Here is a 55,442-nt window from a genome sequence, read left to right as displayed (position 1 = left end):
GTCGTGCCAGGCCTTGGCGTAGAAACTGCACTTCTTCTGAGCCCACGTTCCGGCTGAAGGCTGGACGCTTTGCTGTGCCGATGCCCCGAAAACCGGAAGCATCATAACCGCAAACAGAAGCAGCGCCCGAACCATTCTACCGCCAGAAGCTCGGAATGGTCTCCGCGAGCCGCGGCCCGATCCGGAGCGGCTCGATCTTCTCGGCCAGTCCCGTCGTGTCGGAAATCTCGATGCCGAGACCGCAGATCGTCGCGGGACCGTTTGCCGCCTCGAAACGGCCCTTCGGCATTTTCGAGATGAACCGGTTGAGCGGCTCTTCCTTGTCCATGCCTAGCGACGAATCGTAGTCGCCGCACATGCCGGCATCCGACATGTAGCCGGTGCCGCCGTTCAGGATCTGGCAATCGGCGGTCGGCACATGCGTATGGGTGCCGACGACGAGCGATGCGCGGCCATCGACGAAATGGCCGAAACACTGCTTTTCGCTGGTGGCTTCCGCATGGAAGTCGAAGATGATGGCATCCGCCTGTTCCTTCAGCGGAGCAGCGGCAAGGATCGCCTCGGCGGACTTGAAGGGATCGTCGAGTTCCGGATGCATGAAGACCCGGCCCATGATGTTGGCGACGAGGATGCGGGCGCCGTTGCGGCCGTAGAAGATGCCGGATCCCTTGCCGGGAGTGCCGGCCGGATAGTTGGCCGGGCGCAGGAACTGGTCGTGGCGACCGGCAAACCCGACGGCTTCCTTCTGGTCCCAGACATGGTTGCCTGTCGTGACGACGTCGGCACCGGCATTGATCGTCTCGAGAAAGATCTCCTCGGTAATGCCGAAGCCACCAGCGGCATTCTCGCCGTTGACGATGACGAAGTCGAGTTTCAGGTCGGACACCAGCCCCGGCAACTTGTCCCAAACCGCCGTACGGCCGGTTTTGCCGACCATGTCACCCAGAAACAAAAGACGCATGCTTGTCCAATCTACGCGGGCATATCCGCGAAAGGCCGATAGCCGCTTTCGGTCAAGACGGCATCGAGCTTCATATCATGAGGTTCTTCAGGCACTGATGCCACTTCCTGGCAGTCGAATGCAATGCCGATCAACCACGGGTTCAAGCCTTTTTCGCGCAAACGGTGAATGGCCCGGTCATAATATCCGCCGCCATAGCCGATCCGGTGACCGCGGGCGTCGAATGCGGCCAGTGGCACGAGCATGATCTCGGGCTCGAGTTCTTCCTCCTCGGGTCCAGGACCCGAGGTCCCGAACGTACCGGGCACAAGCACCGTCTCAGGCGTCAGTTCGCGAAACACGATCGTTTCCGTGTCGAGGACGACGGGCACGCAGATGCGCGCGCCGCGATCCCGCAGCAACGTCATCAGAGGATGGAGATCCACCTCCGACCGGATCGGCAGAAAGCCGGAAACGATCGCTCCGGCCTGCAACGCGATTGCGCCTGCGCTGTGAACCGCAAGCGCCAAGCTCTTCTCGACCCTTTCGGCAGGCAACAAAGCGTCCCGTGCGGCAAGTCTCTGGCGCCGCAGTTCCGTCTTGCGCATGGGGTTGTCGGGAAGAGGCTCGCTCATCGGTTTCGTGCCGTCAGTCTGGTGCTCTGGAAAGCAGCAGCTTGTCGATCCGGCGGCCGTCGAGATCGATCACCTCGAAGACCCAGCCTCGTGAGGTGAACTTCTCGCCCAGTTCCGGCAGATGCTTCAGCTCGTCGAGAACGAAGCCTGCAACGGTCTCGTAACCCGGATCTTCTTCGATCGGCACGCCCATCTGTGCGGAGAACTCGTCAACCGCCATCCAGCCGGCAACGAGGTAGGATCCATCTTCCCGTGCAACGATGGCGGGTTCTTCAACCTCGTCCTCCTGGAACACGCCAGTGATGGCTTCGAGCACGTCGCCCGAGGTGATGATACCTTCGAAATGGCCATACTCGTCATAGACGAGAACCATGTGAGCCGGGGATTTGCGCAAAGCCTGAATGACGTCGAGCGCGCCGGTCAGGTCGGAAACGACAGGCGCTTCGCGCATCAGCGAGGCGGGATCGCCGCCCCTGCCGCCGGCCATGAATTCATAGGCGTCCTTGACGAAGAGCACGCCCTGGATCTCGTCCGACGAGCCCTTGCGTACAGGCAGACGCGAGCGTGTCGTCGCCCGCAGCTGGGCACGAAGCTCTTCGGGCTCATCTTCGGTATCGAGCACCTCCACATCGCGGCGTGGCGTCATGAGGCCGCGCGCGGTACGGTCGGCCAGTCGCATGACGCCGGAGATCATCGCCGATTCCTCGGTCTCGATCACGCCCGCGCTATGCGCTTCGGCAAGCACGGTGCGGATTTCCTCGTCGGTGACTTTCTCGTTCGATTCCCCGCTCTGGCCGAGAAGGGCCAGAAGAAACCGACCCGAGATATCGAGAAACCACACGACCGGGGCACCGATTGTCGCGACCATCTTCATCGCCGGCGCCACTTTGGCGGCCACGAGCTCAGGCGCCCGCAATGCGATCTGCTTCGGCACGAGTTCGCCGACAATCAGCGACATATAGGTGATGACCACGACGACACCGCCGACGCCGAGCCAGTCGGCGAAGTTTTGCGGCATACCCTGCTCGGACAGCCAGTTGGTCAGACGGGTGCCGAGCGTTGCACCGGAAAACGCACCGGAGAGAACGCCGACAAGAGTGATGCCGATCTGAACGGAGGAAAGGAAGCGGCCTGGATCTTCAGCCAGCTTGATGGCGGCAGCTGCGCCACGATTTCCCTGCTCTGCCATGACCCGGAGACGCACGGGACGCGAGGACACGACGGCAAGTTCCGACATTGCGAGGACACCATTGAGAATGGTGAGTGCAACGACGATGAATATTTCGGTTAACAAAAGGGGCTCTTAATCTGGAACAATATCCTGCCTGCAAAACTGACGCCACGGCCCACTTCAACGAGAACCGTTATCGAACGCACCCTATGGGCGCCTCGGCGCTGCTTCGCGCACAGTTCGGAAAACCGCCCGCAATCCTTGGGGGTTCTCGGAGCTATGCACCTTCGCTCGCGGTGGAAATCATAGGGTCAGCATGCGTCCAATGCAATGGCCGTCACTGTGGAACTTGCGAGCGTCCGGTCGGAAAGGGAGAAATCACGCCGTCAGGTCGATCAGCAGTTCGGCGCGGGTGCCGCTTTCGCGCGGCACATACTGGATGGAAGCACCAAGCGTTGCCGCCATCGACTTGACGATTCGACTGCCAAGACCCGTGCCCTTCGGCATGTCGCCTTCCTTCCAGCCGACGCCATCGTCTTCCACCGCAAGCAGCGCCTTGTCATCATCCTGCCGCTTGAGAAGCACACGCACCTCGCCCTCAGCGCCCGGCGGATAGGCATATTTCAGCGCATTGGTGAGAAGTTCGGTCACGATCATCCCGACGGAGACGGCCCGGTCGGACTTCAGCGAGAGTTCGTCGGCCTGCAAAAGGATCGTCGCGCTCTGGTGATCGTTGACCGTGCCCTGCACTTCCTTGACCAGAGTGCCGAGATACTTGTCCATCTCCACCTGGCGCACGTCGTCGGACGTGTAGAGGCTGCGGTGCATGCCGGCGATCGCGGAGATGCGCGCCTGCGTCTCCGACAGGGCCGCCTTGACGTCGTCGTTCTTGCTGCTCGACACCTGGAGGCGGATCAGCGCGGCGACCAGCGCCAGGCTGTTGGCGACGCGGTGGTTGACTTCCGTCAACAGCACCTCGGCGCGTTCCTTGCCAAGCCGGATCTCCTGATCGGCGCGCTCCTTGGCGCGGCGAAGCTCGGCGGTCGCAATCCCCTGGCCGATCGCGCTCTGCATCAGCGGCCAGAACTCGTCGCCCACCGTCTTGATGACATAGTCGGACGCGCCGTTCTTCAGCGCGTCGATCGCGATCGTCGCATCGCTCGAACCGGTGACGTAGATGACCGGGAGCCCCGCCCCCATCTCGTTCAGCCTGTGAAGGATTTCGAGGCCGGTACCGGTGCTGAGATAGTGGTCGAGAACCACTGCGTGCACGCCACCCTTCTCAACGGTCTCCATTGCCGCGGACAGATCCACGGCATGGACGACCTGATAGCCGAAGCGACCCAGATTGCGCACGGCAAGCCGCGCAAGGGCAAGGTCGTCATCGACGTAGAGAATGGTGTGCTGCATCACGTCTCGTCATTGTCCGGGAATTTGCATCACGGCAAAGAACAGACCGAGCTGTCTGATGGCGTGTGCGAAACTCTCATAATCCACTGGCTTCGTTATATAAACGTTGGCACCGAGATCGTAGCACCGCTGGATCTCTCGCTCGTCGTCGGTCGTGGTCAGGATGACCACAGGCAGTCGCTTCGAGTGAGGGTTGGACTTCACCTTCTCAAGTATGTCAATACCCGACATATCGGGGAGGTTGAGGTCGAGAAGGATCAGCAAATACCGATCCGCATTGGCCGCTCCCAGGCGGTCAGCGCCGAGAATATAATCGAGCGCCGCGTTTCCGTTCGTGAACGGTACGATCTCGTTGTTGACGCCTGCTCGACGGACATTCTTTTCGATGAGGCGCGCATGCCCCTCGTCGTCCTCGACCATAACGATGGTAACTTCTTTGCCGGCAGCATTCATGACCCATGACTCCTGACATATTGGGACAGATCGGTGGGCAGACGGATGATGAATGTCGCACCGCCGCCCAAGGTTGACGTGATCGTAATCTCGCCACCTAAATTTCTGACTAATGATCGCACATGCGCAAGGCCGATGCCCTCGCCGGGCTGGTTCTGCACGCCGGAACGGCGGAACAGCTCGAACACCCGTTCGTGGTCTTCCGGCGCAATGCCGCGGCCGTTATCGGCAACCTCGATCCGGACGAAGCTTCGCCCGAGCGGCGTTGACGTGATCGACAGCGCCAGCGGCCGGTCAGGATGTTGGTATTTGACCGCATTGTCGAACAGGTTACCGAAAACCTGCTCCAGCGAGAACCGGTCGGTGACGAGGGTCTTTGCGGCCGACGTGGAAATCGCCACTTCGCCGCCACCCTCGTTGACCTGATGGTAGACACTCGCGGCAGTTGCCTCCAGGAGTTCGCTCAGGTCGATCCGCTCCGGCTTCAGCTCACGCCGACCGTCGCGGGAGATCTTCAGGATGGCGTTGATCAGGCCATCCATCTTCTTGGTCGACGAACGGATAAAACCGATTGCCTCTGGAAGATCTTCCTCGACTGCAAGCCGGGCGTCCCTCACCTGAAGTTCGCTCGGCTTGACGTCATCGGCCAGCACGTAGGCGGAGATCGATTTGAGCGAACTATCCAGCTCGCTGGTAAAGCCCATGATGTTGACAAGCGGCGCTCTCAGATCGTGCGAGACGATATAGGCGTATCGCTGGATCTCGCGGTTTGCCTGGATGAGGTCTTCGGTACGCTCGTTGACCCGCTCCTCCAATCCGGCATTCAAGGTTTCCACCTCGGCACGGGCCTTCTGAAGCTGGCGGACATGCTGGAAGACGATGGCAATCGCGCCGCCGAGAACGAGAATGATCAGGATACCGCCGCCGACGGTGAACCACTGCAGCTTTTCGGAACTTCCGCGAATCTCTCCGATTCCAGAAATCAGGTGTCCATCCAGTTCGCCGATCACGCCGCCAAGCAGGGCGCGCAATTTCTGCATGGCCTCAAGGCCCGACTGGTTGCGAACGATCGCGACTGCCTGCTCGACCTGACCCGAACTTGCGAGCGACAGCGTCGCCTGCATCTCATTGGTCTTTAGCGCGATCAGGCTGCGGATCTCGTCCAGCGGAACGCTGACGATGTCCTGATTGGCCGCCGTCCGCTCCACCTTCTGCAGCTGGAGCGGCAGCGCACCGATGGATGTCCGGTAGGGCTCGAGGAACAGCGGATCCTGCACCAGCAGGTAGCCGCGCTGTCCGGTCTCGGCGGTCTGCACAAGCAAAAGCAGATCGGCAGTGGTCGCGCGCAATGCTCTCAGCTTCGTGACGTCATCGAAATACGTCCTGGTCATCTGCGCCAGGAAGAAAGAAGACATCACGATGCCGAGCAGGATGGCCGCGCCGATGACGAGCATCAGGAGCGACGAGCGGGCGAACGTGGCTTTTGCGTTGGGCATGAAGAAGTCCGCCGATTGAAAACACGCAGACTTACTCGGAAACGGCGCGGCCATTGTCAAGCGTCAGACAGGGGCGCCTGATGCCACATCAGGGGAAAACCGGACTGGCGATCTGACGAACTCGTGTACCGGAAAAAGAAATTAGAAAAAGCGCGGACACATTCGGAACATAAACGTAAGACAACAGTTCATTCATCAGACGTTCATGTTGGGAGTTTCGACAATGTTCTTGAGCAGCCTTCAGCCTACCGCTTCATTCGCCTTTGCCCATGACCACGGCATGATGATGGAAAAGACCGCTATCGAAACGGAACTGAGTTACCTCCCCAACTTCGACAGCAGCAACCTCACTGTCGACGTGACCGGCGACTTCATTGTTCTTGAAGGCGTTGTCAGCTCCAGTGGCGACCATGCCCGCGTTATGCGGATCGCCCGCGAAATCGTCGGCTATGAGCGCGTTCTTTCCCGCGTCCTGGTCTGCTCGATCGAGAAGCGCTCGTAAGCATCCCATCGACTAGACGTGCAAAACCCCGCCTTGAGCGGGGTTTTTCGTTTTTGGACCCGACCATTATGAATGATCGAGCCCGAATTCTGTAAGGTGCGATCCGCGGCGACCGATGGATTTTTACGATCCTGGGTGCCTACAAACGTAGGTGGGCGCCATATGTCCAAGCCCACGGGCCTGGCCAGGGACAGCTCCCTTTGGATCGAGTATGGCCCCAGGGATTGTGGTTCCTGTCGAGAAGCGCAGAACGCATTTTCAATATAAGGCTGAAGTCGATGGCGCGCCAGTGGCATCGCGAGGCATTTTTTTCTGCAGGCTTTCAGCGACGCTGAACACCGGCGTGAGACGGTCTTAGTTCGCCGGCACACGGCCGTTGAGCTTCGCGGTCAGGCCTTCCAGCCTGGATGAAAGCTCGCTCAGGGCGGAGACGACAAGCTCGTCGCTGCGGCTCTGGTTTTCAGCGGCACCGGCGCGGTTGGATTTCAGCGACTGCACCTCGCCTTCGAGCGCACCGACCTTGCGGGTCAGCTCGGAAAGCTCATCCATGATCATGATCCCGGCCATAACCGTGATGCGAAGATCACCGATTTCGCCGAACTGGCCCTTCAGATGTCCGACATAGCGGTCGAATTGGTCGGCGAGGTCCGTCAGGTGCTGTTCCTGACCTTCTTCGCAAGCCATCCGATAGGCTTTGCCGTCGATCGTTACCGTTACCTGGGCCATCTCTTTTTCCTTACCGGTCCAGAACCGCGCGGATCGTCTCCATCGCCGTCACCAGACGGCGGGAAACCTCGCGGTTGACCTCTTCGAGACGATTGGCCCGAAACTGCGACTGATCCAGCTCCTGCGCCAGGCGCGATCGATCGGCATGCACGCGCTTGACCTCGCCTTCCATCTCGCCCTGGTCTCTTTGCTGCTCGATGCGCACATCGACGGCATTCTCCAGCCCGCTTATCGCAGCCCGAAGTTCCGAAAGCGCCAGATCCACCGTCTTTTCTGCCGGCATGCATATATCCCGTGAGGTCGCGATCGGCGCCGAATCGTACGGCAGCGCCTCGCCAACAAGCGCCGTAGACTATTCACCGCTTGAAAGCCGGTCAATAAAACACGCAGACGATACCGCATCGAACTGTGGATCGTCGCTGATCAAGGGCACTCGGCGGCGGTGCCGAAATAGCAGGCAGACTGTGCTAAACCCGATCATTATGTGCCGCCGGTGGCCCGCCTTTTGTTGACTTGCGCGCCCCACCTGATATGGATCGGACGCTTCCTGACGAGGCCCGATCATAGGGCCTGACCGACACTCGGACGATAGTGGATTAGCCATGATTTCTCGCGAACAACACGACCGGATGGCCAATGCGATCCGTTTCCTTGCCATGGATGCCGTCGAAAAGGCGAATTCCGGACACCCGGGCATGCCCATGGGCATGGCTGACGTCGCAACGGTCCTGTTTACCAAATACCTGAAATTTGACCCGACCAAGCCGCATTGGCCCGACCGCGACCGCTTTGTGCTGTCGGCCGGCCACGGCTCGATGCTGCTGTACTCGGTCCTGTATCTGACCGGCTACCCTGACATGTCCATCGACGACCTGAAGGGCTTCCGTCAGCTTGGTTCCAAGACTGCCGGACACCCGGAATATGGCCATGCGACCGGCATCGAGACCACCACTGGTCCGCTTGGCCAGGGCGTCGGCAACGCCGTCGGCATGGCAATCGCCGAACGCAAGCTGCGCGAAGAATTCGGCGCCGACCTGCAGGATCACTACACATACGTGATCAACGGCGACGGCTGCCTGATGGAAGGCATCTCCCACGAGTCGATCGCACTTGCCGGCCACCTGAAGCTGAACAAGCTGATCCTGTTCTGGGACAACAACTCGATCACCATCGACGGTGCCGTGTCGCTGTCGGACTCGACGGACCAGATCGCCCGCTTCAAGGCTGTGCACTGGAACACGATCGAGATCGACGGTCACGATCAGGCCGCCATCGCAGACGCGATCGAGCAGGCCCACAAGTCCGACCGTCCGACCTTTATCGCCTGCAAGACCACGATCGGCTTCGGTTCGCCGAACAAGGCCGGCAGCCACAAGGTTCACGGTTCGCCGCTCGGCGCCGAGGAAATTGCAGCGACCCGCAAGGCCCTGGACTGGGAATACGAACCCTTCGTCATCCCGAACGACGTCCTGTCCGACTGGCGCGAAGCCGGCGTCCGCTCTTTGGAAGCCGTCAAGGCCTGGGAAGGCCGCCTTGCAGCGTCTGCCCACAAGGCCGAATTCGACCGCCGCTTTGCCGGTGACCTCCCTGCGGGTTTCGACACTGCCATCAACGACTTCAAGAAGAAGCTTGCTGAAACCAAGCCGACCGTTGCGACCCGCAAGGCGTCAGAAGACGTTCTGGAAGTCATCAACGGTTTCGTGCCGGAAACGCTCGGCGGCTCCGCCGACCTGACGCCATCGAACAATACCAAGACCAGCCAGATGGTCTCGATCACGCCGACGGACTTCTCCGGCCGCTACATGCACTGGGGCATCCGCGAACACGGCATGGCATCCGCCATGAACGGCGTGACCCTGCATGGCGGTCTGATCCCCTATGGCGGCGGCTTCATGATCTTCTCGGACTACTGCCGTCCGCCGATCCGCCTCGCCTCCCTGATGGGCATTCGCGTCATCCACGTCCTCACGCATGACTCGATCGGCGTTGGCGAAGATGGCCCGACGCACCAGCCGGTCGAGCAGGTGGCAAGCCTTCGCGCCATCCCGAACCTGATGGTGTTCCGTCCGGCCGATGCGACTGAGACGGCCGAATGCTGGCAGATCGCGCTCGAAACCAAGGACCGTCCGTCGGCTCTTGCACTGACGCGTCAGAACCTTGCACCGGCCCGCACCGAATATTCGGAAAAGAACCTCTGCACGCTCGGCGCCTACACGCTCTCGGGCAATGCGGATGCCAAGGTCACCATCTTCGCATCCGGTTCGGAAGTCGAACTGGCGATTGCGGCGGCAAAGACACTCGAGGAAAAGGGCATCAGCACACGCGTCGTTTCCGTGCCCTGCACCGAACTGTTCTTCGAACAGCCGGACGACTATCGCCGCGAAATCCTCGGCAACTCGCCGGTCAAGATTGCGGTTGAAGCAGCTGTCCGCGAAGGCTGGGATGCCTTTATCGGTCCTGAAGGCTCGTTCGTCGGCATGAAGGGCTTTGGCGCTTCGGGTCCTGCCAAGGATGTCTTCAAGCACTTCGGCATCACGGCTGACGCCATCGTCGCCGCAGCCGATGCAAAGCTCGCCTGATCATTCAAACGACGGGGCGACGGTAAAACCGCCCGCCCCGTCCTACTGCCAAACTAATTTCTCGGGAGAACTCTATGACTGTAAAGGTTGCCATCAACGGCTTTGGCCGTATCGGCCGCAACGTCCTGCGCGCGATCGTCGAATCCGGCCGCACCGACATCGAAGTCGTCGCGATCAACGATCTCGGCCCGGTCGAGACCAATGCCCATCTTCTGCGCTACGACTCGATCCACGGCAAGTTCCCGGCGGACGTCAAGGTCGAAGGCGACACCATCATCGTTGCCGGCGGCAAGCCGATCAAGGTGACCGCGGTGCGTGACCCGGCCCAGCTGCCGCACGCCGAAATGGGCGTCGATATCGCACTTGAGTGCACCGGCATCTTCACCGCCCGTGACAAGGCCGCCGCCCACCTGACGGCCGGCGCCAAGCGCGTCATCATCTCGGCTCCCGGCGACAATGCCGACCTCACGGTCGTGTTCGGCGTCAACGACGATCAGCTGACCAAGGACCACCTGGTCATCTCCAACGCATCCTGCACCACGAACTGCCTGGTTCCGGTCGTGAAGGTGCTGAACGACGCCGTCGGCATCGACCACGGCTTCATGACGACGATCCATTCCTACACCGGCGACCAGCCGACCCTCGACACGATGCACAAGGACCTCTACCGCGCCCGTGCAGCGGCTCTGTCGATGATCCCGACTTCGACCGGTGCAGCCAAGGCCGTCGGCCTCGTTCTGCCGGAACTGAAGGGCAAGCTCGACGGCACGTCGATCCGCGTTCCGACCCCGAACGTCTCGGTCGTCGACTTCAACTTCGTCGCCAAGCGCGCCACGACGGTTGCCGAAATCAACGACGCCATCAAGTCTGCCGCCGACGGCAAGCTGAAGGGCATCCTCGGCTACACAGACGAGCCGCTGGTTTCCCGCGACTTCAACCACGATAGCCACTCCTCGATCTTCGCTTTCGACCAGACAAAGGTTCTCGAAGGCACGTTCGTGCGCATCCTGACCTGGTACGACAACGAGTGGGGCTTCTCCAACCGCATGTCGGATACCGCTGTTGCCATGGGCAAGCTGATCTAAAGAAAGCGCGTATGCCGGTTCTCAAGGACCGGTCTTGATGCTCGGGCTTTTAACCCCCTCCCCTTAAAGGAGGGGGTTTTGCGTTATAGGACATGGTCGGGAGAGAGGTCGCCCGCGCGAAAATCCTCAGGACGCTGTGAACTTCACCGTCACGCCGCGCTGGCGAAAATAGGCCTGCATCAGCTTGCGGCCCTGACGATTGTTCTGCACGATCCGCGCCGGGTCGAACTCGGCTTCCTTCTGGCCAGCCTGGGTCAGCGCTGCCTTGAGGGTGGCGATATGCGTGTCGAGATCGGCATTGTTGTCCTGAAGCGATTCATAAATGCGGTTTGTCGCTTCGGCTACGGTCGGTTCGCTCATGTCATGCTCCAGTCATTTGTTTCGCCGGCGCTTAGCACACTTTCTGGCACGACCCAATTGCGATCATGACTGCCGGCGTCGGTACATACCCCATCTGAGGAATGTTACTTTTCGTGAGGGTGGAAACCACGCAGTATCCTAGCACGTATTGGCTTTGGACAGACGAACGCCGGCACCACCTGGAGATACGCCATGTTTCTGCGACGCCAATTGCTGATCGCCTCCGCTCTAGCCCTGACCAGCAATGCAAGGGCGCAATCCGATCCGTGGGCAGAGCTTCGCACTGGCGCGGCTCTGGTGCTGCTTCGCCACGCGATTGCACCCGGAACCGGCGATCCGGCGAATTTTGCGGTCAATGATTGCAGCACGCAGCGCAATCTCTCCGCGCAGGGCATCGCTCAGGCGGGCCGGATCGGCACGCTCTTCCGGGAGAAGGGCGTGGCGCAGGCGCGGGTCTTTTCCAGCCAGTGGTGCCGCTGCCTCGATACCGCTAAAGGTCTTGGTCTTGGACCGGTCGAGCCGCAGCCGCTGCTCAACTCGTTTTTCGGCAGTCCCGAAGATGGCAGGCCGCAGACGCAGGCCCTGCGCGCCTGGATGACGGGCTTGCCGCCCGGCCGGCCGGTTGTGCTGGTCACCCACCAGGTCAACATAACCGGGCTTACCAACATCGTTCCTGCCAGCGGCGAACTCCTGTTCGTCACGGCACGTGCGGCCGATCCACTGACGGTGATCGGCAGGGTCGCCGCTGAGTAATAGCAGCGAAGGGAAATGCTTTTCGCTCCTTAGACCTGCGCTGCGAGCAGCTCTTCGGCGTGTCCGCGACCAAACCAACCTTCACGACGTGCTGACCGACAATGACGCCATCGTGGCCGAGGTCGCTGCCGGACCGGCCTGCGCCAACCATTCACTTCGCACCGGCGTGATTTTTCTAAGCCCCGGCCCTTCTCTTGCCGGATTTGTTCCCGTCTATTTGAATATGCACATCGAATCGCCCGGCCACTGACCGGGATCTGCTCCATGGCTATCTTGCCGCATCGCGGCAGCGGCACAGGATTCGGCAATCGCCGGGCCTGATGGATGGATTTCCGTAAACGGCGGCAAGAGGAAGGACGGGGACTTTGGAGGCTTTCTACATCATCCTGCTGGTCGGCACGGTTCTGGTGTTGGCTGCGGCCTTTTCCAGCCTGCTTGCCTTCCGGTTCGGCGCTCCCCTGCTTCTCGTCTTCCTATCGATCGGCCTGCTCGCCGGTGTCGATGGTCTTGGCATCCGCTTCGAGAACTACTCCTTCACCTTCATGCTGGGGTCGTTGGCGCTCGCCATCATCCTGTTCGACAGCGGCTTCGGCACCTCGCTCCACTCCTTCCGAATAGCCGCGGTTCCGGCGCTGACGCTCGCGTCCGTCGGCGTGCTGTTGACCGCCGGCGTCTTCGGCGTCGCGGCGAAGTATTTCCTAGGCTTCAGCTGGCTCGAAGGCTTTCTGCTCGGGTCGATCGTCGCTTCGACTGATGCCGCCGCGGTGTTCTTCCTGCTGCGCATCGGCGGCATCAACATACGTGACAAGGTGCGCTCGACGCTCGAAGTCGAATCCGGCACCAACGACCCGATGGCGATCTTCCTGACGATCGCGCTGTCCGAGCTTTTGGCCACCGGCCAGGGCTTCGGCGGCCTCGACCTGCATTTCGCCGTCATGTTCCTCGAGGAAATGGGGCTCGGCGTAATCTTCGGCCTGCTCGGCGGCTTGATGATCGTCTGGGTCCTGAACCGCTTCACCTCCGATCGGGGTCTGGCGCCAATCCTCGTCCTGACGCTTGCCCTGCTCGTGTTCGCCTTTACCGGCGCGATGGGCGGCAGCGGCTTCCTTGCGGTCTATGTGGCCGGCATCTACTCGGGCAATCGCAAGATGTTTGCCAAGCACCAGATCACGCGCTTCAACGAGGGGCTGACGTGGCTGGCGCAGATCATCATGTTCCTGGTGCTCGGCCTGCTCGCGACACCATCCCAGTTCCCGATCCTGCTCGTGCCGGCGATCGGTCTGGCGCTGTTCCTGATTTTCGTCGCCCGCCCGATTGCCGTGTGGATCAGCCTGATGGCCTATGACTTCACGCAGCAGGAAATCGGTTTTCTCTCCTGGGTCGGCCTGCGCGGTGCGGTTTCCATCCTGCTCGCCATCACGCCGATCCTGTCCGGCGCCGAAAACGGGTCCGTCTTTTTCAACGTCACCTTCATCATCGTGCTCGTCTCGCTTCTTCTCCAGGGTTGGACGATCAAGCCGGTGGCGCGGTATCTCGGGTTGATCATCCCGCCGCGGATCGGCGCCGTCGACAAGCTGGAACTCGACCTTCCCGGCAAGGCGACCCATGAACTGATCTCTTACCGCGTCCTGAAAGACAGCCCGATCCTGTCCGGCGAACGCATTCCCCGCTGGGCCATGCCGTCGCTGGTCATCCGCGACGGCCGCAGCCTGCGTTACCAGTATGCCGGACGCCTGCGGGAGAACGATCAGGTCTATCTGTTCGTGACGCCGAACTACACGAAACTGCTCGATCGGCTGTTTGCGAGCCGCGTGCCTGTCGATGATGACGATGCCGAGTTCTTCGGCGCCTTCGCCATCTCGCCGACACGGCCCGCAACCGAACTGGACCTCGCCTATGGTCCGGGCCTGCTCTCGGCAACCGAGCAGGCAATGACGATCGGCGAACTGATGCATTCCAGGCTGGGCGGCAAGACGGAATATGCCGACCGCATGCGCTTCGGCTCGATCGTGCTGATCGTGCGGGAAACCGACGAGCTGGACCATGTCACCAAAATTGGCGTCTCGCTGGAACCGGTGGAGCCTGCAACCAAGCTGCCGATCTTCATCAATATGCGCGAAATCGCACACCGGATAAGGGACCAGATCCGCAAGTATCGCGGCAAACCGGTCCCCGGCCGCCCCTCCGCCTGAACGTCGGACGGCCTCTCGACGACGGCGCCCAGGTCATTTCGTTGAACCGACAGCCTTGCGCCGTCGGACAAGAATAGTATGGTCCCGCCACCCTTTATCAAGCAACGGGATCAGTACCATGCCGGCCTTCAAGACCCTCGACGACCTCACCGATATCGCAGGTAAGCGCATTCTCGTCCGCGTCGACCTCAACGTTCCCGTGAGCGACGGCAAGGTGACGGACGCAACCCGTATCGAGCGCGTTGCGCCGACGATCACGGAACTGTCGAAGAAGGGCGCCAAGGTCATTCTGCTTGCCCATTTCGGCCGCCCCAAGGGCGAACCGGTCGCCGACATGTCGCTGTCGCAGATCGTCATGGCCGTCAATCAGGTGCTCGGTCAGAAGATCCTCTTCGCATCCGACTGCATCGGCCCTGAAGCCGAAGATGCGGTTGCCTCGATGAAGAACGGCGATGTCCTGCTTCTCGAAAACACCCGCTTCCACACGGGCGAGGAAAAGAACGACAGCGGCTTTACCGAAGAACTGGCGAAGAACGGCGACATCTATGTCAACGACGCCTTCTCGGCCGCACACCGTGCCCATGCCTCCACGGAAGGTCTTGCCCACCGCCTGCCCGCCTATGCCGGCCGCACCATGCAGGCTGAACTTGAAGCACTGGAAAAGGGCCTCGGCGCCCCTGCCCGCCCGGTCGTCGCCATCGTCGGCGGCGCCAAGGTCTCCAGCAAGATTGATCTGCTGCAGAACCTGGTCAAGAAGGTGGATGCGCTGGTGATCGGCGGCGGCATGGCCAACACGTTCATTGCCGCACAGGGCATCGATGTCGGCAAGTCGCTTTGCGAGCATGACCTTGCAGACACTGCCCGCGCCATCATGGCGGAAGCCGAAGCGTCCGGCTGCACCATCGTGCTGCCGACAGACGGCGTCGTGGCACGCGAGTTCAAGGCGAATGCCGCAAACGAAACCGTCGCGATCGATGCCATCCCGTCTGACGCGATGATGCTCGACGTCGGCCCGAAATCCGTCGAAGCCGTCAACGAATGGATCGGCAAGGCCTCGACGCTGGTCTGGAACGGCCCGCTCGGCGCCTTCGAGATCACCCCGTTCGACACAGCGACCGTCTCCGCTGCAAAATTCGCAGCCGCTGAGACGAAGGCCGGCAGGCTGGTTTCAGTCGCCGGTGGCGGCGATACGGTGGCAGCACTCAACCATGCAGGCGTGGCCGACGATTTCTCCTACGTCTCGACCGCAGGCGGCGCCTTTCTGGAATGGATGGAAGGCAAGGAACTGCCCGGCGTTTCGGTTCTGACAAAGGCCTGATCGGCCAGCGTTCGGAGAATGCCTCTTGGTGGGTCAGAGGCGCGGGACATAGGCTTCCGCGCCCGATCGGCAAGGCGGATTTAAAGAAATTCAATATTTTAAACGATTGAAACGATTTCAATCGTTTCAATGGCTTAGAGCATCATTTCCCTTTAAAAGAACTTCTGTTATCGGCGGGAGAGAACTTCGGATATGCTCTTCAATATCGGGCTCTCCGAAGATTGAATGGGCACACGCGCGCAACGCGCCATTGTGAGGGATAGGAGCGATTATGGTAGACGCGAAGATGTTGGACAAAGTCAGGTCGGCGCCCGGTTTCATTGCGGCGCTTGATCAGAGCGGTGGTTCGACACCCAAAGCGCTGCTGCTCTACGGCATTGCCGAAACCGAATACCAGGGCGACGAAGAGATGTTTCGCCTGATGCACGCCATGCGCGCCCGCATCATGAAGGCACCGGCCTTTACAGGCGACAAGGTTGTCGGCGCCATCCTGTTCGAGCGCACCATGGATGGCGATGTCGATGGCGAACCTGTTCCCTCCTACCTCTGGGAAAAGCGCGGCGTCGTGCCTTTCCTGAAGATTGACAAGGGCCTCGCTGCCGAAGAAAACGGCGTGCAACTGATGAAGCCGATGCCTGATCTCGACGCTCTCCTGATCCGCGGCCGCGAAAAGGGAATTTTCGGTACAAAGATGCGCTCGGTGATTGCCTCTGCCGACAAGGCCGGCATCGCTGACGTCGTGCAGCAGCAGTTCGAAGTCGCGCGCCAGATCATCGCACAGGGCCTCGTTCCGATCATCGAACCGGAGATCCTCATTAACAGCCCGACCAAGGCTGAAGCTGAGACCATCCTGCGCGACGAGATCGCCCAGCAGCTCGACACGCTCGGTCCGGGCGAAGACGTGATGCTGAAGGTAACGATCCCAACGGTCGCCGACTTCTATGCGGATCTTGCCGCTCACAAGTCGGTCGTTCGCCTCGTCGCCCTGTCCGGCGGCTACAGCCGTGCCGACGCCTGCGAAAAGCTCAGCCACAACCGCGACATGATCGCGAGCTTCTCGCGCGCGCTCACCGAAAACCTGCGCGTATCGATGAGCGATGCAGATTTCGACGCGAGCCTGGCTGAAACCATCGACGGGATCTATTCCGCGAGCGTCAACAAGGCCTGATGCTCTAACCCTGATGCTGCGGCATCGGGAACACGAACCTGGAAAAGGCCGCCTCAGCTTTAATAGCTCTGGCCCTTTTCATGGGAGGAAGAGGCCGCACCGGGGGGTGCGGCCTTTCTCGTTTCCAGACCCTGCCCAGACAATCAGGATTGATGTCTTCCATCAAAACCATTGTCTGGTGATGGGAGATCGCAGGCTCTAGAAGTGGGGCCTCAACTGGGGAGCCTGTCCATGCCTGTTGCCGATTTCGTCACCGTCGATGTCTTTACCGACCAGCGCTTCTTCGGCAATCCGCTTGCGGTCATCACAGACGCCCGCGGCCTTTCGGGCGATGAGATGCAGGCGATCGCAACGGAGTTCGGCTATTCCGAAACCACGTTCGTGCTCCCACCGGACAATCCAGCCAACACGGCGCGCGTGCGCATCTTCACGCCGACGACAGAGGTTCCCTTTGCCGGCCATCCGAATGTCGGAACTGCCTTCGTCCTTGGAAACCTGCCCGACCTGTTCGGCAACGCTTCAGGCAACACGCTCCGCTTCGAGGAAATCGCCGGACTGGTCGAGATCGACCTGATCCGGGAGGGCGATGTGGTTGTCGGCGCAACCATCCGGGCACCGCGGCCACTTGAACTGGGCGCCGAGATCGAACCTGAACGTATCGCCGACTGCGTATCCATCGGCGTCGGGCATGTCGTCACGCACAATCACGCACCCGTCTTCGCATCGGTCGGCTTGCCATTCGCAATTGCTGAGTTGGACGGCCTGCAGGCGCTCGCCGCGGCCAGGCCGGATCTCACGTCATTCCATCGCGCGGCCGAGATCAGCCCGGGCGATCAGATGGAGTTTTCGCTGTTTCTCTATGTCCGTGATGCCAAGGATCCCCTGCATATCCGTGCCCGCATGTTCGCACCGCTCGACAATGTGCCGGAAGACCCGGCAACGGGTAGCGCGTCTGCAGCGCTCGGCGCGTTCCTTGCGATGCTTGACCCTGAAACCGACGCCGATATCCGCATGACCGTCGAACAGGGTGTGGAGATGGGCCGCCGCAGCGTGATCGACCTCGCCATGGTCAAAAGACAGGGTCGCGTCACCGATGTGCGGATCAGCGGAAGCTGCGTGAAGGTGATGAGCGGCCGGATCGAGCTGTAATCAGCCGACGAACTCGCGCAGCAGCAGTGCCACGGACCAGAGCGCGAAGGCGACCAGCGCCAGCTTCCAGAAATCCATTCGGCGCCTGAGGCCCGGGAGGTTCAATGGCTTGATGATCTGCACGACCATGGCCAGCATCAACAGGACGGAGATTGTTTTTGTCATCTGTCTTTCGTCACTGTTTCAAAGGCTCGCCACAGGCTGGACATTTTTGCTCTCCACCACAGTTAGACCGGGAGGAGAATCGGGGTCTGTTGCGTCATGATCTCTGATCTGCCTTACCTTCGTTAACGTCCTGTGCCGGTCTGCGCAACATCGCTCCGGCACGGCACGGCGGATCACCGACCACGAAGAGAGCTGACAGTATAGACGATGAGCCGTAATCTCCTTCCCGTTCTCGCCCTCCTCACTGGTACGCTCTTTCTGTTCCTCGGCAATGGCCTGCAGGGTCTTTTGTTGCCGGTGCGCGGTTCGATCGAAGGTTACTCGAACGAGGTTCTCGGCCTCCTCGGCACAACCTGGGCCTCAGGCTTCGTCATCGGTTGCTTCGTGGCACCGAATGTCGTGCGCCGCATCGGGCACGTTCGCGCCTTCTCCGGCTTCCTGGCCCTGATCTGCCTTAACGTGCTTATGACCGGCCTGCTGGTCGATGACGTCGCGTGGCTCATCCTGCGGGCAATCACCGGCTTTTGCACTGCCGGTACGTCGATGATCATCGAAAGCTGGCTCAACGAACGTGCCACACCGGAAAACCGGGGCACGATCTTTTCCTTCTATATCTCCATCACCCTGTTCGGCGTTGTCGGTGGCCAGTTGATGGTGCCGTTTGCCGATGTGACGCTGCCGACGCTGTTCATGGTCTGCGGCATCCTCTACTCGATCGCCGCCCTGCCGACGACGCTGTCCAAGGCTGCGTCACCACAACCGCTGAAACGCGCGCGGCTGGATCTCAAGGGACTGTTTCGAAACTCGCCGATCTCCTGCGTAGGCATTCTCTTGGTCGGCATCGCCAACGGCGCCTATGGCACCCTCGGCGCCGTGTTCGCCACCAAGGTCGGCCTCGACAAGGGATCGGTCGCCGCAATGGTCTCGATCACCATCTTTGCCGGCGCGATCATGCAGTTTCCGGCGGGCCGGTTGTCGGACAGGCTGGATCGCCGTCATGTCCTTGCAGTCCTCTCCGGCGTCAGTGCGCTGGCAGGCCTTGCCGTTGTGCTGGTTGCGCCGACCAACGTCTACACGATCGTTATCCTCGTCGCGACCTACGGCGCCGCCGCGAACGCGCTCTACCCGATCGCCGTTGCCCATGCCAACGACTTCGCCCAGCCCGAGGACTTCGTAAAGGTCTCCGGCGGCCTGTTGCTTCTTTACGGCATCGGGACGATCATCGGCCCGACGCTCGGAGGTCCTGTCATGACCTGGGCCGGCCCGCACGCTTTGTTTGGCGTCACGGCTGTCGCCCATCTGATGATCACTGTCTATGCGATTGTCCGAAGCCGGCAGCGCGCACCCGTCCCTGCCGGCGAACGCGATGCCTACACGACGGTGACAGGAACCAACGGACCACTCGCGACACCCGAGGGCCTCTCGCTCGATCCGCGCGCAAGACCCAAGGATGCAGCCGCGTCTGAACAGCAGACGACGCCATAACGGCCAAGGAGGCTTGAAATGTCATTTCTCGACGACGACCGCCCGAAGAAACCCGCAGCCCACGAGATCGGCGCCGATCTTTCGCTGCTCTCTGCGGACGAACTGCAGACGCGCATCACCATCCTGCAGGAAGAGATCGCGAGACTGGAAGCGGAGAAGGCGAGGAAGGCTGAGGGTCGCAAGGCCGCTGACAGCTTTTTCCGGACCTGATGTGCCGGACTAAGAATAAACCGCAAAACCACGACCAATCTTAAGCAAACATTAATCATTAACAGAGAATATAGCGATGTTCGGTTCTGCCGGACTCAGACAGTTTCACCGCTCGGCGAATGGTCTGATTTCTCCCTGTTTTACCTTGAGAGCCGCTTTTGCGGCTCTTTTTTTTGGCTGTCGGTCTGTACAGGCTCACGCAGCCATCAAAAACCCGTTCCCAAGGCCATTTTCAGGGGACTTGCGCTTTCGCAAGATCTGTTTCATTTCAAGAAGATCGAGGGCGTTTACCGGTTCCTGTGGGTATTAACCTTTCATTAAGAAACGCCTTGCGGATTTCCAGTATAAGGATCATGTTCACTTCATTCAGCGGGCCAGATGGAACTTTTTGAGCCACTTCGCCATTGCCTGAGTAAGAAAGCATTAGCAGGAATGAATTCGATGTCCGAGCAGGGATTGAACACAGTGAGTTTTGCGGGCCGCGCCGCAAGCTCTGCCCAGTTCAAGTCACTATACTCCGAAGGCATGGCCCTTGTTGAAGAGACAGCGAGCTATCTGGACGGTCAGGGTCGTGCTGCATCCAAGGTTCTGCCGCGCATGGCCTCGGTTCTGTATGCAGCTGAATCCATGCGTCTGACGACTCGCCTGATGCAGATGGCATCGTGGCTTCTGCTTCAGCGTGCCGTCAACAACGGCGAGATGAGCCGCGATCAGGTGCTTTCGGAAAAGAGCAAGGTGCGTCTCGACGGCTTTAATGTAGATCGCAATGCTCCGGGCTGGCTCGATCTGCCGGAAAGCTTCCGTGATCTTGTCGAACGCTCGCTTCGTTTGCAGAACCGCGTCGCTCTTCTGGACCGCGAAATCTATCGCGCCCCGGAAGCCGTTGTCATCTCCGACAACGAAAACAGCGTCCGCGCCCAGCAGAACCTGCTTCACACCGCATTTGGTGGCTGAGATCTGAACGTCGACAGTCCAAAGGCAGGCATTGGCCTGCCTTTTTGCGTTTGGAACTATGTAGATAGCGACGCCAGATAGGCGTTGACACCGTCACGACAGTCCAGCCGGTGTTTCGGGCCCTCGAAGGCGCTGAACATCCGGTCATGCGCCTCGAATGAATTCCAGTTGTTGTGTCGGAAGCGATAGCCCGCCACCCAAAGGAGTAGCTCTTCGAAGGACGCAACGCTTCCCCCACCCTGAAGACCGCGATGGCGAATGTTTTCGAGGCAGACGTCGTCGGCGATGTCGAGAAAAATCAGCGTCGTTGCCCGGGTGATGGCAAGGCTGGCAAGCCGGCCATAGACGCCCTCGATCAGCCAGACATCCTGTGCTGCAATCCGGCGAACGTCGTCGTCAACGACCTGCCTGTCACGGGCGATGCCGTAACGCCCCGGCTCCCAGTGGACGTCGTCCAGATGAATCGGGTGATGGCCGAGCGCCTCCCCCATCCTTCTCGCAAGCCACGTCTTACCCGATCCGCCATTGCCGAAAATGAGCACGCGGCAGAGCGGAAGCGGTAGCTTGGACAGACAGTCGGCCTTCTCCTCCATGCCTTCTAGAAAAACAAAAAAGCCCGGCTTTCGCCAGGCTTCTTTTGTCAAAATGCAAAAAGCGATTAGAGGCCGAGACCGCCGAAACGCTTGTTGAACTTGGAAACGCGGCCACCGCGGTCCAGCATCTGCTGGTTGCCGCCGGTCCAGGCCGGGTGCGACGTCGGGTCGATTTCGAGGTTCATCGTGGCGCCTTCGGTGCCCCAGGTCGAGAACGTCTCGTATTCGGTACCGTCGGTCATGACGACCTTGATCTTGTGGTAGTCGGGATGGATGCCAGCCTTCATGTCGATATTCCTGCTCTGCGAGGTCCATTCGTCGCATTGCGCGAGCAAGAACCGTCTTTAATGAATGAAGCCGCAAACCGGCGCGGTCACGGCTTCCCAATTGGATGCGGAGCCTATACAGGAAGGGCGCCGCAAGTACAAGTCCCCGAAAGGCTGAGATTCCGCTGCCCGGGGGCCATGGAGACGACATGGCCGAAAGCCGAGAAAATCAGAAGAAAAACCGCAGTCTCAAGCCGCTTTCCCGACTGCTCCCCTATCTTTCCCGCTATCGAGCCATGGTCGCCGGCGCGACTTTTTTTCTCGTCCTTGCCGCCTGCACCACACTAGCGCTGCCGCTGGCTGTCCGCCGCATGGTGGATCATGGATTCGCATCCTCCGACGGACATTTCATCAACAACTATTTTGTCATGCTGTTCGTTCTGGCGGTCCTTCTCGCGATCGCAAGCGGCATGCGCTACTATTATGTGATCACCATCGGCGAGCGCGTGGTGGCGGATCTTCGCCGTGAAGTCTTTTCGCATGTGACGCGTTTGTCTGCTTCCTTCTTCGACGTCAACCAGTCCGGCGAGATCGTCTCGCGGCTGACCGCCGATACGACCCAGATCAAGTCCGCCTTCGGTTCTGCCGCGTCCCAGGCCCTGCGCAACACCATCCTCTGTCTCGGAGCGATGGGCATGATGGTGTATACGAGCCCCAAACTCTCGGCTCTGGCACTCGGCGCCATCCCGCTGATCGTCTTTCCGCTCGTCGGCTTCGGCCGCTCGGTGCGCCGCCGGTCGCGCGCCGCACAGGACATGCTGGCCGCGACCTCGGCATATGCAGCCGAAACGATCGGCGCCACACGCACCGTTCAGGCCTTCACCGGCGAGGCTGTCGCCACCTCGCGCTACAGCGACACAGTCGAGAATGCCTTTGAGGCCGCCCGCAAGTCGATCCGCGCCCGCGCGCTTCTGACCGGCTTCGGCATCGTGCTGATCTTCGGCTCGATCGTCGGCGTCCTCTGGTACGGCGCCCAGAGCGTGCTTGCCGGCACGATGACACCGGGCACGCTCGGCCAGTTCGTGCTCTATTCGGTGATTGCGGCAAGCTCGCTCGGCACACTGTCGGAAGTCTGGGGCGAACTGTCGTCTGCAGGCGGCGCCGCCGAACGGCTGTCCGAACTGCTGGATGAAGTGTCCGCCGTGCGTGACCCGGAACACCCGAAAGCGCTCCCCTCACCCCCGCTCGGCGATGTCGCGTTCGACAGCGTCTCGTTCGCCTATCCGGCACGCGTCAGCGCCATCACGCTCAATGCGCCTTCCCTGCATGTGGCACCGGGAGAAACTGTCGCCATCGTCGGTCCCTCCGGTGCCGGCAAGAGCACGATCTTTTCGCTGCTGCTGCGCTTCTACGATCCCACAGCCGGATCGATCCGCCTCGACGGCGTCGACCTCCGCCATGCGACCCTTGAAGACATCCGCTCACGGCTTGCGATCGTACCGCAGGACGTGACGATCTTTGCAGCCTCCATCCACGACAACATCGCCTTCGGCGTCCCGAACGCGACTCGCGACGCCGTGCGTGCAGCAGCAATCGCCGCACAGGCGGACGAGTTCATCGCGAAGCTCGACAACGGCTATGACACGCTCGCCGGCGAACGCGGCATCACCCTGTCCGGCGGCCAGCGCCAGCGGATTGCTATCGCCCGCGCGATCCTGAAGGATGCTCCGGTCCTGCTGCTCGACGAAGCCACCTCGGCGCTCGATGCGGAAAGCGAAACACTGGTGCAAAAGGCGCTCGACGGTCTCATGCGCAACCGCACCACGCTCGTCATCGCCCATCGCCTTGCGACGGTGTTGAAAGCTGACCGGATCCTGGTCCTGGAAAACGGTCGCGTCGTCGAGGAAGGCACGCACCAGAGCCTGGTGGCGGCTGGCGGTCTCTATGCCAAGCTCGCGCGGCTGCAATTCCATGATCTCGAGCAAACTTCCGTCAGCGCGATCTGATGGACGCGACCCCCATCATCTCCGCAGATCTGGATAGTCTGCTCGATGACGTTCAGCAGCGCACCTTCCGGTATTTCTGGGATGGTGCTCATCCGCAGAGCGGCCTCCCTTATGACAAATGCCTTCTCGACGGCACACCCGGCATCGATGCGATCTCGATCAGCGGCACCGGCTTCGGCCTGATGGCGATCCTGGTTGCCTGCGAACGCGGCTGGATCACCAGCGACGAGGCGCTGGTTCGCATCACCACGATTGTCGAGAGCCTCGAACTGGCACCGCGCTACCACGGCGCGTTCTCTCACTTCATCAATCCCGCTACCAGCGCAATGATTCCGTTTTCGGCGCTGGATGATGGGGGCGACATCGTCGAAACGACGCTTCTCCTACAGGGCCTGATCTGCGCCCGTGAATATTTCGCGGCAGAGACCATTTCCGAGAAATCGCTGCGCACCGCGATCACCCGGCTGTTCGACGAGGTCGAGTGGACCTGGTACACCCGCGGCAAGACCGACGGCCCGATCTACTGGCACTGGAGCCCGATCAACGAGTGGGCGATGAACCTGCCGATCACCGGCTGGAATGAGGCGCTGTCAACCTATGTCTTTGCCGCCGGCTCGGACACGTTTCCGATCGATCCGCAGACCTATCACTGCGGATGGGCACGCAACGGCGCCATGAAGAACGGCGAGGAATATTTCGGCATACAGCTGCCGCTGGGCGAACCCATGGGCGGGCCGCTGTTCCTGTCGCAATATTCCTTCTGTGCACTCAATCCACGCGGCCTGTCCGATCGCTACGCCGATTACTGGCGCCAGGCGGTCGCGCATTCACGGATCAACCGCGCCTATTGCCTGACTGTGCCGGAATATGCCGCAGCCGGCGTCTGGGGGCTGACGGCATCGGAAGCCCAGGCCGGCTACGCCGCCAATTCGCCGCTGGTCGATTTCGGCGCGATTGCACCGTCTGCAGCACTGTCGAGCTTTCCTTTCGTGCCCGGCCATGCGGAAGAAGCCTTGCGCGCGCTCCTTGCCTACGAGAACGGACGGCTGGTCAACCGCTTCGGCTTCGCCGACGCGTTTGCGCCGAAGACAGGCTGGGTCGCATCGACCTACATCGCTATCGACCAGGGTCCGATCGTCGCGATGATCGAGAACCACCGCTCGGGTCTGTTGTGGAAACTGTTCATGGCCGCTCCGGAAGTTCGCCGCGGCCTCGACCGGCTGGGATTCCGCTATCCGGCCACTCCGCCTAAGCACAAAAACGCCGGCACCTGATCACTTTGCGCGTTTGAACGTCCATTTGACGACATGATCGCCGTTGCGCTTGATCTTGGTCTTCATCTTCAGCTGCACCGATTGCTCGCCGAACGCAGCCTGCGCCTCCTCGAAGGCCCGACGCGCCTGCGCCATCGCCTCGTGGTAGGCGGTATTGTCGCGGCGAGGCGTATCTGCCACCGCCTTGGCGATCGCGTCGATATCGGGCTTGCTGTAGGTCATGTCAGCGTTCGGTAAGCTTCAGTTCGATGCGGCGGTTCTGGTTTCTGGCATCCGGCGTATCGCCAGCCGCGATCGGCTGGAACTCGCCAAAGCCCGCGGCCACCAGGCGGTTGGCCGGCACGCCCTTCGAGATCAGATACTTGACCACGGACGTCGCGCGCGCAGACGAAAGCTCCCAGTTGTCGCGGTAGCGTCCGGTGCCGGAAAGCGGCGCGTTGTCCGTATGTCCGTCGACCCGCAGCACCCAGTTGATCTCGGCCGGAATTTCCTTGGCGAGATCGAGAAGTGCGGCGGCAAGCTTGTCCATCTCCACGAGACCAGCCGCATCGAGTTCGTTGCCGCCGATCGGGAAGAGAACTTCCGACTGGAACACGAACCGATCGCCGACGATGCGAATATTTTCGCGATCGGAGAGAATCTCACGCAGACGCCCGAAGAAGTCGGAGCGGTAGCGATTGAGCTCCTGTACGCGGGCCGCAAGCGCCACGTTGAGGCGACGACCAAGATCCGAAATCTGCGCCTGCGAGTTGGCGTCCTTCGTTTCCGACGCCTGCAGTGCCTGTTCGACGGCGGCGATCTGGGCCCGAAGCGCCGCGATCTGCTGGTTGAGAAGCTCGATCTGGCTCATCGCCCGGGCGCTGACCTGCCGCTCGTTGGAGAGTTCACCCGTCAGAGTGGTCACGCGGGAATTGGCCGCGTCGCTTGCACCACTGCCCTGGTTGAGAAGCTGCTGCAGCCGCGACCGGTCGCTTTCAGCAACCGCCAGCGACGATCGCAGGTTGGCGAGCTGGTCTTCGATATCCTGATTGTTGCCCTTTTCCAGCGCCAGAAGCTCTGTCAGTTCCGCGATCTGGCTGTTCAGCCGGTTCAGAACCTCGTCGCGACCGGAAATCTCGCGGGTAAGCAGAAACTGCGCCAGCACGAACACCGTCAGTAGGAACATGATCGCCATCAGAAGCGTGGTCAGCGCGTCGACGAAGCCCGGCCAGTAGTCCACGCCGTGCTGGCGGCGACGGTTCTTGCCCAGCGCCATGGTCTACTTGCTCCCGATCTTGTCGGACTGACCGATCTTGTCGGAGAGCCGGTCCAGCGTGCGCCGCAGGGCCTTGGACTCCTCCTGCTGCGCCTCGATCCAGTCACGCAGCATCTGCTGCTCGTTGCGCATGTTCTTGACCAGCCCCTGAATGCCTTCGGCAAGGTTTGCCATGGCAGCAAGCGACTTCTCGTTCTGCTGGACATCACCGCTGCCGGTTCTGCCCTGAGCCGCCGCAATCTTGCGCAGCTCGTCGGCGAGCGTCTTGAATTCGCCGGAGGAACCAGCTGAAAGCCCTGCCGCCGCAACCGGCGCGTCCGATCCCGTATCGGTCACCGATGAAAGCCAGTTTTCGAGCTCCGTATAGAAGCGGTTCTGCGCACGTCCTGCCTGGAGATCGAGGAAGCCGAGGATCAGCGAGCCTGACAGACCAAGCAACGACGACGAAAACGCCGTGCCCATGCCGGCAAGCGGCTGCGCAAGACCGGTCTTGATCGCCGACAGAATGTCATTGGAGCCGCCGGCGCCCGGATCGAGCGCACCGATGACGTCGCTGATCGAGCCGATCGTGCCGATCAGGCCCCAGAACGTGCCAAGCAGGCCGAGAAACACCAGGAGGCCGATCAGGTAACGGGACGTATCCCGAGATTCGTCGAGGCGGGTGCCGATCGAATCGAGAATGGAGCGCAAGGTTGCGGTCGAAAGCGCCGTTTTGCGGCGACCACCGATCAGCGAGCGCATCGGCGCCAGAAGTTTCGGCTCGCGGCCCACCTTGTCGACGGTGCCGGCAGCGCGGAACGAGTTGAACCAGCGCACTTCCGGAATAAGGCCGATGACCTGCAGGAAAACCAGGACGATACCAATCAACAGGACGCCGAGGATCAGACCGTTCAGACCCGGATTGGTCTGGAACGCTTGTGCGGCCTGACGGTACAGGATCGAGCAGACAAAACCGACGATGATCAGGAAGATCAGCATCGTCCAGAGGAAGGAAGCCGGGTTGGAAAGCTTTTCGGTAAAACGGCGGCGGTTAGCTTCAGTTTCGTCCAGATCGTCCACTGTCGCATTCGCCATAATAAGCCTCGCCTCTGGGTCGCGTCGCGCGGAGGCTAGAGCAAAATTGCGACGAATTGAAGTGTCGCCACGGTGCAAAGACCGGGACAAGCCGAAGTTTTTTCCTCGCCATTTCAAATGACAAGCAGCACTCCGGCCGTCACCGCATCAGCAATCAGCGCGACGGAACCGGACGATTGGAAACTTCCAGCAGCGCCTTCTGGATCAGCTCGTTGCCGGCAACAATGCTCTTGGTGCCGAACATGTCGGTCGAGCCCTTGATGTCGCTGACAAAGCCGCCCGCTTCGCGGATGAGGACGAGGCCGGCAGCGATGTCCCACGGCGAAAGACCAATTTCCCAGTGACCGTCGAAGCGACCGGCAGCGACATAGGCAAGATCAAGCGACGCAGCGCCAAGGCGACGAACGCCCGCCACTTCGCCCATCACATGGCGCAGTTCGACCAGGAACTTGCCGTGATCGCCGCGGCCGAGATGCGGCACGCCGCAACCAACCACGCAATCGGACAGGACCCGGCGTGCGGCAACGCGAATGCGACGGTCGTTCAAGAACGCGCCGCCGCCCTTTTCTGCCGTATAGAGTTCATCGGTGCCCGGGTTGAAGATCACGCCGGCGACGATTTCGCCATTGCGCTCCAGCGCGATCGACACCGCGAACTGCGGAATGCCGTGCAGGAAGTTGGTCGTGCCGTCGAGCGGATCGACGATCCAGCGATGAGCGCCGTCCGTGCCCTTCTCCTCCTGGCTTTCCTCACCGAGGAAGCCGTAGGTCGGGCGCGCCTTCATCAGCTCGTCATGGACGATCTTTTCCGCCTTGAGATCCGCCTGGGTCACGAAATCGCCCGGTCCCTTGACCGAAACCTGCAGGTTCTGAACTTCGCCGAAATCCCTGGAGAGCGACTTGCCAGCCTTGAGGGCGGCCTGAACCATGACGTTGAGAAGGGCTGAGCGGGCCATGCGGGAAATCCTGATCGTATGGTCCCGAACATGCATCAGCCGGGACGTGTCTGTGGCGAATTGTCTTGATTGGCCGGTTCAAGACCACAAAACCAAGGGAAATTCAAGTCGAAGCCGACAAACCCCGCGTGAACGGACAAAATGCGACATTGCCCGCCTGCCTGCGATCTGCCAGAACGCCGGCTATCGAGATTATAGGAGTATCGCCGTGAAGATCGCATTGCCATTCGGCATCAGCCTCGGACTTGTGGGCGTGATGACCATGCTGTCGCTGGGTCTGATCTCGGCGCTGCCGGCCGATACCCAGCTGCCGATCCACTTCACCCTGACCGGCACACCGACCAGCACGGCACCGGCCATGATCGCGCTGCTGCTTCTGCCGGCCTGCGCGCTCTTCGTGACAGCCATGTTCGCACTTGGCCCCCGCATGGGCGGCCGTATCAAGGCCTCGCCGGGCATCTACCTGATCGTCTGGCTGGTAACGCTGCTGATCCTGGCGCTTGCCCACGGCTTTATCATCCGCCACGCCCTGTTCACGCTGGCGGCGATGAAGGCAACCGCCTGACCACTCGAACTACTGGCGGTTGACTACTGGCGTCGGAAGCGGTTCGCCGCATCGATCGCCTGTCGCTGCTGCTCGTCGTTGATGCCGAGGTAGAAATCCTCAAGCGCCGCATCCTGCAACCCGGCACGCCTTGAAAGCACATACCACTTGGCGGCCTCGACCGGGTTCGGTCGTGTCCCCAGCGCCTCGATATAGAGATGCGACAGCTTGTTCTGGGCAACCACATTGCCGCGATGGGCCGCAATCCGCAGCCATTCGAAGCCCTTGTCGTAGTTGCGTTCGCCGCCGACTCCGTTGACGAACCAGATGCCCATGTCGAGCTGCGCCGTGTCGAACCCGGCCTTCGCCGCGCGCTCCAGCCAACGGCGAGCCTCGGCCTTCTTCTCCTCGGGCACGCCCTTCATGTTCACGTAGAGCTGGGCCACCGCATATTGCGCATCCGCCACGCCCTGCTTTGCCGCCCGCTCGTAAAATGGCAACGCCAGCTTGAAACCTTTGTCGCCCGGATTGTCCGACACCAGGATCTGGCCCCAGTTGAACTGCGCCGACGAATTGCCGGCTTCCGCCGCCTTGCGCATATAGTCGTCGGCCTTCTTTTTGTCGGCGGGCACGTAACGGCCGCTCATCAAAAGAAGCGAATACTGGAACATGGCGGCAGGATCGCCGCGCTCGGCAGCCTGCCCGTACCAGAAGGCCGCGGTCTTTGCGTCGCGGTTGATGCCGAGCCCCTTGCTCATCATTTCGGCGACAAGCGTCTGCGACGCCGCATCGCCGGCCGACGCACGCTTCAGTGCGACATCGAGCGCCTTGACGTACAAGCCGCGCTGAAACGCACCATAGGCCTCGTCGATCGGGCCCGTATAGGGCTTCTCCGGCGGCAGTGGCGGCAAGGTCACGCCCATGCGCTGATAGAGTTCGACACCGGCGGACGGCACGATGCCATCGGGCTGTGCACCGCGTTCGACGCCCATTGCATCCGGCGCGACCGGTCTCGTCACCACTTGACGCGACTGCGCCGCCGTCGGCCCCTCCTGCTCCACCGCACCGGGTTGCTGCACCTGCGCAATTGCCGGATGCGGCAAGACGGCCGACGCCGAAAGGCTGGCGGCAAGCATCAGGACGGTGGATGAGGCGCGACGAATCGATGGCATGGAGACCATCAAGCCTCAAACCGTGGCGCTTTTTCGTCCAGATCGGCGTTGACCAGTCGAACTGCTTCCTGCGGTCCTTCGGGATGATCGAAGACAGCCAGTCTCAAAGCCACGAATTCCGCTCCGTTTTCGGCAACCTCGAGCGCCGAGGAAATGTCCGTGCCGCCCATGGCGATACAGGGAATTTCCACCATCGAAGCCCACCATTCCGCAAGCGCGACGTTCTTCGGATGCGCCTCCGGCTTGATGTCGCCATCGAGCTTGCCGAAGAAAATATAGTCGGGGCGGCGCTCGCCCACTTCGAGCGCCGTGTGACGCTCGGATGCACCACCGGCGCCGACGATCATCTTCGGGCTGAATTTCTCGATCGTTTCTTCCAGCTCTTCCATCGAACCGGCCATATGCAGGCCATCTGCCTTGACGCGACCTGCGACGCGGCTGTCTCCGGCGATCAGCGCTGCGGCACCCGCAGCCTGGATCATCGGCACCATGAGTTCGGCGCGGTCCTGGAACGCGGTATCGTCTTCATCGTATTGCGGCAGGATCACCGAGGCGACATCGCCGCCCGCAAGCGCCTTCTCCAACCGGTCCGCCTGCGCTTTCGCATCCGCATCCTGCGGCACGATCAGCACCAGACGGCAACGCTCTTCCTGTTTCTTCATGTTTCTTCCCATGCAGCGAACCGCAACCCGGCGATCCGCACTCGTTTTCTCTTGAATGATTCGATAGACCGGAAGGATTGCGCAATCAACCGCTCATCCCATCTGCCCGCCTCAACGGTGCAAGCCTGAAGTGCCCATGCCAGACATATTTTCCTCCGATACGCTCAGCCTCGCCTTCTTTGCAGCAGCGGTGCCCGCCGTGATGCTGGTCGGGCTTTCCAAGGGCGGCATTGGCGGCGCGATCGGCCTGATGGGCATGCCGCTGATGTCGCTTGCCGTCGACCCGGTCAAAGCGGCGGCGATCTTCCTGCCGATCCTGATCCTGATGGATATCGTGGCACTCTGGTCCTGGCGCCATTTCAACGACAGAAAAACCCTGCTGATGATCCTGCCGGGCGGCGTCATCGGCATCGCGCTCGGCTGGGCGACCTCGGCCTATGTTTCGGACGACGCGTTGCGGATTGTTATTGCCGCGGCAACGATCTTCTTCGCCCTCCGTTACTTCTGGCAGGTCTACGGCCCAGCTAAGAACCGTCCCGCCGCCGCACTGCCGCATCGTCCGGCGGCCGCCACGTTCTGGGGCGCGCTGTCGGGCTATGCCAGTTTCGTGGCGCATGCCGGCGGCCCGCCCTTCCAGATCTACGTTCTGCCGATGAAGCTGGATCCTAAGAAATACACCGGGGCCAGCATCCGCTTCTTCGCCATCGTCAACGCCGTCAAGATCATCCCCTATTTCCTTCTCGGCGCATTGGGGGCCGAAAACCTGACGATCTCGGCGACATTGCTGCCGGCAGCCCTGGTCTCGACCATGCTCGGTGCCGCGATCGTCAAGCATCTGAAGTCGGAAGTGTTCTATCCGATGACCTACGCGCTCGCTCTCGTTGCCGGCGTAAAGCTTCTGTGGGACGGCCTGCCGATCTGACCGGTCCATCCGAACATCATAAAAAACCCAATTACAATAAGGCCTTCCACCGGTCGCGAGACACGAAAACGGTTGATGCTTCGTCAAGTTATGCTTAGCTTCAAACTATGACACTCGATCCGTTTTCAGCCATTGCCGACCCGAACCGGCGCCATCTCCTCGAAGAGCTGAGACGCGCGCCGAAAACCGTGAATGAACTTGCACAAGGGCTGCCGATCAGCAGGCCGGCCGTCTCGCAGCATCTGAAAGCACTGCTGGACAGCGATCTCGTGACTGTCACACCAGAGGGAACGCGGCGCATCTATGCCGTGAACGGCAGCGGCTTCACCCGGCTCAACCTGTGGCTCGACCAGTTCTGGACGTGAATTCTGGCCGCGACTGTGACGTTACGACCAGAACTGTTGCTTTTAGTCTTGGAATTTATCGTGCCGCTGTGGGCACCCTCTCACGAATGTACGTGAGGCGCGTGGCGCTTTTGATCGCCTAATGACGGGTGTCGGTCTTTAACCGCTCCACCTCGTCTTTGATGCGCAGCTTGCGGCGCTTGAGCTCTGCGATCTCACGATCGTCGGCGGATGGAGATGCGAGAACGGACTGGAGTTCCTCTTCGAGGTCGCCGTGCTTCTTTTCAAGCGATGCGATATGCGCCTGGACGGTCATGTGGCATGTTCCTTCCTTAGGTACCTGCCTTGGCACTCCTCTGAGCCAAGGCTTCAGGTTTGCAACAGAAGTGTGACACGGTTGGTCCGCTTTGTCGAAGGAGAAATCATGGTCTCTCAGCGGCAAATTCGTGGCGTCGGCTAACTTCCAGTTAACGCGGTTTGATGGTAGGAGCTTGCGGATGAAGCCGGGGTTTGCAAAAAGCCGGCGTAAAGAATGGGGACTGAGCATGCGTGATCAGGAACAGGCGGATAACCGGCTGGTACTCGCGAAACTTCGCCAGGAACACGAAGATTACGACGCCGCGATCAATGCCATGATCAAGGTCGGCTGTGAGGCTCTTCGCATCCAGCGCATGAAGAAGAAGAAGCTGGCCATCAAGGACCGGATGACCCAGATCGAAGACCAGATCATTCCCGACATCATCGCTTGAGTTCACCTTAAAAGGGCCTGGAATGTCAGAAAGACCCGCAGTCGCCATCATCATGGGCAGCCAGTCCGACTGGGAGACCATGAAGAACGCCGCCGACACGCTTGATACGCTCGACATCGGTTACGAAGCACGGATCGTCTCGGCACACCGCACGCCGGACCGGATGTACGAATTCGCCAAAAGCGCCCGCGACGAGGGCTTCAAGGTCATCATCGCCGGTGCCGGCGGCGCTGCCCACCTGCCGGGCATGACAGCGGCCCTGACGCCGCTTCCGGTGTTCGGCGTGCCCGTCCAGTCAAAGACCATGAGCGGAACCGACAGCCTTTACTCGATCGTGCAGATGCCCGCCGGCATCCCCGTCGGCACGCTGGCCATCGGCCGAGCCGGCGCGATCAATGCCGCCCTTCTTGCTGCAGCGGTGCTTGCCCTTTCCGACGATGACCTTGCCGACCGACTCGACGCCTATCGCGCGCACCACACCGCATCGGTCGCCGAATATCCCATCGACGAAGCACCCTGAGAAACATCATGACGATCCGCACCATCGGCATAATCGGCGGCGGCCAGCTCGGCCGCATGCTGGCGATCGCTGCCGCACGCCTGAACTACCGCATCATCATTCTCGAACCGCAGGCGGATTGCCCAGCCGCCCAGGTCGCGAACGAACAGATCACGGCGGCCTACGACGACAGGGCGGCGCTGGCCGATCTCGCCAGCCGCTGCGACGTCGTGACCTACGAATTTGAAAACGTACCGGTCGAGGCAGCCGAGTTCCTGCAGCAGTCGGCTCCAGTCTACCCGCCGGCCAAGGCCCTGGAAGTGGCGCAGGATAGGATTGTTGAAAAGCAGTTCCTCAACGGCTGCGGCATCGAGACCGCAAGGTTTCATTCCGTCGACAGCCAAGCCGATCTCGAAGCAGCGCTTGCAGACTTCGGCGGCAAGGGTGTCTTGAAGACCCGCCGCATGGGCTACGACGGCAAGGGCCAGCGCGTGTTCCGCTCCAGCGACGACAAGGCCGATGGCGCCTATGCGGACCTCGGCTCGGTGCCGATGGTTCTTGAAAGCTTCGTGCCCTTCGAGCGCGAAATCTCGATCATCGCCGCGCGCGCCAAGGACGGCACGGTCTCCTGCTACGATCCGGCCGAGAACATCCACCGCAACGGCATCCTTCATACCTCCACCCTGCCCGCGACCATTCCAGACACGACCGCGCAGACCGCGCGCAGTGCCGCCGAAAAGCTCCTCGCTGCCCTCGACTATGTCGGCGTGATCGGCATGGAATTTTTTGTGATGGCCGATGGCACCCTGATTGCCAACGAGATCGCACCGCGCGTGCACAATTCCGGTCATTGGACAGAGGCTGCCTGCGTGGTCTCGCAGTTCGAGCAGCATATCCGCGCGGTGGCCGGCGCAAGCCTCGGCGATCCGCGCCGTCATTCCGATTGCGTGATGACCAACCTGATCGGCGACGACATCCTCGACGTGCCCGGCTGGCTCGCGAGGACCGACGTGCTGGTCCACCTCTACGGCAAGACGGAATCCCGTCCGGGCCGGAAAATGGGCCATGTCACGGAGCTGAAGGGGCGGAAAACCCGGTCATAAAGTGCGTCACAAGGTTGACACGCATCCAGCCACGGGTTATCTGCACGCCAACCTGAGCGCGCCCCTCGTCGACAGATAGGCGGCACGCTTTCGATTGATAGAGACAAGCGGCTCTTTGAGCCCACAGACTTCTGGACCAGTACAATGAAGATCAAGAACTCGCTCAAGGCGCTGAAGGCTCGTCATCGCGATAACCGTCTGGTTCGCCGCAAGGGCCGCGTTTACATCATCAACAAGCAGAACCCGCGCTTCAAGGCCCGCCAGGGCTGATTTGCGCTGATATCGACGTTTTGTCCGGGCACGCCTGAGACGATCAAATTGTCGGTAGCGTGAAATTTCGGGTTTGACCTTCGGCGCATGCGGATTACTTTATCCGCATGCGCTATTTTCGTTCAAGCTTCGTGATCCTTGCTGTGTGTGTTGCGGTGCCTGCCTTTGCGCAGACCCTGCCCCAGCCCATGCCGCCATCCCAACCGATGCCTCCCGCTCCGCCGCTGGAAAGTCCGCAGCAGGGAGGTCCGGAAGCAGCACCAAATGCCGGCCAGCCTCTCAACGCCAGGGTCGACCCGCTATTTGCGGCGCTGAAACGTGAGCGCAATCCGGAAAAGGCGCGCGGAATCGCCACGCAGATCGCCATGAACATGGGTGAGTCGGGCAGTCCCACAGTCAATCTTCTTATGGGCTGGGCGGCCACGGCCGCCAAGGAAAAGCGCAACGCCGCCGCCCTCGACTTCCTCGACCGCGTCACTCTCATCGATCCCGCCTATATCGAAGGCTGGAACCGCCGCGCCACAATGCATTACGCGATGGGCGACCAGCGCAAGGCGATGGCCGATATTGCCGAAGTGCTGAAGCGTGAGCCTCGCCATTTCGGCGCGCTGGCCGGTCTTGCCGGAATCCTCACCGAAGCCGGACGGGACAGCCAGGCGCTGAATGCGTGGGAGCGTTATCTCGACATCTACCCCGCCGATCGCGAGGCGCAGGAGGCTGTGACCAAGCTATCCGAAAAGATCGCCGGCAACCGAACCTGATGGGCCGCCATGGGGATTGTACCTCTTATCTTGTCTCTCATCGCATTCGGCTTCGGCTTCACGGCCTGGAAGGCGAAAGCGATCGAGGCCAACCTTCCGAACGACGGTGAACTCACCGATCTCGGCGATATCCGTATCAACGCCCTTCATGTCGCAGCACCAGCCGAGGGCGACCTTCCCCCGATCGTCTTCATCCACGGCGCCAGCGGCAATCTGAAGGACCAGGAAGCAGCGTTCCGCAGACCGCTAGAAGGGCGCGCCGAAATGCTGTTCGTCGACCGTCCCGGTCACGGCTATTCCGAGCGTGGCGGCGAAGAGAACGGCTTTCCGGATGGCCAGGCCGAAACGATCGCTCGCCTCATGGATCGCTACGGCATCGAGAAGGCGATCATCGTCGGCCATTCCTTCGGGGGTGCGATCGCCACATCCTTCGCGCTCTACCATCCGGAAAAGACGGCAGGCCTGCTTCTTCTCGCGCCCGCCACCCATCCCTGGCCGGGCGGCGTCGACTGGTACTACAATCTCGCAGCCCGCCCTTATCTCGGACGCCTGTTTACCCGCTTCCTGGCGCTGCCTGCCGGGCTGGTGCTGATGGAGAAGGCAACCCATGCCGTCTTCCATCCCAACCCCCGTCCGGACCGCTACCTCGACGGCGGCGCCACCGCACTGGTGTTGCGGCCTGAGAACTTCCGCAACAACGCGATCGACGTCGCCAATCTCAACGACTACGTCACCAGGGTCGCACCGCGCTACAGCGAGATCACCGCACCGACGCTGATCATCAACGGCGACAGCGACAAGATTGTCTCGATGGATATCCATGCGAAGGCGCTGACGGCCGCCGTCGCCGGCGCCGAACTGGTCGTCATCCGCGGCCTCGGCCACAAGCCGGATTACCTCGCGACCGATCTCGCCATCGCCGGGATCGAGAAGCTTGCGGGTCACCACCGCGACCTGCAGTCCGTTGCCCGCAGGGTCGAGGCGCGACTGGCGAAAGTGGTCGACGAGCCGATGCCGGACATGGATTTCTCGATCGAAAAGACCTGAAACGACAACGGCCGCCGGATCACTCCGACGGCCGTTTTCATTTCACGCTGTTGATAGCGGGTTTAAACCCCACTCTGCCCATCTGCACCGATATAGGCGATGCGCAGCATGTTGGTGGCGCCAGGTGTGCCCAGTGGCACGCCGGCCGAGATGATGATCCGGTCGCCCGGCTTACCAAAACCTTCGGAGGCGACGATGCGGCAGGCGTTGTTGACCATGTCGTCGAGGTCAGTCGCGTCGTGGGTGACGACGCAGTGCATGCCCCAGCCGATCGACAGTCGACGCGCGGTCTTGACGCTCGGCGACAGTGCCAGGATCGGAACGTTCGGACGCTCGCGCGAAGCGCGAAGGCCTGTTGTGCCCGACGATGTGTAGGTAACGATCACGGCAAGCCGCAGCGTCTCTGCAATCTGGCGGGCAGCAAGCGAGATTGCGTCGGCACCGGTTGCTTCCGGCGTCGCGCGCTGCGCATAGATGATGCTTGGATAAAGCGGATCGTCTTCCACCTTGCGGGCAATCGACGCCATCATCGAAACGGCTTCGACCGGATACTGACCGGACGCCGATTCGGCCGACAGCATGATCGCATCGGCACCTTCGAACACGGCGATCGAGACGTCGGAAACTTCGGCGCGGGTCGGAACCGGCGCGCTGATCATCGATTCCAGCATCTGGGTCGCGACCACGACCGGCTTGCCGGCACGGCGACATGCGCGTGTCAGCTGCTTCTGGATGCCGGGGACCGCCTCGATCGGCATTTCGACGCCAAGATCGCCACGGGCCACCATGACGGCGTCGGAGAGATCGATGATCTCATCGATCCGCTCGAGTGCCTGCGGCTTTTCGATCTTAGACATGATGCCGACGCGGCCGCGGGCAATCTTGCGAACTTCGGCGAGATCTTCCGGGCGCTGAACGAAGGACAAAGCGACCCAGTCGACATCGTCGGTCTCAAGCACGGCATCGAGATCGGCGCGGTCTTTGTCGGTGAGAACGCCAACGGCGAGCAGCGTATCGGGAAGGCTAACACCCTTGCGGTCGGAAATGCCGGTGCCGGCAACGACAGTGCAGGTGATCGACGTGCCGTCAACCTTTTCGGCCCGCAGCGCCAGCTTGCCGTCATCGATCAGCAGGCGATCGCCGACCTTCACCGATTCGAGAATTTCGGGATGCGGCAGGAAGACTCGGTTCTCGTCGCCGGGAGCCTCGTTATTGTCGAGTGTAAACGTCTGGCCTGGGACCAGCGTCACCTTGGTATCGGCAAACTTGCCGACGCGCAGTTTCGGACCCTGGAGGTCGGCGAGGATGCCGATCGGGCGACCGGATTTCTTTTCGACGGAGCGAATACGCTCGATCAGCGTCCGCATCATCTCATGGCTCGAATGGCTCATGTTGATGCGGAAAAGATCCGCGCCTGCCTCGTGCAGCTTGGCAATCATCTCCTCGTCGGAGGATGCCGGGCCGAGTGTGGCAAGGATCTTAACTTTGCGGTATCGCCTCATCAATTCTGGCCTTCCTGGGATCCGGACGTGTCTGAAAGCTGGACCATCCAGCTGCCCTGACGGCCCGTGTCATATTCCTTGAAACCCATGCGCTGGAAGCCACGGGTGAAGCAGTCGTCGACGCCGACGACCTTGAACTCGTTCTCGGCGACGCACATGTTGACGCCGCCGGTCCAGCGGCCGCCGCGGGCCGCGTCCTCGGCATAGAGATAATAATAGCGGGACTGCAGCTCGCCTTCGATCAGCGTCGCGCAGGTTGATGCGGGTACCTGCCACCAGCCTTCGGTGTTCCAGCCATCCTTGGCACGGTAGCCGATCGCCACGCCGACGAGGTTCTGGGTTCCGTTGCAGACGCGGAAATCCGCAAGTGCCGGAGACGCCATCAACAGCGGCGCACTGACGCAGAGCGCGGATGCCACGGCAGGCACAGAAAACAGGGCGGAAAGATATGTTCTAAGGGATTTTTTCGACACGGTTTCCGTCAGGACTCCATGGTTATTCGTGATGCACTTTCTCGCGCGGCAGGGTTTGAAAGTCAACGCAATCTAATCGATTATATTCTGAACGCCCGCCGGGGGCCGCTTGCCTTGTCCGCGGCGACCATGGCAGGAAACGGCCGAGATATCACCGGGACAGGCTGCGCAAAACAATGGTACAAGCCCCGATGGACACAGACGACTTCCAACCGTTCGAAGTCATAGACGGCGATTATGACGGCGGGATGGTTCTTCTCGCCGACCACGCGATGAATCGCCTGCCCGCCCGCTACGGCGATCTTGGCCTGCCAGAAGACGCATTTTGGCGCCACATCGCCTTCGATATCGGCATCGAGGGACTGACCCGCCGGCTGGCCGACATTATGGACGTGCCGGCCGTGCTCGGCTGCTTTTCCCGCCTGCTGATCGATCCCAACCGCGGCGAAGACGATCCGACGCTGATCATGAAGATCTCCGACGGCGCCATCGTTTCCGGCAATCACCCGATCACCCAGGAAGAATGGGATTTTCGGCTTGCCACCTACCACCGGCCCTATCACCGCGCCGTCGAGCAGACGATTGCAAGAGCCAGCGCGTCCGGCCGGGCACCGCTTGTGCTGTCGCTGCATTCCTTCACGCCGTTCTGGCGCGACACCCCGCGGCCCTGGCATGCGGGCGTACTGTGGGATACCGACGATCGGGTCGTGGTGCCGCTGATCGAGCAGCTTCGCCTTCCCGGCGATATCGTCGTCGGCGACAACGAACCCTATGACGGCGCCTTGAAGGGCGACACGATGTACCGGCACTGCATGATCCCCGGCATTCCCCACACCCTGCTGGAAGTGCGCCAGGACCTTATCGGCGACGAGCAAGGCATCGAGGACTGGGCACAAAGACTGGCGCCGATCTTCACGACGCTCAATGCAGACCCCACATTGCACGAGTACAAAATCTTTCCGTCGCGCACCGGCCCCTACCCCGCGTGAGCGTTCAGACAAAGGAGGTCACGATGACCGAACTTTCCAAGGAACAGCAGACCGAGCTCGAGGCTGCAGCCTTCCGTCGCCTCGTGTCACATCTGCGCGAGCGGACCGACGTCCAGAACATCGATCTGATGAACATGGCCGGCTTCTGCCGAAACTGCCTGTCCAACTGGTACAAGGACGCAGCCGACGAGGCAGGCCTTGCGCTCACGAAGGATGCATCCCGCGAGATCGTCTATGGCATGCCCTACGAGGACTGGAAAAATCTGCACCAGTCGGAATCCACAGGCGCTCAAAAAGCCGCATTCGAGGGCAACAAGCCGACCCATGGCTGACGCCCACGGACAAGGCCCGCGTATTTGGGCCTTGACCTTGCCGCCGCTTTTCGGCAGGTGACAGCCAATCAACACAGATCAAGATCAGGAGGCCCCGATGTCTGATGCTCATGGCGTCGCCCGCGACCAGCTCCGCGCATTTATCGAGCGCATCGAGCGACTGGAAGAAGAGAAGAAGACCATCGCCGACGACATCAAGGATGTCTATGGCGAGGCCAAGGGCATGGGCTACGATACCAAGATCATGAAAAAGGTCATCGCCCTTCGCAAGAAGGACGATCAGGAGCGGATGGAAGAGGACCTCATCCTCGACACCTATCTGGCAGCCCTCGGCATGATCGAAAGCCCGGCCGAACAGGACGCCGCCTAAACAATTTTGAAGACGACAAGGAACCCGCCGGCAACGGCGGGTTTTTTCATGGGCGCAAGCATCGCATCTTCCTCAGAGACACTCGGAATCGGTCATGGATTATGATGTCATCGTCGTTGGCGCCGGTTTCACCGGCCTGACTGCCGCAACGCAGCTGATGAGAGCGGGCGTGAAGGTTGTTTTGCTCGAAGCGCAGGATCGCGTCGGCGGACGCGTCGAGGCGCAGGTTTTTGAGGATGGCACGGCCGTCGATGCGGGCGGACAGTTCTTTTGCCGCGACATGCCGGAAGTGGTCTCATTGGCAAGAGAGTTCGGCAGGACCTTTGTGAAGACCTATGCCGAGGGCGACACCACATACCTTCCCGAAGTCCCCCGCGGGCGGGCAGAAGCGATCTGGAACGGCGTCGATGCACTGCGCGAGACGATGATCGCGACCGATCTTTCCGATCCGGCGCTCAGAAAGCTGACGGCTTACGACTGGGCGCAGAGACAGCCGGTCGAGGACGATATACGGCAGGGGTTTCTGCGCATGGTGACAGGCCTCTGGTGCCGCGCGCCGGAGGAGATTGCCTTCACCTATCTCGCGGCAAACGACAGACGCATCACCAACACCACGTCCGAGCTCGAGCTGTTTCTCGCCGGCACGATGCATGCGCTGGCCGACGATCTTGCGGCAACTCTCGGCGATCGGCTAAGGCTTGGCACGCCTGTCAATGAGGTTGCCATTTCCGGTGGCGGCGTCACGGTGATGACCGGCACGGGAAAAATGACGGCCGCGCAGGTCGTGCTCGCAGTGCCGCCCATCATGGCGCGCCGCCTGTCGTACGCCCCAGCACTCCCGCCGCATCTGACAAGAGCACTGGATGCGTGGAGCCCTGGCATGGTCATCAAGCTCAACATCCGCTTTGAGCGACCCTTTTGGCGAGACCGGGATCTCAGCGGCATGACCATGTGGAATGATCCGCAAGGCCTGTTTGCCTGCGACGCCAGTCGCGACGGTTACGCCGGACTGATCGTCTTCGTTAGCGGACCTTTGGCGGCGACGTGGCACGACAAGCCCGCCCGTGAGCTTGAAACGTTCGTAATTGAGAAACTGGCGGAGGCGTTGGGCGACGAGGCCAGACACAGTCTGGACATTCGCATGCGTGACTGGGTCGACGACCGCTGGAGCGACGGCGCCTATAGTGACGTGATCACCAGTCTCGACGCCAACGACGCGGAAGCGACCCTGACAACCGGCATGCCGCCGGTACATTTCGCATCGTCGGAACTGTCGCCGTCTTTCCCGGGCTATGTCGAGGGGGCGATCGTCGCCGGCAAACAGGTGGCGGCCAAAGTCCTGAAACTCAGTCCTGGCCGCTGAACCGGTTGGGATCGATGGCGACGGCAGCACTCACAGGCTTGAAGCCGCTGCTGGTGTAACCGGCCGAATAATCACGATCGAGCGTCCGGCTGACCACGCGAGGCGCCTTCATCGAAACCGGGTTCTGACCTTCAGCGCGATTGTTGTTCACCGCCCATTTCGCCACCATGTCACCGGTCAAGCCGTTCTTGCCAGCTTTGGCCTGCCCCTGTGCAGTCGCAGGCTTGCCAGCGCGGCCGCTCTTGGCGGTGCCGTAGCTCGGCATGGTACCCAGCGACGCCGTTGCAGGACGCGGCGCGTCAAACCCGTCGCCGAACTGCATCTGCTTGGTGGACGGCTGAATCACCTTGGGCGAAAGAGCCGCCATCTGGCGCTGCGCAGGCGCGGCCATCGGCACCGGTGCCGACACGGCGACGGCCTGGGCTGGCGCTCTTGCTGGCGCCGCCTGCGGTGCCGGAACAACCGGCGCTTCGACGCTTCGCGACAGCGCTGCCACCAGTTCCGGCGTAAGGCTCTGCTGATCGCTCTGCGGGCGCGATGCAACGAGCGGCGCTGCTGGAGCACCCGGGCGGTGGATCGGAACTGGCACGGAGCCAAGGTTTTCGAATGGCGCCGGCTCTATGGAGGCAGTCAAGACGCTGGTTTCCGCATCACCCTTCAGCCCGCGAGGACCAAGGAGGGTCGGAACCGGAATGGCGTAACCGGACAGATCGGCGAAATTTTCAGCCCGCTGCACATCGGCTGCAGCAGCCGTCTGCATGGCAAGCGCGTCCTGCGCCGCATTGCGGGTCGGCTGATAGAGCGCCGTGGCAAGCCCACCCGGACCCGCGGTGCTGGAATCGGAACGGAAGGCCGGCCGTGACAGCGGCACAGGCGCTGCAATCGCCGGCTCGACCGGCTCAGCAGCAGCAACGAGTGTCGGTGCAGTAGGCGTCGGCGCAGTCGGCGTCGGCGCAACCCGTGCAGTCGCGACCGGTGCCTCTTCGCCATCGTCGGCAGCCGGAGCGGAACGCGGTGCTCCACGGCTGGCGACCATTGGTGCCTTCATGTCTTCGTTGTCTTCGACCTCGTCGGCACCACCGCCGCCAAACAGTGCGGCAAGGAACCCGCGACGCTTGGGTGCTTCGCCGCGGATCGAGCCGCCGGCTGTGCTGGCGATCGCAATCGAGTCAGAACCAACGCGCTTCTTGTAATCGGCGAGAGCGACCTCGTAGCCCGGCAACGGATTGCCGTCAGCCGGGAGATGCAGCGTGTTGCCCTTCGGGAAGATCTGAACCAGTTCCTTGCGGGTCATGCGCGGCCAGGCACGAACGCCGCCAACATCGAGATGCACGAAAGGGGAACCGGAAGTCGGGTAGAAGCCGACGCCGCCCACCTGCATCTGCATGGCGAGCGCCCGCAGGGTCGAGAGCTTCACGCCCGGAATGTAAAAGTCCATCGCCTTGCCGAGCATGTGCTGGCTGTTCTTCGCGACGCCGGTCTTGCGCGAGCGACCGCGCAGCATGCCGTTTGTGGTCGGCGAACGGAAAGCGGAGACGATGTGGATGGAATCGGTGGCGCCGGAGCGCTGGTAGACTTCCCAAACCAGGTCGAACAGGCGCGGATCCATCTTCGTCGGCTGGTTCTGGCGCCAGTCGCGGAGGAACTGGTTGAGCTGTGCCAGACCGCGCGGATCGAATCGTCCATTGCGCTTGTAGGTGATGGTGGCCTTCTCGCCGGTGTGGACGAAATAGAGCTTCAGGCTGCGGGTATCGCCAGCGGCCTCTGCCTCGTGCACCGAAGCTGGAAGAATCGTAAATGCGATTGCAGCAAGGGTCGACGCCACGACGAAACGCTTGGCGATCCGCTTGAAGATCGACGATCTGATCCCTGCAAGACGACCAGATCCGGCGCCAACGCGCGCCGCACGGTCATCGTCAGAGCGCACACCCGAAGGCGTTTTCTGAACTTTGAAATACGGCAAAGCGTTCCCCGTCCTGTCGACAACTACCCTCGTCGTCTCATCTGACTGCTAAATGCGGTGACAGCATGGCAAATGTGTCACACAAGCACAAGCACCTCTCGTATAGTCAATGAATTGCTAATGAGAGATTGACAAGGTTAGGGGAAGAGGCTTGCGCGAAGATTATCGTCATTAAAATCCCGATTTCGCGCCGATTCAGGCCGCTTCCTTCAGCGGATCGTCGGGATCGATGCCATAATCCTTGAGTTTTCTGTAGAGGGTCGAGCGCCCGATGCCGAGTTTGCGCGCCACCTGGCTCATCTGTCCGCGATAAAATTTCAGTGCAAAACGGATCAGCTCTTCTTCCACGTCGGCCAGTTTACGCACTTCGCCGGTGTCGTCCGTGCTGACGATGACGTTGTCGGAAGCCGGATAGGCGGCCGCCAGCAGCGCGCGCGGATCGGGCCGCATTGGCTGGGTATGCATGGCGGACCGTACCGGGATCGGGAAGCCACCATCGACGACGGCCTCGTGCCGCAGACGCGGACGCGGATCCATCTCGAGCGATGAAGGCTGCACGGCAGCGCCGGTCGCGGCCAATTCTTCGCTGCGGAATTCCGGCAGCTGAGCTGCAATCTGAGGGAAATCTTCGTCCGTCAGCTTGTCGCCCTGGGTCAGAACCACGGCGCGGAAGATCGCGTTTTCCAGCTGGCGGATATTGCCCGGCCAGTCGTAGGCGGTCAGAAGTGCCATCGCGCTGGCGCTGATCCCGACACTGCGTTCGAGCTTCTGTTCCACCGAAAAGCGCTCGGCGAAAACCCGGACCAGATGCGGAATGTCTTCCTTGCGGCGACGCAGCGCCGGGATGGTGATGGGGAAGACGTTGAGACGGTAATAGAGGTCCTCGCGGAACCGCCCTGCCCGGACTTCCTCGATCAGGTCCTTGTTGGTCGCCGAAATCAGCCGCACGTTGACCTTCTGGACCTTGCCGGCCCCAACCGTCTCGATTTCACCCTGCTGCACGGCGCGCAGAAGCTTCACCTGAACTTCAAGTGGAAGATCACCGATCTCGTCCAGGAACAGCGTGCCGCCGTCAGCCTCGACAAACTTGCCCGTGTGTCGCTCGGAGGCGCCGGTAAACGCGCCCTTCTCGTGGCCGAACAGGATGCTTTCCACGAGATTGTGCGGAATGGCTCCGCAATTGACGGTGATGAAAGGCTTGCCCGCGCGGTCGCTGGCAGACTGGATGGCGCGGGCGACCATTTCCTTGCCGACGCCCGATTCGCCCTCGAGCACCACCGGAATGGTGGAATGCGCCGCGCGCTGCGCCAGATCGATGACGCGCAGCATATCCGGGCTTGCCGAAACGATATCGTTGAAACCGACGATGCCGGCGCGACGTCGACCGGTGCGCGACTTGGTTTCCTTCTGGCCAACCTTCAAGGCATTGCCGATCGACGCACCGATCCGCTCCGGTGACACCGGTTTGACGACGAAATCGAAGGCACCGGCGCGCATGGCTTCCACCACCGTTTCGATGCCGCCCTGGCCGGTCTGCACGATGACGGGCGTATCGATGCCCATGCTGCGGATGGTTGAAAGAAAGCTCAGCCCGTCCATTTCCGGCATCATCAGGTCAAGCACGATGACATTGACCGGTCCGCTGAGGTTCTGGAGAAAGTCGAGAGCAACGAGGCCGTTCTCGGCGAGATGGGCGACATGTCCGAACCGTTCGACGGCATTCTTCAAGAGGCGGCGCTGGATCGGATCGTCATCTACGACTAGGACATGGGCAATCATGCTCGGCTCCTGCAACGTTCATCGTGCACCCTTGATGGGCTCTTATGCTGCAAGTTGTGTCAGAGAGGCTTGAACATCCCCTTTTGAGAAAAGCTTGCATTTTAACGGCCGAGGGGGAAAACAGTCGGTTCTGGCACAGGATCGCCATCGACAGGAGAAAACCGTGAGAAATTTCCGTAACTGGCACACCATGACCGCCTCTCCTGCTTTTTCCGGCGCGTCCCCCGCTGCTTCGCCCGCCGACCCCGCGCTCGGTGTCCTGCCAGTCTGGAAATTGTCCGATCTCTACGCTGCCAAGGATGCCCCGGAATTTGTGGCCGATCTGGAAAAAGCGCGCACGCTGTCGCTGGCTTTCGAGGAAAAGTGGAAAGGCAAGCTTGCAGACGCTGCCGCAAAGACCGGTGCCGGCGGACTTGGCGAGGCCTTGTCGGAATATGACGCGCTCGACGACCTCCTCGGCAAGATCGGCTCGTTCGCCGGCCTCACCTATTTTTCGGACACGTCCAACCCGGCAAACGGCAAGTTCTACGGCGACATCCAGACAAAGCTGACGGATCTCTCCTCGCATCTCCTGTTTTTCGCGCTGGAACTGAACCGGATCGACGATGCGGTCATCAATGCGGCGATGGACCGCGATCCCGCAACCGGCCATTTCCGCCCCTGGCTGGTGGACTTGAGAATGGATAAGCCCTTCCAGCTGGACGACAAGCTCGAGCAGCTCTTTCTCGAGAAGTCGATGACGTCGGCCGCCGCCTTCAACCGCCTGTTCGACGAAACCATGTCGGAACTTCGCTTCGAGGTAGATGGCGAAAAACAACCGCTCGAAATCACGCTCAACATGCTGGTAGAGCCCGAGCCGGAAACCCGCGCCAAGGCGGCCGTAGCACTGTCGAAAACGTTTGGCGAAAACCTGCGCGTGTTCACGCTGATCACCAACACGCTCGCCAAGGAAAAGGAAATCTCCGACCGCTGGCGCGGGTTTGAGGATATCGCCGATAGCCGTCACCTGGCGAACCGCGTCGAACGCGAAGTCGTCGACGCGCTCTCGGAAGCGGTGACGCAAGCCTATCCGCGCCTGTCGCACCGCTATTACGCGATGAAAGCGAAATGGCTCGGCGTCGACCAGCTGAACTACTGGGACCGCAATGCGCCACTGCCGGAAACGCCGAAAGGCCTGATTTCATGGCCGGAAGCAAAGGACACCGTCCTGTCCGCCTATGGCGCCTTCTCGCCGGAAATGGCCGCCATCGCCGGCCGCTTCTTCGACGAGGAATGGATCGACGCGCCGGCACGTCCCGGCAAGGCACCGGGCGCGTTCGCGCATCCGGTCGTGCCCTCTGCCCACCCTTACGTTCTCGTCAACTATATGGGCAAGCCGCGCGACGTGATGACGCTTGCCCACGAGCTTGGCCACGGCGTGCATCAGGTTCTCGCCGGCGGCCAGGGCGCGCTGATGTGCCAGACACCGCTGACGCTTGCCGAAACCGCCTCCGTGTTCGGCGAGATGCTGACGTTCCGGGCACTCTTGGAAAAGACCAGGGACAAGCGCGAACGCAAGGCGATGCTCGCCCAGAAGGTGGAGGATATGATCAATACGGTCGTCCGCCAGATCGCCTTCTACCAGTTCGAGCGCAAGATCCACACGGCCCGCAAGCAGGGCGAACTGACGTCGGAGCAGATCGGCGAACTGTGGCTGTCCGTCCAGAACGAGAGCCTCGGCCCGGCAATCCGGATCTCGGAAGGCTACGAGACATGGTGGACCTATATCCCCCACTTCATCCATTCGCCTTTCTACGTCTATGCCTATGCCTTCGGCGACTGCCTGGTGAACTCGCTCTACGCGGTCTACCAGAACGCCGCCCCCGGCTTCCAGGACAAGTATTTCGACCTTCTGAAGGCAGGCGGCACCAAGCATCATTCGGAATTGCTCAAGCCATTCGGCCTAGATGCCACCGATCCGTCCTTCTGGTCGAAGGGCCTGTCGATGATCGAAGGTCTGATCGACGAGTTGGAAGCTTTGGACAAGGCTGTCTGATCAACGGACGGTCAAACGCAGGTCGGAGGGGTTGCGATGTCTGTGAAGGCCAAGGGTCGCGGTGCAAAACCGGTGGATCTTTCACTGATCGAAACCATGCGCTGGGAGCCGGGTTCCGGTTTTACCCGGATCGACCAGCATTTGCGTCGGCTGAACCGTTCGGCCGATGCCCTGGGCTTTCGCCCGGCCCCGCCAGACCTGATGAAACAGCTCCAGGCCTCGGTCGAAGGAGAGACGCCGCTTCGCGTGCGGCTGGAAATGACGTTCCGCGGCAAGGTCGAGATCGTCGCCACGCCGTTCGCGCCCGTTGCCAAGGATGCGATCTGGCGGATCGGGATCGCGCAGACGCGCCTGCCCTCGGATGATCCGATGTATCGCCACAAGACATCGCGCCGCGAAGTCTATGACGCCGCCCGCGCCGAATTCCCTGAAGACGTGGACGAGGTGATCCTGCTCAACGAACGCGCAGAGGTCTGCGAAGGCACGCGCACCAATCTCTTCGTGGAGCAGGCCGACGGCACGCTGACGACACCGCCGATCTCATCCGGTCTGCTTGCGGGGATCCTGCGCGGCGATCTGATCCGCGAGGGCCGCGCCAAGTCTGGCCTTGTGAAACAGACCGACCTTGCCGGGAAACGCCTCTTCGTCGGCAATTCCCTGCGCGGCCTGATCCGGGCCGAACTGGTCTGACGCGAAGCCCCTACTGTTCCCGGTAGAGCACCATCCCCGCATGATGCAGCACGCCGTCGATGAAGTCGCCATCGGCGGTGAACCCGGTATCGTCCCAATAATCGATGTGATCGCCGGTGACGAGATACCGGCCCTGATACGCGCTTTTGCGAGAGCCGCGTGCTTCATCATAGCGGTTATCTTGCTGCAGCTCGTGACGGATATGTCCGTCTGCCGTTACCCACATTCCGACGTAGGGATGACCCGCGGGTTGGATCTTGTTGTCCATGATGTCCTCTGCATGGGAAGGAAGCGCCGCGCCGAAAGACGCGGCGGCAACAAGGAGGAGATGGCGGCGGTTCATGGCAGCCGTACCCTTCACTGCGCCCGCGTCGGGCGAACGACAATCTCGTTCACATCGACATCGTCGGGCTGCTCGATCGCGAAGCGCACGGCGCGACCGATCGCATCCGGCTTCAGGGCAATGGCGCGGTAGGTCTTCATGGCCTCGGCAGCGACGGCATCGGTGATGGTATCGGCAAGCTCGCTTTCCACCACGCCCGGATGGATGCAGGTGACGCGCAGGTTGTCATGCTCCTGCCGCAAGCCGTCGGAAATCGCCCGCACCGCATATTTGGTGGCGCAATAGACCGCAGCCGTGGGTGAAACACTGAGAGCGCCGACCGATGCGATATTGATGATCTGGCCTGAGCCCTGCGCCGTCATCAGAGGCAGCACGGCAGCTATGCCGTAGAGCACGCCCTTGATATTCACGTCGATCATCCGGTCCCACTCGTCGACCTTGAGCGAAGACATCAGCGATAGCGGCATGACGCCCGCATTGTTGACGATCACGTCGACCCGGCCGAATTCCGCCACCGCCGCCTGCGCAAATGCCGCGACATCGGCGCGATCGGTGACGTCAAGCCTGCGGATCGCGACCTTGGCGCCCAAGTCCCGGAGTTCCCGGGCGAGCTCCTCCAGCCGGTCGGTGCGGCGGGCGCCCAGCATCAGTGCCGCCCCGGCTTTTGCCAGTTCGCGGGCGATACCTGCACCGATCCCGCTCGATGCGCCGGTGATGAGAACAACCTTGTCCATGTGATTAGCTCCTTCGCTCTCCGCTTGCCTGCGGATTGCAAGGACCCTATTCCTCCTCCATTGTCGCGATAAGCCGCCCAGCTGTTTCCACAGTGGCAAGGAATTCTAACCAATGCTGACTGATTACAATGCGCTCGCGGTCTTCACGCTGGTCGCAGAAGAAAAAAGCTTTCGTGCCGCCGCCGACCGCCTCGGCGTCACCCGCTCGGCCGTCAGCCAGACGATCCGCCGGTTGGAAGAGACGCTCGGCATCGCGCTCGTTGCACGCACCACCCGCAGCGTTGCCCTGACGGAGGCGGGCGAGCGGCTCTATTCCGAGGTTGCGCCAGCGCTGTCGGAGATGCGCGGCGCCACCGAGGCGGCAGCAAACCTGCACGGACGTCCGCGCGGCCGCCTGAACCTTGCGGTCTCCTCGATTGCCGAGAGCTTTCTATCCGGCCCCGTGCTCGCGTCCTTCGCCGAGGAACATCCGGAGGTGACATTGCATATCACTGTGACCGACGAAGAATTCGATATCGTTGCGGAGGGCTATGATGCGGGCGTGAGGCTCGGCGAAGTCATCGCGCAGGACATGATCGCCGTGCCGGTTTCCGGAAACCAGCGCCAGATCGCCGTCGCCTCGCCGGGCTACCTCAAAGGCTACGGCACCCCGGCTCACCCACGCGAACTTGGCGTTCACCGTTGCATCGGGTGGCGGGCCTCCGTCCATCAGGCGCCCTATCGCTGGGAGTTTTCGCAAGACGGCAAGGAATTCTCGGTCGCCGTTTCTGACACGATCACCACGACCGACATGGCGCTGATGGTTCGCCTGGCCATTGCCGGTGCGGGCATCAGCTTCGGCATGGAAGAGAGCTTCCGCCCGGCGATCGCCACGGGCGAGCTGGTGCCGGTGCTCGAAGAATTCAGCCCGTGGTTTCCGGGCTTCTATCTCTACTATCCGAGCAGGCGGAACATGGCGCCAAAACTGCGCGCTCTGGTGGATCACCTGCAAGGGACCAGATGAGTGATGTCAGGCGGGCGACCGGGCGACAGCCACCGCCATGGTGCACCCAAGCGCCAGCACCAACCAGAACACGACCCACAATCCCCACGCCGGAAAAGCACGTCCCATCGACACATTGCCGCGACGGATCCTGCTAAGCTTCGACGGCACCACGATCGCCCCGATGCCCCCGCGCCCTGACCTATTCGGCGACAAACGCAAACCGAATTTCAACATGACATTCCCCTGGTCGTTCCCAGCAGATTTTAGGGTGCGCGAAAACGGTTCCAAGGGACAGGTGCTAGATTTAGCATTATCCACGCAAAACGGACCAACCGAGCGGAAACCACATTTTGGGCGCCCGGCGCGCCGGTCGGGCGAAAACAACCTCGGGACCGTTATTCCAGCGTACGCCTCAAACGCGACCCCTTTATTGTGACGAAATTTTGTGATCTAGGCCGGGCATCAGATGCATGTCACACGGGTCCGTTACGCCTCGAAAAAGCCAGGCTGCGGCGGTGTAAGAGCAGTCCACCCACAGGGAGAATACGATGAAAGACGAGACCTATCCGGTATATGGCGAAATCACCGGTCCGATCGTGATGATCGGTTTCGGATCGATCGGCCGCGGCACGCTGCCGTTGATCGAACGCCATTTCAAGTTCGACAAGAGCCGGATGGTGGTTATCGACCCGCGCGAAGAGCCCTCCGACATGGAGATCCTCAAGAAGCACGGCATCCGTCACATCAAGGACCATGTCACCAAGGAAAACTACAAGGAGCTGCTGAAGCCGCTTCTGACCGAAGGCGAAGGCCAGGGCTTCTGCGTCAACCTGTCGGTCGACACGGGCTCGCTCGATCTGATGAAGATGTGCCGCAAGCTTGACGTCCTTTATATCGACACCGTCGTCGAACCCTGGCTCGGCTTCTATTTCGACAAGAGCATGAAGAACTCCGAGCGCACCAACTATGCGCTGCGCGAGACCGTGCGCCACGAGAAGAAGAAGAACCCGGGCGGCACCACGGCCGTTTCCACCTGCGGCGCAAACCCGGGCATGGTTTCCTGGTTCGTCAAGCAGGCGCTGGTCAACCTTGCCAATGACACCGGCCTCAAATTCGATGAGCCGGACCAGCACGACCGCGAAGGCTGGGCGAAGCTGATGAAGAAGCTGGGCGTCAAGGGCGTTCACATTGCCGAGCGCGACACCCAGCGCACCAAGAACCCCAAGCCGCTCAACGTGTTCTGGAACACCTGGTCGGTCGAAGGCTTCATCTCGGAAGGTCTGCAGCCGGCCGAACTCGGTTGGGGCACCCACGAAAACTGGATGCCGAAGAACGCCAAGAAGCACAAGAAGGGCTGCCAGGCCGCAATCTACCTCGAACAGCCGGGCGCCAACACCCGCGTTCGCACCTGGTGCCCGACGCCGGGTCCGCAATACGGCTTCCTCGTTACCCACAACGAGTCGATCTCGATCGCCGACTATTTCACCGTCGAAAAGGACGGCGAAGTCGTCTACCGTCCGACCTGCCACTATGCCTACCACCCGGCCAATGACGCGGTTCTGTCGCTGCACGAAATGTTCGGCAATGGCGGCACTCAGCAGCCCGTCCTGCACGTGCTCGACGAGCATGAACTGGAAGACGGTGTCGATGAACTCGGTGTGCTGCTCTACGGTCACGAGAAGAATGCCTACTGGTTCGGCTCGCGCCTGTCGCTGGAAGAAACCCGCCGCATCGCGCCTTACCAAAACGCAACCGGTTTGCAGGTAACTTCGGCGGTTCTCGCTGGCATGGTCTGGGCGCTCGAAAACCCGAAGGCCGGCATCGTCGAAGCCGACGAGGTGGATTACAAGCGCTGCCTCGAAGTGCAGATGCCGTATCTCGGCCCGGTCGAAGGCCACTACACCGACTGGACCCCGCTCGAAGGTCGCCCGGGTCTGTTCCCGGAAGACATCGACGAAAAGGACGCCTGGCAGTTCAAGAACATCCTGGTTCGCTAGGAATCAATGAGGGGGCTCGCGTCAGCCGCGGGCCCCACCCCCTCTCCCGCTTGCGCGGAGCGGAACCCCGCCTCGATCGCGCCTTGCGGCGGCAACTTGCGGCCTCTTCCAGGCCATGACGGGAAGAACCGGCTGGAGCGTATAAAAGCCACACCCGCGCCCGTTCTTCACAAAGCGAAAACTCCTGCCTGTCCCCAGTCTTCCCAATCCGCAGTCTTGCTTTACATAGGCTCCAGAAGGCATGGTTGCAGACCACAAGCCGGACCGAATCGCGGGAGACAGATCATGAACTTCAAAACGGGCCTCGTGCTCATTGCGGCAGCCAGCCTCACGGCCTGCGTCTCTTCTCCGCCGCCACGCATGGTATCAGCACCAGTGCAGCCGCAGGGCGTCGAGGGTGCATGGGTCGATCCGAACGGTATCGTCTCCACCTTCCAGGCGGGCACGTTCAACACCCGTGCAAGCGACAGCAACGCGCTTCTCGCCTCCGGCACCTATAACAAGCTCTCGCCGACGCTGGTCGAGATCAACATGACCTCGCTGGTGCGCAAGACGCAGTCGCGCGTCAACTGCTCGTTGGTCACGCAGAGCCAGCTGAACTGCACGCAGGATAGCGGCGCGCAGTTTTCGCTCGCCCGCCGCAGCTGATCGCCCAGCTTCACAGTCATTCCAGAGTTAGGGAGGGCCTCGCTTGATGCGGGGCCTTTCGCGTTGTGCGCGAGGGCGAATAGCTCCGGCCTTGTCACATTTACCTTGAAACCAGTTTTGCTTGGTGAAAACATGCGCTGCACAACGATCGTCACCATGGCGTGATACAAAAATCGGGAACATGCACGCCCACACGCGCGCAATCATAAAAGGAGAGAGATGATGATGAGAACTATCGGATTGGGGATCGTGACCGCATCGGTCATTGCCCTTTCGAGCGGCGTCGCGATGGCCGACTTCGAACTCAATATTCTCCACATCAACGACCTGCATTCCCGTATCGAGCCGATCAACAAATACGATTCCACCTGCACGCCCGCCGAGACCGAAAAGAACGAATGCTTCGGTGGCATCGCGCGCGTGAAGTCGGCCATCGACGCCCGCCGCAGCGAGTTGCAGGGCAAGAACGTTCTCGTTCTCGATGCCGGCGACCAGTTTCAGGGTTCGCTGTTTTACAGCACCTACAAGAGCGCGCCCGTTGCCGAATTCATGAACGGCATCGGCTTCGATGCGATGGCGATCGGCAACCACGAGTTCGACGACGGCCCGCAGGAACTGCTGAAGTTCATTACCGCGCTGAAGTTTCCGATCATTTCCGGCAATACCATCGCCAAGGCTGGAACACCGCTGGCCGACAAGTACAAGGGTTACGTGATCAAGGATTTCGGCGGCCAGCGTGTTGCCATCGTCTCCGTTCTCGCGAAAGATACGAGCGAAACCTCTTCGCCGGGTCCCGACATCACCTTCGAGGACGAGATCACCTATGTGAAGAATGCCGTGGCTGATCTCCAGTCGCAGGGCATCAACAAGATCGTGCTCCTCTCCCATGTCGGCTACGTCAAGGACAAGGAAATCGCGGCAGCCGTTGCCGGCATCGACGTGATCGTCGGCGGCCACAGCCATACCTACCTGTCCAGCACCGACCCCAAGGCATCCGGCCCCTACCCGACCATCGTCAAAAGCCCTGCTGGCGTCGATATTCCGATCGTGACGTCCTACGCCTATTCCAAATATCTCGGTGATCTCTCGGTCGTTTTCGATGACAACGGCGTCGTGAGGTCTTCCGCGGGGGCACCGAAGCTGCTCGATTCCAGCGTTCCGCAGGACGCGGCGTTTGTCGCCAAGGTCAAGGAACTCGGCGGCCCGCTCGAAGAGATCAAGAAGAAGGTCGTCGGCTCGACCGAAGGCGTCATCGATGGCGATCGCCTCAACTGCCGCGCTAAGGAATGCACGATGGGCAACCTGCTTGCCGATGCACAGCTTGACCGCGTCAAGGATCAGGGCATCACGCTCTCCATCCAGAACGGCGGCGGCCTGCGTGCCTCGATCGATTCCGGCGAAGTGACGATGGGCGAAATCCTTACCGTCCTGCCGTTCCAGAACACGATCGCAACCTTCCAGCTGAAAGGCTCGGATGTCGTCACCGCCCTTGAAAACGGCGTCAGCCAGATCGACGACGGCGCCGGTCGCTTCCCGCAGGTGGCAGGCATGAAGTTCTCCTTCGACCGGTCGAAGTCGAGCGGCAGCCGCATCAGCGACGTTCAGGTCAAGGAAGGCGAGGCCTTCGTTCCGATCGACCCGAACAAGACATACGGCGTCGTTACCAACAACTACGTCCGCACCGGCGGCGACGGCTACAAGATCTTCAACACCGCGGCCGTCAACGCCTACGACTTCGGACCCAACCTCGAAAACGCCGTTGCCGACTACATCTCGGCCAACAGCCCCTACAAGCCCTATACCGATGGCCGCATCACCGACCTGACACCGGCAGACTACAAGCCGTTACCGAAGGCAGCTGCCGCCCCGGCACCGGCACCGGCTGCAACGCCTGCTCCGGCGCCTGCCGCAACTCCTGCTCCGGCGCCTGCTACAACTCCCGCACCGGCTGCACCGGCAACGACGGCCCAAGCTCCTGCCACTCCTGCCCCCTCTGCCCCGGCTACTCCCGCCCCGGCCACTCCGGCTACTCCTGCTCCGGCCACACCGGCGCCAGCGGCACCGGCAACCCCGGCACCTGCGACCCCCGCACCAGCAGCACCGGCTCCTGCACCAGCGGCTCCAGCCGCCCCCGTGCCCATGACAACGGAACCGGCAGCACCTGCACCAGCCGCACCTGCACCAGCCACCCCTGCACCGGCCACGACGGCGTCCCCGGCTCCTGCTGGCCCGAGCAAATACACCGTGGTCAAGGGTGACTCGCTGTGGAAGATCGCCGAAAGCACCTATGGCGACGGCGAGAAGTGGATGGACATCTCCAAGGCCAATAGCCTTCGCAACCCGGATGTCATCCAGATCGGCAAGGAGCTGGAACTGCCGGCCAGATAAAAACGAAAGCGGGACAATTTGTCCTGATGCAACCGACGGCTCGGGGCTTCCCCGGGCCGTTGATTGTTTCTAAATAGAGCCAGACAATCCTCCGGCCGCATCCTGCGGTCGAACCCGATCGGAAGTGACCGCATGAATATCGTGCCCTCAAAACTGCCTACCGGTCATCCGAAGGTTACCTTCGGCAAAGTTGGCGTACTGCTCGTCAATCTCGGCACGCCCGACGGCACGGACTACTGGTCGATGCGGCGTTACCTCGCCGAATTCCTGTCCGACAAGCGTGTCATCGAATGGTCGCGGCTGTTCTGGTATCCGATCCTCTACGGCATCGTCCTCAACAAGCGTCCGCAGAAGGTCGGCAAGGCCTATGAGGAGATCTGGAACAAGGATCTCGACGAGAGCTATCTGCGCACCTACACCCGCAGCCAAGGCGAGAAAATGGCCGAGCGTCTGGCCGATCTGCCAAACGTCGTGGTCGATTGGGGCATGCGCTACGGAAAGCCCTCCATCGCCGAGCGCATGGACGCGCTGAAGGCGCAGGGCTGCGACCGGATCCTGCTGTTTCCTCTTTACCCGCAATACGCGGCTGCAACGACGGCGACCG

Annotated in this window: 57 protein-coding genes, 1 other RNA gene and 4 pseudogenes (2 of these 62 running past the window's edge); 34 read left to right on the top strand and 28 right to left on the bottom strand. The window is 61.2% G+C overall.

Annotated elements, in window-relative coordinates; all coding sequences use genetic code 11:
- The 7 genes from AC0JZ8_RS09710 to AC0JZ8_RS09680 form a co-directional block, all read right to left on the bottom strand.
- Positions 1–135 carry the 5' end (the start) of a hypothetical protein gene (locus AC0JZ8_RS09710; protein WP_471892377.1) on the bottom strand. 204 nt of this gene lie to the left of the window's left edge, so only the first 135 of its 339 coding nucleotides appear in the window; its start codon is at positions 133–135; its stop codon lies off the left edge, out of view.
- Position 136: 1 nt separating this feature from the next.
- Positions 137–961, bottom strand: a complete 825-nt coding sequence (locus tag AC0JZ8_RS09705) for a TIGR00282 family metallophosphoesterase (RefSeq protein ID WP_062460799.1) — start codon at positions 959–961, stop codon at positions 137–139.
- 11 nt (positions 962–972) lie between these two features.
- Positions 973–1,575, bottom strand: coding sequence for a 5-formyltetrahydrofolate cyclo-ligase (locus tag AC0JZ8_RS09700; protein WP_471892376.1), 603 nt, complete (start codon positions 1,573–1,575; stop codon positions 973–975).
- Between the two features lie 13 nt (positions 1,576–1,588).
- Positions 1,589–2,869 carry a hemolysin family protein gene (locus AC0JZ8_RS09695; protein ID WP_113165986.1) on the bottom strand — a complete coding sequence of 427 codons (1,281 nt, stop codon included), beginning with the start codon at positions 2,867–2,869 and terminating at the stop codon, positions 1,589–1,591.
- A 255-nt stretch (positions 2,870–3,124) separates the two neighbouring features.
- Positions 3,125–4,156, bottom strand: coding sequence for a sensor histidine kinase (locus AC0JZ8_RS09690; protein WP_062460805.1), 1,032 nt, complete (start codon positions 4,154–4,156; stop codon positions 3,125–3,127).
- Between the two features lie 9 nt (positions 4,157–4,165).
- A complete protein-coding gene (locus tag AC0JZ8_RS09685; protein ID WP_062460808.1) occupies positions 4,166–4,609 on the bottom strand; it encodes a response regulator in 444 nt (147 codons plus the stop codon).
- Positions 4,606–6,105 (bottom strand): sensor histidine kinase, encoded by a 1,500-nt coding sequence (locus AC0JZ8_RS09680; RefSeq protein WP_174196153.1) that lies wholly within the window; start codon positions 6,103–6,105, stop codon positions 4,606–4,608. The genes AC0JZ8_RS09685 and AC0JZ8_RS09680 overlap by 4 nt, the downstream gene beginning before the upstream one ends.
- A gap of 223 nt (positions 6,106–6,328) precedes the next feature.
- On the opposite strand from AC0JZ8_RS09680, the gene AC0JZ8_RS09675 reads away from it, so the two are divergent.
- Positions 6,329–6,607, top strand: coding sequence for a BON domain-containing protein (locus AC0JZ8_RS09675; RefSeq protein WP_062460811.1), 279 nt, complete (start codon positions 6,329–6,331; stop codon positions 6,605–6,607).
- Between the two features lie 96 nt (positions 6,608–6,703).
- Here the strand turns inward: AC0JZ8_RS09675 and ssrS are convergent.
- The 3 genes from ssrS to AC0JZ8_RS09660 form a co-directional block, all read right to left on the bottom strand.
- A non-coding RNA gene (gene ssrS / locus AC0JZ8_RS09670) (6S RNA) lies at positions 6,704–6,862 on the bottom strand.
- A gap of 99 nt (positions 6,863–6,961) precedes the next feature.
- Positions 6,962–7,333 (bottom strand): cell division protein ZapA, encoded by a 372-nt coding sequence (locus AC0JZ8_RS09665; protein WP_062460814.1) that lies wholly within the window; start codon positions 7,331–7,333, stop codon positions 6,962–6,964.
- Positions 7,334–7,343: 10 nt separating this feature from the next.
- Positions 7,344–7,616 carry a DUF4164 domain-containing protein gene (locus AC0JZ8_RS09660; RefSeq protein WP_062460818.1) on the bottom strand — a complete coding sequence of 91 codons (273 nt, stop codon included), beginning with the start codon at positions 7,614–7,616 and terminating at the stop codon, positions 7,344–7,346.
- A gap of 319 nt (positions 7,617–7,935) precedes the next feature.
- On the opposite strand from AC0JZ8_RS09660, the gene tkt reads away from it, so the two are divergent.
- The gene (tkt, locus tag AC0JZ8_RS09655; RefSeq protein WP_471892375.1) at positions 7,936–9,912 is read left to right on the top strand and encodes a transketolase; all 1,977 of its coding nucleotides are present in this window, start codon (positions 7,936–7,938) and stop codon (positions 9,910–9,912) included.
- A 74-nt stretch (positions 9,913–9,986) separates the two neighbouring features.
- Entirely contained in the window at positions 9,987–10,997 is a 1,011-nt protein-coding gene (gap, locus tag AC0JZ8_RS09650) for a type I glyceraldehyde-3-phosphate dehydrogenase (RefSeq protein ID WP_062460824.1), read from the top strand.
- 126 nt (positions 10,998–11,123) lie between these two features.
- On the opposite strand, the gene AC0JZ8_RS09645 is transcribed toward gap, so the two are convergent.
- The gene (locus tag AC0JZ8_RS09645) at positions 11,124–11,357 is read right to left on the bottom strand and encodes a hypothetical protein (RefSeq protein WP_471892374.1); all 234 of its coding nucleotides are present in this window, start codon (positions 11,355–11,357) and stop codon (positions 11,124–11,126) included.
- A 192-nt stretch (positions 11,358–11,549) separates the two neighbouring features.
- Here AC0JZ8_RS09645 and AC0JZ8_RS09640 point away from each other — a divergent pair, with 192 nt between their 5' ends.
- The 6 genes from AC0JZ8_RS09640 to AC0JZ8_RS09615 all read left to right on the top strand — a co-directional run bounded on the left by AC0JZ8_RS09640 (position 11,550) and on the right by AC0JZ8_RS09615 (position 17,937).
- Entirely contained in the window at positions 11,550–12,110 is a 561-nt protein-coding gene (locus AC0JZ8_RS09640) for a histidine phosphatase family protein (RefSeq protein ID WP_471892373.1), read from the top strand.
- Between the two features lie 88 nt (positions 12,111–12,198).
- Entirely contained in the window at positions 12,199–12,360 is a 162-nt protein-coding gene (locus tag AC0JZ8_RS09635; RefSeq protein WP_162763059.1) for a hypothetical protein, read from the top strand.
- Positions 12,361–12,475: 115 nt separating this feature from the next.
- Positions 12,476–14,302, top strand: a complete 1,827-nt coding sequence (locus tag AC0JZ8_RS09630) for a potassium/proton antiporter (protein ID WP_062460829.1) — start codon at positions 12,476–12,478, stop codon at positions 14,300–14,302.
- 118 nt (positions 14,303–14,420) lie between these two features.
- Complete coding sequence (locus AC0JZ8_RS09625) at positions 14,421–15,620, top strand: phosphoglycerate kinase (protein WP_471892372.1); 1,200 nt, start codon at positions 14,421–14,423, stop codon at positions 15,618–15,620.
- Positions 15,621–15,891: 271 nt separating this feature from the next.
- A complete protein-coding gene (locus AC0JZ8_RS09620; RefSeq protein ID WP_113109778.1) occupies positions 15,892–16,788 on the top strand; it encodes a fructose bisphosphate aldolase in 897 nt (298 codons plus the stop codon).
- Positions 16,789–17,019: 231 nt separating this feature from the next.
- A complete protein-coding gene (locus tag AC0JZ8_RS09615) occupies positions 17,020–17,937 on the top strand; it encodes a PhzF family phenazine biosynthesis protein (RefSeq protein WP_471892371.1) in 918 nt (305 codons plus the stop codon).
- On the opposite strand, the gene AC0JZ8_RS09610 is transcribed toward AC0JZ8_RS09615, so the two are convergent.
- Complete coding sequence (locus tag AC0JZ8_RS09610) at positions 17,938–18,102, bottom strand: hypothetical protein (RefSeq protein WP_092659869.1); 165 nt, start codon at positions 18,100–18,102, stop codon at positions 17,938–17,940.
- A 207-nt stretch (positions 18,103–18,309) separates the two neighbouring features.
- Between AC0JZ8_RS09610 and AC0JZ8_RS09605 the strand changes: the two genes are divergently transcribed.
- From AC0JZ8_RS09605 to rcdA, 3 genes are all read left to right on the top strand, one after another.
- Complete coding sequence (locus tag AC0JZ8_RS09605; RefSeq protein WP_062582392.1) at positions 18,310–19,587, top strand: MFS transporter; 1,278 nt, start codon at positions 18,310–18,312, stop codon at positions 19,585–19,587.
- Between the two features lie 18 nt (positions 19,588–19,605).
- Complete coding sequence (locus AC0JZ8_RS09600; RefSeq protein ID WP_062460843.1) at positions 19,606–19,797, top strand: DUF1192 domain-containing protein; 192 nt, start codon at positions 19,606–19,608, stop codon at positions 19,795–19,797.
- Between the two features lie 441 nt (positions 19,798–20,238).
- Complete coding sequence (gene rcdA, locus AC0JZ8_RS09595) at positions 20,239–20,751, top strand: protease adaptor protein RcdA (protein ID WP_062461855.1); 513 nt, start codon at positions 20,239–20,241, stop codon at positions 20,749–20,751.
- A gap of 56 nt (positions 20,752–20,807) precedes the next feature.
- Here the strand turns inward: rcdA and AC0JZ8_RS09590 are convergent, their stop codons facing one another.
- A complete protein-coding gene (locus AC0JZ8_RS09590) occupies positions 20,808–21,344 on the bottom strand; it encodes a P-loop NTPase family protein (protein ID WP_471892370.1) in 537 nt (178 codons plus the stop codon).
- A 65-nt stretch (positions 21,345–21,409) separates the two neighbouring features.
- On the bottom strand, positions 21,410–21,631 hold the full coding sequence (gene rpmE / locus AC0JZ8_RS09585) for a 50S ribosomal protein L31 (RefSeq protein ID WP_062460846.1): 222 nt from the start codon (positions 21,629–21,631) through the stop codon (positions 21,410–21,412).
- 188 nt (positions 21,632–21,819) lie between these two features.
- On the opposite strand from rpmE, the gene AC0JZ8_RS09580 reads away from it, so the two are divergent.
- Entirely contained in the window at positions 21,820–23,616 is a 1,797-nt protein-coding gene (locus AC0JZ8_RS09580) for an ABC transporter transmembrane domain-containing protein (RefSeq protein ID WP_471892369.1), read from the top strand.
- Positions 23,616–24,890, top strand: a complete 1,275-nt coding sequence (locus AC0JZ8_RS09575; RefSeq protein ID WP_471892368.1) for a glucoamylase family protein — start codon at positions 23,616–23,618, stop codon at positions 24,888–24,890. The genes AC0JZ8_RS09580 and AC0JZ8_RS09575 overlap by 1 nt, the downstream gene beginning before the upstream one ends.
- Here AC0JZ8_RS09575 and AC0JZ8_RS09570 read toward each other — a convergent pair whose 3' ends face one another.
- The 4 genes from AC0JZ8_RS09570 to AC0JZ8_RS09555 all read right to left on the bottom strand — a co-directional run bounded on the left by AC0JZ8_RS09570 (position 24,891) and on the right by AC0JZ8_RS09555 (position 28,174).
- Positions 24,891–25,112 (bottom strand): hypothetical protein, encoded by a 222-nt coding sequence (locus AC0JZ8_RS09570; protein WP_062460856.1) that lies wholly within the window; start codon positions 25,110–25,112, stop codon positions 24,891–24,893.
- A 1-nt stretch (position 25,113) separates the two neighbouring features.
- Positions 25,114–26,145 (bottom strand): peptidoglycan -binding protein, encoded by a 1,032-nt coding sequence (locus AC0JZ8_RS09565; protein ID WP_471892367.1) that lies wholly within the window; start codon positions 26,143–26,145, stop codon positions 25,114–25,116.
- Between the two features lie 3 nt (positions 26,146–26,148).
- Complete coding sequence (locus tag AC0JZ8_RS09560; RefSeq protein ID WP_062460863.1) at positions 26,149–27,219, bottom strand: hypothetical protein; 1,071 nt, start codon at positions 27,217–27,219, stop codon at positions 26,149–26,151.
- Positions 27,220–27,373: 154 nt separating this feature from the next.
- Positions 27,374–28,174 carry an inositol monophosphatase family protein gene (locus AC0JZ8_RS09555; RefSeq protein ID WP_062461861.1) on the bottom strand — a complete coding sequence of 267 codons (801 nt, stop codon included), beginning with the start codon at positions 28,172–28,174 and terminating at the stop codon, positions 27,374–27,376.
- A gap of 208 nt (positions 28,175–28,382) precedes the next feature.
- On the opposite strand from AC0JZ8_RS09555, the gene AC0JZ8_RS09550 reads away from it, so the two are divergent.
- A complete protein-coding gene (locus tag AC0JZ8_RS09550) occupies positions 28,383–28,739 on the top strand; it encodes a hypothetical protein (RefSeq protein WP_062460866.1) in 357 nt (118 codons plus the stop codon).
- 23 nt (positions 28,740–28,762) lie between these two features.
- Here AC0JZ8_RS09550 and AC0JZ8_RS09545 read toward each other — a convergent pair whose 3' ends face one another.
- The gene (locus tag AC0JZ8_RS09545) at positions 28,763–29,890 is read right to left on the bottom strand and encodes a tetratricopeptide repeat protein (protein ID WP_062461864.1); all 1,128 of its coding nucleotides are present in this window, start codon (positions 29,888–29,890) and stop codon (positions 28,763–28,765) included.
- 8 nt (positions 29,891–29,898) lie between these two features.
- The gene (locus tag AC0JZ8_RS09540; RefSeq protein ID WP_062460869.1) at positions 29,899–30,552 is read right to left on the bottom strand and encodes a thiamine phosphate synthase; all 654 of its coding nucleotides are present in this window, start codon (positions 30,550–30,552) and stop codon (positions 29,899–29,901) included.
- A gap of 136 nt (positions 30,553–30,688) precedes the next feature.
- Between AC0JZ8_RS09540 and AC0JZ8_RS09535 the strand changes: the two genes are divergently transcribed.
- Complete coding sequence (locus AC0JZ8_RS09535) at positions 30,689–31,474, top strand: sulfite exporter TauE/SafE family protein (protein ID WP_113167687.1); 786 nt, start codon at positions 30,689–30,691, stop codon at positions 31,472–31,474.
- 107 nt (positions 31,475–31,581) lie between these two features.
- Positions 31,582–31,839, top strand: a complete 258-nt coding sequence (locus AC0JZ8_RS09530) for an ArsR/SmtB family transcription factor (RefSeq protein WP_062460875.1) — start codon at positions 31,582–31,584, stop codon at positions 31,837–31,839.
- Between the two features lie 118 nt (positions 31,840–31,957).
- Here the strand turns inward: AC0JZ8_RS09530 and AC0JZ8_RS09525 are convergent, their stop codons facing one another.
- Complete coding sequence (locus AC0JZ8_RS09525) at positions 31,958–32,134, bottom strand: YdcH family protein (protein WP_082471995.1); 177 nt, start codon at positions 32,132–32,134, stop codon at positions 31,958–31,960.
- A gap of 229 nt (positions 32,135–32,363) precedes the next feature.
- Here AC0JZ8_RS09525 and AC0JZ8_RS09520 point away from each other — a divergent pair, with 229 nt between their 5' ends.
- The 6 genes from AC0JZ8_RS09520 to AC0JZ8_RS09495 all read left to right on the top strand — a co-directional run bounded on the left by AC0JZ8_RS09520 (position 32,364) and on the right by AC0JZ8_RS09495 (position 36,247).
- Complete coding sequence (locus AC0JZ8_RS09520; RefSeq protein WP_062461867.1) at positions 32,364–32,567, top strand: YdcH family protein; 204 nt, start codon at positions 32,364–32,366, stop codon at positions 32,565–32,567.
- 22 nt (positions 32,568–32,589) lie between these two features.
- Positions 32,590–33,087 carry a 5-(carboxyamino)imidazole ribonucleotide mutase gene (gene purE / locus AC0JZ8_RS09515; protein WP_062582383.1) on the top strand — a complete coding sequence of 166 codons (498 nt, stop codon included), beginning with the start codon at positions 32,590–32,592 and terminating at the stop codon, positions 33,085–33,087.
- Between the two features lie 8 nt (positions 33,088–33,095).
- The gene (locus AC0JZ8_RS09510; RefSeq protein ID WP_471892366.1) at positions 33,096–34,169 is read left to right on the top strand and encodes a 5-(carboxyamino)imidazole ribonucleotide synthase; all 1,074 of its coding nucleotides are present in this window, start codon (positions 33,096–33,098) and stop codon (positions 34,167–34,169) included.
- A gap of 144 nt (positions 34,170–34,313) precedes the next feature.
- The gene (gene ykgO, locus AC0JZ8_RS09505) at positions 34,314–34,439 is read left to right on the top strand and encodes a type B 50S ribosomal protein L36 (RefSeq protein WP_003497670.1); all 126 of its coding nucleotides are present in this window, start codon (positions 34,314–34,316) and stop codon (positions 34,437–34,439) included.
- A gap of 107 nt (positions 34,440–34,546) precedes the next feature.
- Complete coding sequence (locus AC0JZ8_RS09500; RefSeq protein WP_471892365.1) at positions 34,547–35,200, top strand: tetratricopeptide repeat protein; 654 nt, start codon at positions 34,547–34,549, stop codon at positions 35,198–35,200.
- A 9-nt stretch (positions 35,201–35,209) separates the two neighbouring features.
- Positions 35,210–36,247, top strand: coding sequence for an alpha/beta fold hydrolase (locus tag AC0JZ8_RS09495; protein ID WP_174196138.1), 1,038 nt, complete (start codon positions 35,210–35,212; stop codon positions 36,245–36,247).
- A gap of 62 nt (positions 36,248–36,309) precedes the next feature.
- Here AC0JZ8_RS09495 and pyk read toward each other — a convergent pair whose 3' ends face one another.
- Together pyk and AC0JZ8_RS09485 are read right to left on the bottom strand one after the other, a co-directional pair.
- Positions 36,310–37,749 (bottom strand): pyruvate kinase, encoded by a 1,440-nt coding sequence (gene pyk / locus AC0JZ8_RS09490; RefSeq protein ID WP_062460890.1) that lies wholly within the window; start codon positions 37,747–37,749, stop codon positions 36,310–36,312.
- A pseudogene (locus tag AC0JZ8_RS09485) lies at positions 37,749–38,123 on the bottom strand (DUF1036 domain-containing protein); the annotation flags it as partial. The pseudogene AC0JZ8_RS09485 and the gene pyk, both read right to left, overlap by 1 nt.
- A gap of 290 nt (positions 38,124–38,413) precedes the next feature.
- Between AC0JZ8_RS09485 and AC0JZ8_RS09480 the strand changes: the two are divergent.
- From AC0JZ8_RS09480 to AC0JZ8_RS09465, 4 genes and pseudogenes are all read left to right on the top strand, one after another.
- The gene (locus tag AC0JZ8_RS09480; protein WP_471892364.1) at positions 38,414–39,211 is read left to right on the top strand and encodes an N-formylglutamate amidohydrolase; all 798 of its coding nucleotides are present in this window, start codon (positions 38,414–38,416) and stop codon (positions 39,209–39,211) included.
- A 23-nt stretch (positions 39,212–39,234) separates the two neighbouring features.
- Positions 39,235–39,543: a DUF1244 domain-containing protein gene (locus AC0JZ8_RS09475; protein WP_113167692.1), complete on the top strand. Its 309-nt coding sequence runs from the start codon at positions 39,235–39,237 to the stop codon at positions 39,541–39,543.
- A gap of 97 nt (positions 39,544–39,640) precedes the next feature.
- A complete protein-coding gene (locus AC0JZ8_RS09470; protein ID WP_062460899.1) occupies positions 39,641–39,913 on the top strand; it encodes a DUF2312 domain-containing protein in 273 nt (90 codons plus the stop codon).
- A gap of 85 nt (positions 39,914–39,998) precedes the next feature.
- Positions 39,999–41,276: pseudogene (locus tag AC0JZ8_RS09465) on the top strand (flavin monoamine oxidase family protein); the annotation flags it as partial.
- On the opposite strand, the gene AC0JZ8_RS09460 reads toward AC0JZ8_RS09465, so the two are convergent.
- From AC0JZ8_RS09460 to AC0JZ8_RS09450, 3 genes and pseudogenes are all read right to left on the bottom strand, one after another.
- On the bottom strand, positions 41,260–43,239 hold the full coding sequence (locus AC0JZ8_RS09460) for a peptidoglycan L,D-endopeptidase MepK (protein ID WP_180215466.1): 1,980 nt from the start codon (positions 43,237–43,239) through the stop codon (positions 41,260–41,262). The pseudogene AC0JZ8_RS09465 and the gene AC0JZ8_RS09460 overlap by 17 nt on opposite strands.
- Positions 43,240–43,434: 195 nt before the next feature.
- Positions 43,435–43,647: pseudogene (locus tag AC0JZ8_RS09455) on the bottom strand (helix-turn-helix domain-containing protein); the annotation flags it as partial.
- A 182-nt stretch (positions 43,648–43,829) separates the two neighbouring features.
- A pseudogene (locus tag AC0JZ8_RS09450) lies at positions 43,830–45,018 on the bottom strand (sigma-54-dependent transcriptional regulator); the annotation flags it as partial.
- A gap of 190 nt (positions 45,019–45,208) precedes the next feature.
- Here AC0JZ8_RS09450 and AC0JZ8_RS09445 point away from each other — a divergent pair.
- Together AC0JZ8_RS09445 and AC0JZ8_RS09440 are read left to right on the top strand one after the other, a co-directional pair.
- Entirely contained in the window at positions 45,209–47,053 is a 1,845-nt protein-coding gene (locus AC0JZ8_RS09445; protein ID WP_471893348.1) for a M3 family oligoendopeptidase, read from the top strand.
- Positions 47,054–47,089: 36 nt separating this feature from the next.
- Entirely contained in the window at positions 47,090–47,743 is a 654-nt protein-coding gene (locus AC0JZ8_RS09440) for an aminotransferase class IV family protein (protein WP_062460911.1), read from the top strand.
- A gap of 10 nt (positions 47,744–47,753) precedes the next feature.
- On the opposite strand, the gene AC0JZ8_RS09435 is transcribed toward AC0JZ8_RS09440, so the two are convergent.
- Together AC0JZ8_RS09435 and AC0JZ8_RS09430 are read right to left on the bottom strand one after the other, a co-directional pair.
- Entirely contained in the window at positions 47,754–48,086 is a 333-nt protein-coding gene (locus AC0JZ8_RS09435; protein ID WP_471892363.1) for an Atu4866 domain-containing protein, read from the bottom strand.
- Between the two features lie 14 nt (positions 48,087–48,100).
- On the bottom strand, positions 48,101–48,820 hold the full coding sequence (locus AC0JZ8_RS09430; RefSeq protein WP_062582362.1) for an SDR family oxidoreductase: 720 nt from the start codon (positions 48,818–48,820) through the stop codon (positions 48,101–48,103).
- A gap of 112 nt (positions 48,821–48,932) precedes the next feature.
- Here AC0JZ8_RS09430 and AC0JZ8_RS09425 point away from each other — a divergent pair, with 112 nt between their 5' ends.
- The 5 genes from AC0JZ8_RS09425 to hemH all read left to right on the top strand — a co-directional run.
- Complete coding sequence (locus tag AC0JZ8_RS09425) at positions 48,933–49,823, top strand: LysR family transcriptional regulator (protein WP_062582360.1); 891 nt, start codon at positions 48,933–48,935, stop codon at positions 49,821–49,823.
- A 530-nt stretch (positions 49,824–50,353) separates the two neighbouring features.
- Positions 50,354–51,802 (top strand): homospermidine synthase, encoded by a 1,449-nt coding sequence (locus AC0JZ8_RS09420; RefSeq protein ID WP_062460925.1) that lies wholly within the window; start codon positions 50,354–50,356, stop codon positions 51,800–51,802.
- A gap of 285 nt (positions 51,803–52,087) precedes the next feature.
- The gene (gene omp10, locus AC0JZ8_RS09415; protein ID WP_062460929.1) at positions 52,088–52,450 is read left to right on the top strand and encodes an outer membrane lipoprotein Omp10; all 363 of its coding nucleotides are present in this window, start codon (positions 52,088–52,090) and stop codon (positions 52,448–52,450) included.
- A gap of 222 nt (positions 52,451–52,672) precedes the next feature.
- On the top strand, positions 52,673–54,838 hold the full coding sequence (locus AC0JZ8_RS09410) for a 5'-nucleotidase C-terminal domain-containing protein (protein ID WP_471893347.1): 2,166 nt from the start codon (positions 52,673–52,675) through the stop codon (positions 54,836–54,838).
- 132 nt (positions 54,839–54,970) lie between these two features.
- Positions 54,971–55,442 carry the 5' end (the start) of a ferrochelatase gene (gene hemH / locus AC0JZ8_RS09405; protein WP_113109760.1) on the top strand. Its footprint extends 563 nt past the window's final position, so the window shows 472 of its 1,035 coding nt (coding positions 1–472); it begins with the start codon at positions 54,971–54,973; its stop codon lies off the right edge, out of view.

It is taken from the genome of Velazquezella soli (assembly GCF_977018685.1).
This window is presented reverse-complemented; position numbering and strand designations above follow the sequence as displayed.

Coding starts and splice junctions, on each gene's coding strand:
- AC0JZ8_RS09640 (WP_471892373.1), top strand. CDS start 11,550: ATGTTTCTGCGACGCCAATTGCTGATCGCCTCCGCTCTAGCCCTGACC.
- AC0JZ8_RS09625 (WP_471892372.1), top strand. CDS start 14,421: ATGCCGGCCTTCAAGACCCTCGACGACCTCACCGATATCGCAGGTAAG.
- AC0JZ8_RS09475 (WP_113167692.1), top strand. CDS start 39,235: ATGACCGAACTTTCCAAGGAACAGCAGACCGAGCTCGAGGCTGCAGCC.
- AC0JZ8_RS09560 (WP_062460863.1), bottom strand. CDS start 27,219: ATGGCGAATGCGACAGTGGACGATCTGGACGAAACTGAAGCTAACCGC.
- tkt (WP_471892375.1), top strand. CDS start 7,936: ATGATTTCTCGCGAACAACACGACCGGATGGCCAATGCGATCCGTTTC.
- ykgO (WP_003497670.1), top strand. CDS start 34,314: ATGAAGATCAAGAACTCGCTCAAGGCGCTGAAGGCTCGTCATCGCGAT.
- AC0JZ8_RS09510 (WP_471892366.1), top strand. CDS start 33,096: ATGACGATCCGCACCATCGGCATAATCGGCGGCGGCCAGCTCGGCCGC.
- AC0JZ8_RS09410 (WP_471893347.1), top strand. CDS start 52,673: ATGATGAGAACTATCGGATTGGGGATCGTGACCGCATCGGTCATTGCC.
- AC0JZ8_RS09525 (WP_082471995.1), bottom strand. CDS start 32,134: ATGACCGTCCAGGCGCATATCGCATCGCTTGAAAAGAAGCACGGCGAC.
- AC0JZ8_RS09445 (WP_471893348.1), top strand. CDS start 45,209: ATGACCGCCTCTCCTGCTTTTTCCGGCGCGTCCCCCGCTGCTTCGCCC.
- rcdA (WP_062461855.1), top strand. CDS start 20,239: ATGTCCGAGCAGGGATTGAACACAGTGAGTTTTGCGGGCCGCGCCGCA.
- AC0JZ8_RS09705 (WP_062460799.1), bottom strand. CDS start 961: ATGCGTCTTTTGTTTCTGGGTGACATGGTCGGCAAAACCGGCCGTACG.
- AC0JZ8_RS09565 (WP_471892367.1), bottom strand. CDS start 26,145: ATGGCGCTGGGCAAGAACCGTCGCCGCCAGCACGGCGTGGACTACTGG.
- AC0JZ8_RS09420 (WP_062460925.1), top strand. CDS start 50,354: ATGAAAGACGAGACCTATCCGGTATATGGCGAAATCACCGGTCCGATC.
- AC0JZ8_RS09645 (WP_471892374.1), bottom strand. CDS start 11,357: ATGAGCGAACCGACCGTAGCCGAAGCGACAAACCGCATTTATGAATCG.
- AC0JZ8_RS09575 (WP_471892368.1), top strand. CDS start 23,616: ATGGACGCGACCCCCATCATCTCCGCAGATCTGGATAGTCTGCTCGAT.
- omp10 (WP_062460929.1), top strand. CDS start 52,088: ATGAACTTCAAAACGGGCCTCGTGCTCATTGCGGCAGCCAGCCTCACG.
- AC0JZ8_RS09495 (WP_174196138.1), top strand. CDS start 35,210: ATGGGGATTGTACCTCTTATCTTGTCTCTCATCGCATTCGGCTTCGGC.
- AC0JZ8_RS09675 (WP_062460811.1), top strand. CDS start 6,329: ATGTTCTTGAGCAGCCTTCAGCCTACCGCTTCATTCGCCTTTGCCCAT.
- AC0JZ8_RS09540 (WP_062460869.1), bottom strand. CDS start 30,552: ATGAAGAAACAGGAAGAGCGTTGCCGTCTGGTGCTGATCGTGCCGCAG.
- AC0JZ8_RS09570 (WP_062460856.1), bottom strand. CDS start 25,112: ATGACCTACAGCAAGCCCGATATCGACGCGATCGCCAAGGCGGTGGCA.
- AC0JZ8_RS09535 (WP_113167687.1), top strand. CDS start 30,689: ATGCCAGACATATTTTCCTCCGATACGCTCAGCCTCGCCTTCTTTGCA.
- AC0JZ8_RS09580 (WP_471892369.1), top strand. CDS start 21,820: ATGGCCGAAAGCCGAGAAAATCAGAAGAAAAACCGCAGTCTCAAGCCG.
- AC0JZ8_RS09605 (WP_062582392.1), top strand. CDS start 18,310: ATGAGCCGTAATCTCCTTCCCGTTCTCGCCCTCCTCACTGGTACGCTC.
- AC0JZ8_RS09660 (WP_062460818.1), bottom strand. CDS start 7,616: ATGCCGGCAGAAAAGACGGTGGATCTGGCGCTTTCGGAACTTCGGGCT.
- AC0JZ8_RS09470 (WP_062460899.1), top strand. CDS start 39,641: ATGTCTGATGCTCATGGCGTCGCCCGCGACCAGCTCCGCGCATTTATC.
- AC0JZ8_RS09690 (WP_062460805.1), bottom strand. CDS start 4,156: ATGCAGCACACCATTCTCTACGTCGATGACGACCTTGCCCTTGCGCGG.
- AC0JZ8_RS09435 (WP_471892363.1), bottom strand. CDS start 48,086: ATGAACCGCCGCCATCTCCTCCTTGTTGCCGCCGCGTCTTTCGGCGCG.
- AC0JZ8_RS09600 (WP_062460843.1), top strand. CDS start 19,606: ATGTCATTTCTCGACGACGACCGCCCGAAGAAACCCGCAGCCCACGAG.
- AC0JZ8_RS09685 (WP_062460808.1), bottom strand. CDS start 4,609: ATGAATGCTGCCGGCAAAGAAGTTACCATCGTTATGGTCGAGGACGAC.
- AC0JZ8_RS09680 (WP_174196153.1), bottom strand. CDS start 6,105: ATGCCCAACGCAAAAGCCACGTTCGCCCGCTCGTCGCTCCTGATGCTC.
- AC0JZ8_RS09615 (WP_471892371.1), top strand. CDS start 17,020: ATGCCTGTTGCCGATTTCGTCACCGTCGATGTCTTTACCGACCAGCGC.
- AC0JZ8_RS09700 (WP_471892376.1), bottom strand. CDS start 1,575: ATGAGCGAGCCTCTTCCCGACAACCCCATGCGCAAGACGGAACTGCGG.
- AC0JZ8_RS09545 (WP_062461864.1), bottom strand. CDS start 29,890: ATGCCATCGATTCGTCGCGCCTCATCCACCGTCCTGATGCTTGCCGCC.
- AC0JZ8_RS09530 (WP_062460875.1), top strand. CDS start 31,582: ATGACACTCGATCCGTTTTCAGCCATTGCCGACCCGAACCGGCGCCAT.
- AC0JZ8_RS09555 (WP_062461861.1), bottom strand. CDS start 28,174: ATGGCCCGCTCAGCCCTTCTCAACGTCATGGTTCAGGCCGCCCTCAAG.
- AC0JZ8_RS09480 (WP_471892364.1), top strand. CDS start 38,414: ATGGACACAGACGACTTCCAACCGTTCGAAGTCATAGACGGCGATTAT.
- AC0JZ8_RS09665 (WP_062460814.1), bottom strand. CDS start 7,333: ATGGCCCAGGTAACGGTAACGATCGACGGCAAAGCCTATCGGATGGCT.
- gap (WP_062460824.1), top strand. CDS start 9,987: ATGACTGTAAAGGTTGCCATCAACGGCTTTGGCCGTATCGGCCGCAAC.
- AC0JZ8_RS09430 (WP_062582362.1), bottom strand. CDS start 48,820: ATGGACAAGGTTGTTCTCATCACCGGCGCATCGAGCGGGATCGGTGCA.
- rpmE (WP_062460846.1), bottom strand. CDS start 21,631: ATGAAGGCTGGCATCCATCCCGACTACCACAAGATCAAGGTCGTCATG.
- AC0JZ8_RS09610 (WP_092659869.1), bottom strand. CDS start 18,102: ATGACAAAAACAATCTCCGTCCTGTTGATGCTGGCCATGGTCGTGCAG.
- AC0JZ8_RS09425 (WP_062582360.1), top strand. CDS start 48,933: ATGCTGACTGATTACAATGCGCTCGCGGTCTTCACGCTGGTCGCAGAA.
- pyk (WP_062460890.1), bottom strand. CDS start 37,749: ATGAGGCGATACCGCAAAGTTAAGATCCTTGCCACACTCGGCCCGGCA.
- AC0JZ8_RS09590 (WP_471892370.1), bottom strand. CDS start 21,344: ATGGAGGAGAAGGCCGACTGTCTGTCCAAGCTACCGCTTCCGCTCTGC.
- AC0JZ8_RS09440 (WP_062460911.1), top strand. CDS start 47,090: ATGTCTGTGAAGGCCAAGGGTCGCGGTGCAAAACCGGTGGATCTTTCA.
- AC0JZ8_RS09520 (WP_062461867.1), top strand. CDS start 32,364: ATGCGTGATCAGGAACAGGCGGATAACCGGCTGGTACTCGCGAAACTT.
- purE (WP_062582383.1), top strand. CDS start 32,590: ATGTCAGAAAGACCCGCAGTCGCCATCATCATGGGCAGCCAGTCCGAC.
- AC0JZ8_RS09500 (WP_471892365.1), top strand. CDS start 34,547: ATGCGCTATTTTCGTTCAAGCTTCGTGATCCTTGCTGTGTGTGTTGCG.
- AC0JZ8_RS09620 (WP_113109778.1), top strand. CDS start 15,892: ATGGTAGACGCGAAGATGTTGGACAAAGTCAGGTCGGCGCCCGGTTTC.